Raw genomic sequence first — 57,671 nt, 5'->3', positions numbered from 1 at the left:
TAGTCTGCGCCAGCTGAATCGCCGCATAGCGATAGTCGGTGACGCCATAACTGGCCTTGACTGGGTCCACCACTGAGATATAGATAACCCCGTCGACCTCGACATTAACTTCATCGCTGGAGAAGCACTCCTGGGGCGGTACATCGATTGTTTCCTCTTTGAGATCATGGATATAAGCCACTTTATCCACGAAAGGCACCAGGGCATGAAAACCGGCATCTAAGGTGGCGTGATACTTACCCAGACGCTCGACTATATAGGCCGACTTAGTAGGCACCAAACGGATAGACTGAAACAGCTTTACCAGGAAGATGGCGAAGATCAGCCCCCAGATAGCCAGTACTATTAAATCGGTATCGATATTGGCAATCATGAGCGACCTCCAGTTGTGCTAGCAGTTTGAGAATGGGTCTGCTGACCAACGGCATGGGTCACCTGCTCCATCCCCTCGAAAAAACCTTCCAGCTTGGCCAGCTCTGCGGGCACAACCGAAATATCCGCGCGATTGAGTATCTTGCCTATCTGCACGATAAACTGCTCTTTTAGCTGCATATTCATCGCGTCATTGCCGCCCTCTAACGCTAAGGCCTCGGAGACCAGAGTCATGGCCTGCGCCTTAGCGCGGGCGACGATAGCTATCTCTTGTGCCGTCCCCTTAGCTTCGTTGATCCGTTTTTGTTTCTGCCCTTCGGAAAGATTGATCGCCTCCTGACGCTCCCCTTCCGACAGGTTAATCATCGCCGCCTTCTCAGCATTGGCCAGGGTGATCTCGGCGCGTTTACGCCGCTCCGCCTCCATCTGTTTCTCTAGGGTGTGGATCACCTTGCGTGACGGAGTGATGTTCTTAATCTCATAACGCAGCACCTTGATCCCCCAAGGATCTGAGGCCTTGTCTATCTCCCGTACTATGGATTCATTAAGGTTATCCCGCTCAGAGAAGGTCTCACTCAGGCTCAGCTTACCGATTTCCGAACGCATAGTGGTTTGCGCCAGATTCACTGCGGCGCGGCGATAATCTTCGATGCCATAGCTGGCCAGGCGGCCATCCATCACCTTAAGATAAACCAGGCCGTCCACTTCTAATTGGGTGTTATCTTTAGAAATACAGCTCTGAGGCGGCACATCTAGCACCTGCTCACGGGTATCGTGCCGATAGGCGACGCGGTCGAAAAAGGGGATCAGAAAATGAAATCCGGGCATTAACACTACCCTGAACTTACCAAGACGCTCTATCACATGCACTTCGCGCATGGGTACAATCAATAGCAGCTTATAGAGAATAAAAAAGACAAACAGTATGACTAACGTAAATATGAACATAGATCCCTCCCTAATCAATCGTTAATGGGTTCAACCACTAAGGCAATATTTTCACGGCAGATCACCCTGACGTTGCTACCCGCTTCAATCAGGCTGCCATCACCTAAAGCTGGCCACTCAGAGCCCTTAAACTCGACCCGTCCCTGTTGCTGACCAGGGCCAATAGTGACCTTAACCAACGCTGTTTGATGATAAATATCCAGCTCTTCATCGGTATTACCCACATGGGAATCACCACCGACCCACCTTTGAGTAATATGACGAAAACTGAGTAACAAGACGATGGATGCGATAAACCAAAGTGTCATGGATTGCACTAAACCATGCACAATCCCCAGCGCCAAGGCACTTGCGACCACCAGACAGGCGAGTCCTAAGAAAATCACTATACCGCCAGGCAGAATGATCTCCGCCAGCATCAAGATGATCCCCAGCAATAGCCAGATAAAGATAAGACTTGAAAACTCCATATTTCCCCCTGAAATGAGAGTGTCCATTAATTGACTATATCAGGTCTTTTTTAGATTGGCGACATATTATGTCAACATTGACGCCTGTCTCAATATGAAAAAAAACTGTTATCAATCGTCGACTAATCCACTGTTTAGGATTTTGCATAATAGTTAAATCCCTTATACTCCCACGCAAATAACCTCTTGGCGAATAAAAAAGCAGCAATATATGGCTAACCAGGGCTAGATTGTTCGCAAAATAAGCCTAACCCCAAAATAGAAGGTACCCGATGAAGAAGTATAATTGGCTAGCACTAGCACTCCTTGCGGCGCAACCTGCCGTCGCTGACGATATGATCCAATGGTGGGATGCAAGCGTGACTGCGCTACATGGCAGTGACTATGATTTAGCACCATCTGACAAACAGACCACTTTCACCCTAGAAACGGCCGGTGGCTGGAAATACGGTGACTGGTTCGCCTTCCAGGATTTCATCTTTTTCAATAACTCAAACGGTGAAAGCAATACCACCTATGGTGAACTCTCTCCCCGCTTCAGCCTAGGTAAGATCACTGGCCAAGAGTTTAAGTTTGGTCCTATTACCGATGTCTCTGTCGCCCTGACCCTTGAAGAGGGCGAAGGCCCAGTAGAGAGCTTCCTTTACGGTATGGGCTTAGACTTCGCTATTCCCTATTTCACCTACTTCAGCCTGAATACTTACCGCCGTGACGCCATCAGCAATGGCAATCTCAGCGATGGTTGGCAGCTGACCCCAGTATTTAGAATGGATTTCCCTGTTGGTGATTCGGCCATCGTATTTGACGGTTTCATCGACTGGGTATTTGCCAGCAGCAACAATAGTTATGAAGAGAACCTGCACATCAACCCACAAATCAAGTATGACTTAGGTGCAACCATTTTCGGTTCACAAAAGAAAAACAAACTCTTAGTGGGCTTTGAGTACGATTACTGGAAAAACAAATATGGCGTGAAAGGCGTGGATCAGAACACCTACTCAGTGATCGCTCAGTACCACTTCTAATCCCCTAACTGGTTTTGTACCCGTTATGGGATCAAAAAAGGCGCTAATTGCGCCTTTTTTATTGGATAAAACCTGAGATTAAGCCAGTAGTTTTCTCGCCGCAGCTACCACGATAGATACCGCGCTAGTCTCGGTTTTCTTCATGGTTGCTTCATCAGGGATCTCTTGTTGGGTACGGTTAACTATCACCCCAGCCACACAGGCTGCACGCCAGCCCTGGGTCGCACACATGGTAAACAGAGTCGCCGACTCCATCTCGTAGTTGAGCACGCCCATCTCCTGCCACTCTTTCATCGAACCGGCAAAACGTCGGGTTACTCGGCCAGATACGGTATCGTAACGCTCTTGGCCTGGGTAGAAGGTATCCGATGAGGCGGTAATGCCCACATGGGGCTCGATACCCGCATCGCGACAGGCGGCAACCATGGCCGTGGTACATTCGAAGTTGGCCGCTGCAGGAAACTCGAGTGGCGCAAAATGCAGACTGGCACCATCGAGGCGAACCGAGGCCTGAGTCACTATCACATCCCCCACATTAACCTGAGGCTGAATCGCCCCCGTGGTACCGACGCGTAGGAAAGTGCTCACCCCTAACTGAGCCAACTCCTCCACTGCAATCGATGTAGATGGGCCGCCAATACCGGTCGAGCAGACCACCACAGGCTTACCATCCAAATAGGCGAGGTAACTTGTATATTCCCTATGACTGGCAAGGAAGGTGGGATTATCCATCAACTCGGCAATACGCTTCACTCGCTCTGGATCGCCCGGAACGATCGCCAGAGTGGCACCGTCGAGCATGGCTTTGGTCAGGCCTAAATGAAATACATCTGACATTATGTAAACCCCTTTCATTTTTGAATATAAAATTCTTACACCTTGGACTTTAACTGAGTAACCAAGGCGATAAGGTTAACCTCATCACATTTTTATTGAAACGCAATCCCGTGATTGATGTAAAAAATTAACCAAACTTGTTTATCTATCGCTGTGAAAATATAGCAATTACACCCAGTGATGCCAGTTTGTTTAGCGGTGAGCGCAAAACCAATCGGGGAAAATCATACTCGCATGATGGCAAAGCCACACAAGATTAAAAAGCAGAGTTTAAAAAGCAGAGTTAAAAAAACAGAGAAGAGTGCCTAGACGAGGAGCAAAAACAAAAGGTCGCTGGCTCAAAATCGAACCAGCGACCAGACAAGCTTAGAGGTAGTAGTCCTTAAGCGGTGGGAAACCGTTAAAACAGACTGCCGAATAGGTGGTAGTATAGGCACCGGCGGTTAACCAATACATGCGATCGCCAATGGCTAAATCTGTTGGCAAACCATAGCTGTAATGCTCATACATGATATCGGCACTGTCGCAGGTAGGGCCGGCGATCACGCATTTATCCAGCTCACCCTGACGCTCGGTGTAGATGGGGAATTTGATCGCCTCATCCATGGTTTCAATCAGACCCGAGAATTTACCCACATCGGTAAACACCCAGCGTTCCAGCGCCGTATAGGATTTCTTGCTGATCAGCACCACCTCAGAAACTAAGACACCTGCGTTAGAGAGCAAGGAGCGGCCAGGCTCCAGGATGATCTCAGGCAGATCGTCACCAAAGTCGTCCTTAAGAAAGTGAGTGATCTCTTGGGCGTACATCTCCAGTTCATTGGTTTTATCCAGGTAATTGGCCGGGAAGCCACCGCCTAAGTTGATCATCTTCAGCTTGATGTCGTGCTCTTCCTGCAGACGGTCGAAAATCACCTTCACCTTGCCGATGGCAGAATCCCAAGCGCCGATATCACGCTGCTGCGAACCGACGTGGAAAGAGATGCCATAGGGCTCAAGACCAAGCTCCTTGGCTAACACCAAAAGCTCATAGGCCATCTCATTCTGACAGCCAAACTTGCGCGATAAAGGCCAGTCTGCCGTGTGAGTCCCTTCGGTCAGGATACGCACATAGATACGGGCACCCGGTGCTTCTTCTGCCAACATACGCAGATCCGCTTCAGAATCCGAGGCGAACATACGCACGCCTCTGGCGTAAAATTCACGCACATCTTTACGTTTCTTAATGGTGTTACCATAGCTGACTCTGTCTGTGGTGACACCAAGGTTCATCACCATATCGAGTTCATAAATAGAGGCGATATCGAAATTCGACCCTCTATCGCGCAGCAGACTGAGCACTTCGGGGGCGGGGTTTGCTTTCACAGCATAATAAACGTTGGCGTAAGGAAAATTACGCACCATGTCGTCATATTGTTTCGCAATAATCTGGGTATCGATCACGACAAACGGGGTGGGTTTGTCGGCGGCAAACGATTTAATACGTTCAAAGGTGTTAGTGTCGTAATACTCATTGACATCAATCGCTTGAAATTGGCTCATCTCGCCAGTATCTCCATAACAAAGTGAAAGTGATGTGGTTAACTCAGTAAAAAAAATCGTGCGAAGTAAACGCTATTTTTTATCTGATAGCAATGAATTTTTATGCTTAAAAAGCAACTTTTTATACCTTTGAATATAGTCAAACAAATACCTTAAATAAAGGCGTTAATAAACAGCAAGTTATTAAGCTGAAAACGAGATAAGATGGGGACAAAAATAAGCAGGATATAGAGAGAGAAATGAAAATTTATTTAATGGCCTCAAGCAAGGCTTCGCTACTGCCGACCTGAGTCATAGAGATAACAGTCAAACGCTCAAGCTTAATCACAGTGGCGCGCTTAGCATCGCCGGGCCAGTCTCGGGTTAGCTCCCCCTCGCTGTCCAGTGCAATCCTAAAGGGCAGATCACGCATCTGCGGCAGGGCAACAAACTTAGCTATCAATGAGGGCATAGCGCTGATATCGGCCACATAAAGCAGATCTTGCGGCAGCTTTTCTGAGCTCAAAGAGGTCAAGGCCTGATTGATTGTCTCACTCGCCTGCATTCCCCGGCTAAATAGCAAGATGCGCGTATCCTCAGTCAGTCTCATGGTCTGTTCATGTTGATCCTGCAGTTCAAAGGCCGGAAGTGTGTCGTCCATTGCCAGTTCTGCTGCCCATACAGTTAGGGAGATCAAGATACCTAGAGCCAGTAGCATCACTTTTATTACAGTTGCTTTCATACTTTTTCCTAATCAATTTTTATACCCGATTGGCTCGTTTCAACTATAACCTAATCAGAGGCAGCTTAGGCGACATGATAAGCAGAGCTTGAAGCCTCTCACGCTTTGAGACTCTGGTTGACAAGTATCAGATTAGCGTTATCAAATCGTTGAAAATTAAGTAACATGAATGAAATCGACACAGAGTTCAGGGACAAAACGATGAATGAAAATGGTTTAGAGCAGGAGCTGGCACAGCTGCAAAATGTCTACGATCTACTGACCGAATTTCTGGTCAATTATAGCTTTCAGCTGGTTGGGGCGACACTTATCTTACTGCTAGGACTTTGGGTCGCCAATAAGAGCTCCCATATCGTCGCCAATCAGTTTAAGAAACATGATATCGACATCACCCTGAGCAATTTTGTCTCTAACTTAGTGCGTATTTTAGTGCTCATCATCTTCGCCGTGATAGCACTGGGAAAACTCGGGATCAGTATTACCCCTATGGTCGCCGCGATAGGTGCCGCCTCTCTCGGTGCGGGTTTAGCCCTGCAGGGGATGCTGTCTAACTATGCCGCCGGGATCACCATAATCGTCACTCGCCCTTTTGTTATAGGCAATACTATCGAAGTCAAAGGGGTTAGCGGTGTCGTCAAAGAGATCCATTTAGGCTTGACCCTATTAACCAACGAAGAGGGGGAAGTGATCTCTATCCCTAATAAACACATTATTGGGGAGATACTCCACAACTCCTTCGAGTTCAAATTAGTAACTACTCACTTTAATCTGCAATACGATACAGATGTGGATCGAGTGATCGCCATACTCAACAATCTACTGGCGAATAATCCCGCCATCAGCCAGGAGAGAGCGGCCCAGATAGGCATTGAGGGGTTTAACAGCATTGGCATTGAACTTGGCATACGTTACTGGATCCCCACGCAACATTACTATCAGCATAAGTATCAAGTGAACTTAGCACTGATAAACGCATTGCAAGAAGCCGGGATCACCATCCCCTGCCCAGTACGGGAGATCCATATAGAAAGAGGATAAAAAGGCGATCATCAAGCGATACCAAAGCAGTCAAAAGCTATTGCTTAAATGAGCATTAACCACTTTTAAGCGAAAATTAAAAGACAAAAACAGCAGACTTCACTATTGGGGATAGATTAAACAGTGTTATGTTCGACACAAAAGAGTCAAAAATACTGAGAAATTGACCGATAAATTGATCTCGTTCAATTAATGCGCAGATATAAAAAGCTAGACTGCACAGGTAAATTTTAATCGAGCAAGATTTAGCTGGATTAAGGCTTACCTTTTAAAGAATGGCTGCATTAGCCTTCATACGCATAAAGATAATAAAGATGCAAATAGTACAGCAACTGCAAGACAGGCGTGGGATAGTACGGCATAGCGAAGAACATTGGACTTTGATGAGTGCCGAGCAAAAAATTTCCCTCTATAACCTGCACCGATTTGGTTATCGGCTGTTGTTCGTCCGTCATTTGCCATCTGGACCTCTGGCCGTTATCGCGCAACACGATCGACTATCTACCATAGATAGATACGGGGATATTGACGATAGTCCAAAGATCCACTTGAGGAACTAACATCTCCATAGCTTAGCTAATAAGAAGATGATTTCCCGACATAAAGGAGCACCATTTGTGCTCCTTTATTCTGTCAGAAACAGGCTCTAATCCATTGCCGCCAACCGCATGTCCACGTGAGGAATACCGTCCTCCAGATAAACCGCCGACTCGGTGACAAACCCCAGACCTTGATAAAACCCTTGCAGATGTGCCTGAGCGCCGATCTGAATCGCCGTCTGTGGCCATTGACGTCTGGCGATAGCGATAGCGCGCTGCATCAACTCAAAGGCCAGTCCCTGATTGCGCGCCGCTTCGACCACTAATACTCTGCCAATGCTGGCATCTGAATAACTCACCCCGGGCGCCAGCACTCTGGCATAGGCCAAAACTGAGCCCTGTTCATCTGTGGCCAGTAGATGGCGGGTATCGGACAAACAATCTTTACCGTCCAGCTCAGGATAAGGACAGTTCTGCTCCACAACGAAAATATCCACCCGAGTTTTAAGTAACTGATACAACTGCTTTGTGGTCAGTTCTGCAAAGCCATAATCTTGCCAATTCACCCGCGACTCCTTCTCCAATTAAGCCGACCTAGCATACAGACAAAGCCACAGGATAAACAGCACTAGGCCTGAGTCGGTTTTCTGATCAGCACCACAGACAGGACGGCGATCAAAAGTAATCCAGAGATGATCAAAAACACATCGTTGTAGGCCTGAATATAGGCCTGCTGCATCATGGTTTTCGCCAGCAGCGCATTGGCCTGCGCCTTGGCAGTAATGGGATCGGACCCGCCCTGAATTAACATCTGAGTGGTTTGATTAAGATATTCATAGGCTTGGCTGCTCACGGCGCTGACCGTCTGCTTCATATCGGCAAAATGGGTACGGTACTGCACATCGATAAGGGTCGACACCAAAGCAATGCCGCAGGCGCCGCCTAGGTTGCGTATCACGTTAAGCACGGTCGAGGCCGATGCGTTCTCACTCTTATGCAGATGCATGGTGGCCACTATGCCTATGGGCACAATCACAAAGGGCTGTCCTAGTGCGCGCACTATCTGCGCCAGCACCATCTGATCACCTGCAAAATCCAGCGTCATCTGGCTGTTCAAATAGTTGCTCAGCCCGAACAGGGCAAAACCGAATGCGGCAAGATAGCGGGCATCGAAACGCTCCACCAGCCGAGGCACCAGGGGCAATACCAGTAACTGGGGGAATCCCATCCACATGATCACTTCGCCTATCTCCAGCGGTGTATAGTTGTGGATCTGCGACAGGTAGAGGGGGATCATATAGATAGAGGCAAACAGCGCCAGCCCAAGCAGAAAATAGGCGATAGTGGACAGCGCAAAATCCCTCTGCCCTAATAATCTGAGGTTAACCAGAGGCGCACTTTTCTTCAGCTGAATATAGACAAACAGGCTTAAATTGAGCGCCGCGATAATCGCCAGAGATTGGATAAGATCGCTGCCAAACCAGTCTTTGCGGTTGCCCTCCTCCAGCACCACCTCCAGACACCCCATCCCCAGCGCCATGGTAAGGATCCCCGAATAGTCGGCGTTTTTCAATTGTTGCCAGGCTATGGGTTTAGCCTGCAAGCCATAGGCGAGCATCCCCAGCACCAGCAGTCCGGGCGGCAGATTGATGTAGAACAGATAGTGCCAGCTAAATTGCTCGGTCAGCCAACCGCCCAGTGTCGGGCCGATAGAGGGCGCAAAAGTGGCTGTCACCCCAAAGAGCGCCATGCCGGTCGCCCGTTTATTATCGGGCAACAGCTCCAGAATCAAGCGAAACGCCAGGGGAATAAGCGCGCCGCCGAAGAATCCCTGCAGGGCGCGAAAGACTATCATGGACTCCAGATTCCAGGAGAGAGAGCACAAAATAGATGCCAGAATAAAGGCCGTTGTGCTCCACAGCAGGTAGCGCCTGACCGACAAGCCCTGACTCAGCCAGCCCGAGAGAGGAATGGCGATCATTTCGGCCACCAGATAGGCGGTGGAGATCCAGGAGCCCTCCTCCAGAGTCGCCCCCAGACTGCCCTGGATCTCCTTCATCGAAGCGTTGGTGATCTGAATATCCAGAATCGCCATAAAGGCGCCGATCAGACCCGCCATCACCCCTATCCAGGAGCGAAAACTCCCCCGCTCATAGCCTTGAGGAATGTCGGTCTGTGAGTCCAGGGCAAGCTCGCTCATTGTGCAGCCTTAGTGTTATTAGCGAGGGCACGAGACTGAGGGTCGTCGCGGGTATCGACCTTAACCACGGCACTCAGGCCGGGGACGATACGCTCGCTCGAATCCAGCTCCAGGCGGATACGCACCGGAATTCGCTGCACTATCTTAGTGAAGTTACCCGTGGCATTCTCCGCCGGTAACAGACTGAATTTGGCACCAGAAGCCGGTGACAGACTATCGATAACACCTGTAAAGGCTTTGTCGGGAAACGCATCGAGATAGACCTGTACTTGCTGCCCTGGCTGCATATGTTGGATCTGGGTCTCTTTAAAATTGGCCGTGATCCACACCTTGCCCTCTGGTACCAAACTATAAAGCGCTTGTCCTGGCTGTACATATTGGCCGGACAGGGCGCCACGCTTGCCTATCACCCCATCGAAGGGGGCGCGGATCTGAGTATCCGCAAGCTGAATTTGTGCCAGATCGAGCCCGGCCTTAGCTAAATCCACCTGAGACTGACTCTGCACAAATTGCGCGTTCAGCACCTCCAGCTCCGCTTGCCTGGCCACCAGCGCGGCGTTGGCCTCATCGAGATGCCCCACCGCCGAATCGAAGTCCGCTTTGGCCTGATCCACTTCATCCTGGGAGCTGTAATCCTGATGTTTAAGCTGATTGGTGCGTGTTAACTGCTGAGAGGCGCGTACCTGCTCGGCCTTGGCCGTGGTAACCGCCGCACTCGCCTGGCGGATAAGTGCGTGTTGCAGCGCGACTTTCGCCGCCAGGGTCTGCAGTTCGGCATTGCTGCTGTCAAAATTGGCCTGGCTCTGGGCAACCTTAGCCCGGTATTGATCTGACTCTAACACCGCCAGCAACTGGCCTTTCTTAACATGCTGATTATCTGTCACATCTGTGCTGACCACATAGCCTGGCACCTTGACACTGATGTTGGAGATATCCGCTTCCACGTAGGCATTGTCTGTGGACTCGACAAAGCGGATCTGCTGCCACCAATAAACCCCTCCCACAATGAGAGTCAGTCCCACTAGAGGGAACAAAATTAACAATCGGCGCTTTGACATTGTGACTCCAAATAAATCTTGATCTAGGTCACACAGTTTACTACTGTCTTATAATATTTATTAGATACCTAAAAAATTACTAACTGTTTCACTGGTGTAACAATAATGGATTTAAACCGTATTCAGATGTTTGCCCAAGTGGTGGAGAAAGGCAGCTTTACTAAAGCCGCCAAAGCCCTAGGTTTGACTAAGGCCACTGTTAGCCGAAAGATTGCCGAGTTGGAAACCGACTCAGGTGTGCAGCTTTTGTATCGCACCACACGGGCACTCAAGCTCACCGAGGCGGGAAGTGCCTATTACAATAAGATCCAGCGGATCTTAATCGATCTGCAAAGCGCCGAAGATCAGCTCAGCGCCAGTCAGGACACTATCACGGGCAATTTAGCCATAGTTTGCCCCATAGAGTTAGGTCAGCTGTTTTTTGGCCGCATCTTCGCTCGCTTTTTAGAACGCTATCCCGAGATAAAGATGGAGGCCGAGTTAACCAACCGCAAAGTGGATGTGATTGAGGAGGGAGTGGATATCCTGTTCCAGGTCGCCGAGGTGGCCGATCCCAGATTACAGTCCTATCGGGTGCTCAATACGGTCAAATCTTTGATGGCCAGCCCTAGCTACCTGGCAAAATATGGCGAGCCTAAAACCCCAGATGAGCTGCAAGATCACAAGGCAATCCAATTAAAATCGACCCATATCGATGGCGGCTGGACCCTGTTTGATGGCAAAAAATGGCTCACGGTTGAGCCAGAAGCCCAGCTGTCGGTCAATAATGTGACCCTAGCACGAGAAGCGGCAATCGAAGGTTTGGGCATAGCCACAGTGCCGAATCTCATCGCACAAAACGCCCTACAGGAGGGCACATTAGTCAGCCTGCTCCAGGATTTCCCCATGGCACAAACCTGTGTCACGCTCAGCTTTCCTCGCCGCGCCTACTTACCCCGAAAATACCGCGCCTTTATCGAGTTTTTCTATCAGACACTACTGGAGAACAGGCCCGATGAAGTGCTGGAGATCCCAGAGTTTCTCGAACTCAAACGCTAAAAAACTCAGCCCAGGCCAAGGAATCGATAAAATCCGGCTTCAAGTCTGCAAAACTGCCAATAAAGCTGCTAAAATTGCCGCAATTTTTTTAGCACAGAGATTGAGCAAAGATGGGAAGAGCGTACCAAAACCGCAAAGAATCTATGGCCAAAACGGCTGGACAAAAAACGAGACTTTATTCTCGCTACGGGAAAGAACTCTATGTTTGCGCAAAAAATGGCGGCCCCGATCCCGACGGCAACTTGTCCCTGCGCCACATGATCGCTAAGGCGAAAAAAGATCAGGTGCCTGCTCATGTGATTGAGCGCGCATTGGAAAAAGCCAAAGGCGGCGCTGGTGAAGATTATGAAACCGCACGTTACGAAGGCTTTAGCCCTGGCGGCGCTATGGTGATAGTCGATTGTCTTACCGACAACGGCAAACGTACTTTCACCGAAGTGCGTCAGGCCTTCGTGAAAAACGATGCTAAGCTTGGCGGCCCAGGCACTGTTGGCCATATGTTCGACCATCAAGCCGTCTTTGCCTTTAAGGGTGAGGATGAAGAAGCCGTACTTGAGCTGTTAATGATGGCCGATGTGGACGTAGCCGACATCGAAGTGGAAGAGGGTATCATCAGCGTCTTTGCACCTCACACAGAGTTTAACAAGGCGAAAACCGCACTGAACGATGCCATGCCAGATACTGAGCTGGAAGTGGAAGAGATCGCCTTCGTGCCGCAAACCATGACAGAAATAACCGATCCTGAAGTGATTGAGCAGTTCGAGAAGTTTATCGCGGCACTGGAAGATTGTGACGATGTGCAAAACGTCTATCACAATGCGGAATTAAAAGCTTAAGGCCGATTTCCCCCCCGCTAAGCGAGTGTTAATTCAAGGGTGAATTAAGCTGTAAACTTGGCTGCAGTCTAAAACAAAATCTAAAACAAAATCTGAATCGATTTATCATCAATGTCTTGGTGATAAATCGATTTTTTTATGGTTAAAACGCCCGTTTTTTAACCCTATTTTTTTGACTATAGTCAATGCTTTGTCGCTTTACGTCATTGAGATAATTTTCTCAACAATATTTTCACGAAAATGCGACAAAAAGCCCATAAATAGTGGACTTCACCTTATAATCCACTATCCTAAATTCTATCTACAAAGCGTTTTAGTGGCGCAGTGTGGGTTCACTTTTTATGTTCAACAGTGACCTGCTGCGGCGCTTGAGCACTGTCCTTAACCCATGATTCTAAACTGATGAATAGGTATCTTATGAAGTACACTAAATCAATAATTGCCCTCTCACTCACAGCTCTGCTCGCCGCCTGTGGTGGTGATGATAAAAAAGATGATGTTGGTAAGGTAAGCTTAGGGGTTTCAGATAATCCAGCCAATGCCAAAGTCGTCAACATCGCCTTTAAACAAGTGGTACTCAAACCCGTTGACGGCGGCGATCCACTCTCTTTCGATGTCACCGAAAACGGCGAACTGAAACATGTGGATCTGCTGACGGTTCAGGGGCAAGAGATAGAGCCTCTCATCACAGGTGTCGAAGTGCCTGTGGGTGAATACCAGATGTGTATCTACATGCAGCGAGATGAAGTCGCTAATCCAGATGGTTCTTATGTAGAAACTGACACAGGTATCGAAGGTTTAACCACCAACAGTAATGGTAGTTGTGGCGGTGTCGGCGCCGATGAGGCAAATTCGGGTCGCCTCTTCTTCAATAAACAATTCACCATAGCCGCAGGTAACAATGACTTCGTGGCCGAGTTTGACCTAAATCAGGGCCTGCAGGCGCCACATGGCAATAAAGCCTACTGGACACTCAAACCTACCTCAGTGCAATTAGTCAATAATGCCGAAGTGGGCGCCATCCACGGTATGGTTAGCGATACAGCCATGACGGATTGTGAAACCGATTTTGGCGGTTCAACATTTAGCCATGCAGTGTACCTCTACCCGGATGCTACCGATCTGGCTAACATGGTCGATTTCCGTCCAGCTGCTGACGTTGTTGCTCCTCAGGTCGCTCCGCTCTCTGCCGCCCGCGTTAACGAAGTGCTAGATGAGAATGACAATGTGACCGGCTATGAGTACGAGTTTGGTTTCGTAGCTGCTGGTACATACAGCCTAGGTTATACCTGTAGTGCCCAGAATGATGATCCTGAGTCTACCAACCCTGCCGATGATCTTACTGCACCGGTGAAGATCTTCAGCGATCAGCAAGCCATTGCTGTTACTGAAGGTAATACCACAGAAGCCGATTTCTAAGGATTTGGGCTTTTAACGGCATCATTGCCAATCAGATCAACAAAGGCACTCTTATGAGTGCCTTTTGTTTTTACTGCCATACTTTTCCTGTCAGGCTTTTTCTTGTCGCACTTTTTCTTGTCTCGCTTATGAACAGCAATCTCGGCGCCACCAGTTTTTCGGCAATTTGTTGAATAAAACTCTTAGCATCAAGAGGGCTAAGATGATTCCGGATGTATAGACTACCGGCGCGGGCAACAGACTGTGCTGCTCACCCACTTGCGGCATCACCACAAAGCCAAAGGTCGCCACCAGGTAGTTGACTATCACCCCTGAGATCAGCGCAACCCCGAGTACACCGCCGAGATAACCGTAAAGCGCACGCTTCCCCAGCTCCTTGGTGACCACACCTAAGGTGGCAATGTTAGTCGCAGGACCGGCCAGCATAAACACCAACACGGCGCCGGGCGAGACACCGGCCAATAGCAGACCAGCAGCAATTGGGGTCGATGCCGTGGCGCAGATATACATAGGCACAGAGATCAGCACCATCACCAACATAGCCAGTATGCCATCGCCCCACTTGGCCATGAAATCACCGGGTACGTAAGTTTGCACTAACGCTGCGAAGAACAGACCGATAAGCAACCAGACTGTGGTATCGCGCACTAGATCTGTGGCGGCATACTGTAGACCTTTGCCCATACGTGATAACACTGATCTGTTTTCCAATTCTGTCTTCGCTTCCTGCTTACTGCTACAGCAGCTGGAGGTCTGCTTAGTCTCTGGCTTAAGTTCTGTCTTAAGTTCTGACTCAGACTTAGCCTCTTGCTTACTGCTACAGCAGCTAGAAACGGGTTCTGCCTTAGCCTCTTGTTTACTACTGCTGCAACAACTAGAAACAGATTCTGCCTTAGCCTCTTGTTTACTACTGCTGCAACAGCTAGAAACTGACTCTGCCTTAGCCTCTTGTTTACTGCTGCTACAGCAGCTAGAAACGGGTTCTGCCTTAACGACTTCTCTGTTTGCGGCATTCTCTTGCGACTCAATCTTCGCCTCGGCTTCATCCCGCCCAACTAATAAACCGGCGACAATGGCACTGCTCACGGCCGCTATGGGTCTTACCACAGCCATAAAAGGTCCAAGCAACACATAAGAAACACTGACCGAGTCGATGCCAGTCTCTGGGGTCGATACTAAAAAGGAAGTGGTCGCCGCCTTAGATGCCCCCGAACGCCTCAGCCCTACCGCAGCCGGGATCACCCCACAAGAACACAGAGGCAAAGGCGCACCTAGAAGGGCCGCCTTGATCGTGGTTTTTACCCCATGCCCGCCGAGCTGCTTATGCATCCAACTCATAGGCACAAACATCTTTAACATACCGGCCAGGATTAATCCCATCATCAACCAGGGGGCCGACTCTAAAAACAGATCGATAAAATTACTCAATAACATGATGTTTATTACCCTTTAGCTCGATTGGCTGATTTGTTCACTGCTGAGTGAGTTTCACAGGTCACCTGATTATCATTTTATCATTCGATTCCAGCGCCTCTAGAATTGAGCAGTGCTCCGCGCTTTCCGGTCCGCCACAACAGGCATCGGACAGGCGTTGCAGTGACACTCTAAAGGCGTCCAGCTCGGCAATTTTGGCTTCCACTTGGGTCAGCTTAATATCCACCATCCCCTTTACATCGCTGCAGGCCCAATTGGATTTATCCAACTCGATAGAGAGCAGCTCTGTGATCTCTGCCAGGGTAAAGCCCACCGCCTTCGCCCGCAGGATAAAGCGCAAACGCTGGGCATCCTGCTGGGTGTAAAGGCGATAACCGGCATCGCTGCGCATCGATGGGGCCAATAAGCCATGTTTCTCGTAGAAACGCAGGGTATCGGCCTTTACCTCACACTCACTCGCCAACTCACCGATTCGGTACATATCCAGTTCCCGTTACTTTCCACATAAGCCTTAGTATAAACCTTAGAGTTAAATCCAAGGTCAAGGGTTTATCACACTTTTCTTACCCGCTTTTTATCCCCGAGCTTGTTCGCCTAAGCGTATTGTGAAATCACACAGAAAAAAACAGCACGGCAGGGCATTTTACGATAAAATACGCGCGCTACGAAAAGGTCATCCATTTGAGGGCCTTTTGGAAAGCATAACTAGGCCCTTGATGCCGCTGTTACTGTTCTGCTTTCCGAAAGATCCTTAAACCCTACAAAAACTGGACCCATGACCCAAATGAATAATGCCAGACCTATTCGTCGCGCGCTGCTTAGCGTTTCAGATAAAACCGGAATCCTTGAATTTGCACAAGCCCTGCATGCTCAAGGGGTTGAACTGCTCTCTACAGGCGGCACGGCTCGCCTGCTTGCAGACAATGGCGTGCCTGTTATCGAAGTCTCTGACTACACAGGTCATCCCGAGATCATGGACGGTCGTGTCAAAACATTACACCCTAAAGTGCATGGTGGTATCTTAGGCCGCCGCGGAATCGATGAAGTGGTGATGGAGCAAAATGCCATCAAACCTATCGATCTGGTGGCCGTTAACCTCTATCCCTTTGCCGACACAGTCGCTAAAGAAGGCTGCACCCTGGCCGATGCCATCGAGAATATCGATATTGGCGGCCCGACTATGGTGCGCTCGACGGCGAAAAACCACAAAGACACCACTATTGTTGTGAACGCGAAAGACTATGATCGCGTTATTGCCGAGATGCAGGCCAACGACGGCAGCACCACCTTAGAAACCCGTTTCGATCTGGCCATCGCGGCCTTCGAACACACGGCCGCCTACGACGGCATGATAGCCAACTACTTCGGTACTCTGGTTCCGGCCCACAGCCAGGATGAGTGTCACAGCGACTCTAAGTTCCCGCGCACTTACAATACCCAGTTGGTGAAAAAACAAGATCTGCGTTACGGCGAAAACAGCCACCAGAGCGCCGCCTTCTATGTAGATCTGAATATTGATGAAGCCTCAGTTGCCAGCGCAGTGCAGCTGCAGGGTAAGGCCCTCTCTTACAACAATATCGCCGATACCGATGCCGCACTCGAGTGTGTGAAAGAGTTCAGCGAGCCCGCCTGTGTTATCGTCAAACACGCCAACCCTTGTGGTGTTGCCATAGGTAGCGATCTGCTCGATGCCTACAACCGTGCTTACCAGACAGACCCGACTTCAGCCTTCGGTGGCATTATCGCCTTCAACGGCGAACTGGACGCTGCAACCGCCAGCGCCATAGTTGAGCGTCAGTTTGTTGAGGTGATCATCGCGCCAACAGTGAGCCAGGAAGCCCGTGATGTAGTGGCAGCCAAAGCCAACGTGCGCCTGCTAGAGTGTGGTCAGTGGAACAGCAAAACCCGCAGCTTAGATTACAAACGCGTCAACGGCGGCCTGCTTATCCAAGATCGCGACCAAGGCATGGTTGAGCAAGGCGACATTAAAGTGGTCACAGAGCGTCAGCCTACCGAGGCCGAGATGAAAGATCTGATGTTCTGCTGGAAAGTGGCCAAGTTCGTTAAATCGAACGCCATCGTCTACGCCAAAGACAAGATGACTATCGGTGTCGGTGCAGGCCAGATGAGCCGTGTATACAGCGCCAAAGTGGCCGGTATCAAGGCCGCCGATGAGAACTTGGAAGTGGTTGGCTCTGTGATGGCATCAGACGCCTTCTTCCCCTTCCGCGACGGCATCGATGCCGCGGCGGCCGCTGGGATCAGCTGTATTATCCAGCCTGGCGGTTCTATCCGTGATGAAGAGATCATCCAGGCAGCTAACGAGCATGGTATGGCCATGGTATTTACCGGCATGCGTCACTTCCGCCACTAATTGAAAATTAATGAGGTAGATAAAGATGAAGGTTCTTGTTATTGGTGGCGGCGGCCGTGAACACGCGCTCGCGTGGAAAGCGGCACAGTCAGCACAAGTTGAAACCGTATTTGTTGCACCGGGTAATGCAGGCACGGCACTGGAGCCTAAGCTGGAAAATGTGGCTATCAATGTTGAAGCGATCCAAGACTTAGTGGAATTTGCCCAGCAAAATGCCATCGCGCTCACCATAGTCGGACCAGAAGTGCCCCTATCTCTGGGTGTAGTCGATGCCTTTAATGCCGCAGGTTTGGCCATTTTTGGCCCAACCCAGGGTGCAGCGCAGCTGGAATCTTCCAAAGCCTTTACCAAGGATTTCCTTGCCCGCCACAATATTCCTACGGCAGCTTACTCCAACTTCACCGAGATTGAGCCCGCTAAGGCTTATGTCGCCGATGTTACAGCTAGCACAGGTTTTCCTATCGTGATCAAAGCCGATGGTCTGGCCGCGGGTAAAGGGGTGATCATAGCTCAAGATCAGGCTGAGGCCGATGCAGCAATCGAAGATATGCTGGCAGGAAATAAGTTTGGTGACGCCGGTTCTCGCGTGGTGATCGAGGAGTTCCTCAAGGGCGAAGAAGCAAGCTTCATCGTGATGGTGGATGGTAAGAATATTCTCGCAATGGCCTCAAGCCAAGATCATAAGGCACGCGATAATGGCGACAACGGTCCAAACACTGGCGGCATGGGGGCTTATTCACCTGCACCAGTGGTGACCCAAACTGTACACGACTGGACCATAGACAATGTTATCCGCCCAACAGTGGATGGCATGGCAGCAGAAGGTAACACCTACACAGGTTTCCTCTATGCCGGTCTGATGATAGCGCCCGATGGCAGCGCCAAGGTATTGGAATACAACTGCCGTTTTGGCGACCCAGAAACGCAGCCTATCATGATGCGCTTAAAGTCGGATCTGGTTGAACTCTGTCTGGCGGCCACCCGTGGCGAGCTCGATAAAGTCAGCGCCGAGTTCGACTCGCGCGCCGCAGTGGGTGTGGTGATGGCCGCTGGCGGTTACCCTGACAGTTACCGCAAGCACGATGTGATTGATGGCCTGACTCTGGGTAATGATAACGCCAAGGTGTTCCATGCTGGCACCAGTATGAAGGATGGTCATGTGGTCACTAATGGCGGGCGCGTCTTATGTGCCACCGCACTGGGCCAGAGTGTTACCGAGGCGCAGCAAGCCGCCTATGGCTTAGTGGATGCCATCCATTGGGATGATGTCTATTTCCGCACCGATATCGCTTATCGCGCAATCGCAAGGGAAGCGAAAGGCTAAGCCTAGCTCCACAAGAAAAACACAAAAATGCCCAGTTCGACTGGGCATTTTTATTCAGCGTATTCGAAGAAAAGGCCTAGGCCATCAGACGGGCACGTTCCGGCATCTGAATATGTTCATCCAGCGGTTGTGGCCGCCCTATGGCGTAACCCTGGGCATAATTGATCCCTATCTCATTGAGTTTATCTATGATTGCCTGGTTCTCTACAAACTCGGCCACGGTTTCAATTCCCATCACCTGACAGATATGGTGGATAGATTGCACTATGGCGTGATCTTTAGGATTGCTCGCCAGTGTCTTAATAAAACAGCCATCAATTTTCACATAGTTGACCGGCAATTCCCGCAGGTAACCATAGGACGCAAAGCCGGTACCAAAATCATCCAGCGCAAAAGAGAAGCCGAGTTTGCGTAACCGGTTTAACATATCGATGGCACGATTACGGTTTTGAATCGCGCTGGTTTCTGTGACTTCAAAACAGATACACTCACTGGGCAGGCCAAAGCGGATCAGCTGCGCGGTAATGTATTCCACCATTCCCTCTGCGCCTAAGCTGTTACCTGAAAGGTTAATGGATAGACAGTAGTCATCCCACAGCTCCTCATGCAGAGACAGCCAGAGGAAAGTCTTGCGAATGATCTCTTTATCCACATCTATCATCAGCTTAAAGCGCTCGGCTGCCGCAATAAACTGCGCCGGCGGCAGCATACGTCCATCGGGTTCTTGAATGCGCATCAGGATCTCCAGCCTTTTGCGTTGACCCTTGGTATTTATCCCCTCAATGGGCTGGGCATAGAGCAGCAGCTCATTATGTTCAATCGCCTGGGCAATGCGGGTCGCCCATTTGGAGGAGTTGCGCTGATCATTGAGTGCTTTATCTTTATTATCATAAAAATGGATCTGATTGCTGCCCAACTGCTTCGCCGCGATACAAGCACTGCCGGCATCCTTGAGCATCTCCTGAACATCAATCTTAGGCAGTTCAGCCATGGCAATACCGATACTACAGCCAACTTTATAGTGACTACCCTGAGACTCTATCACCTGCATCCCTATGCTATCGACTATCCGCTTAGCCTGCTGCGCCACCTCATGCATGCTGATATTTTTCAATGCCAGACCAAAGTCGTCACCCGCCAGACGGGCCAATAGCACATCCTCACCCACAACAGCCTGAATCGCCTTAGCGACCATTTTCAACATGGTGTCACCAGCGCTGTAACCACAGGAGTCATTAATCAACTTAAACTGCTCTAAGTTCAAATAGCATAAGATCAATTGCTGCGCCCCGTGACCATACTCCTCAATGCGCTCTTCAAATGCAGCGCGATTGAGAAGACCCGTCACAGGATCATAATTTGCCCTGTGTCTTAATTGATGCTTGAGGCGCTCCTCTTGGGTAATGTCCCGAAGCACAATCACTGTGCCTATCACCTGCTCCTGTGGATCGCGCAGATTACTGATACTGCGCTGCATGATTTTGCCACCCTCATGGCTAAACTTCACCTTGCTCACCTGCGGCTCAGTCGCGCCCTCCTGCATCATAGCGAGCAAGGCTTGGGTCTCACTGCTATCTTGTTTAAATACGCGCTCGACTGGCATACCAACGGCATCGACCGAATTGAGCTTTAATAAACGCTCCGCCTGAGGATTAAGGTAGACCACCTTGGCCCAGGCATCCGTCAAGATCACGGCTTCTACAATCGCTTCTAAAGTGGTTTTCGATCGCTCTTTTTGTCGATAAATTCGTGCCAGTAGGCCGTTGACCTGATCGGAAAATACCCTCAGTTCATTACAGCCATAACCCTGCAGCGGCTGATAGGTTTTGGCTGTGGGATCAATCATCTTCAGCTGCTTGAGGATAAGCTTAAAAGGGCGAACTAAACTTGCCCTAAGCCACAAATACCCCAAGATCAGCATCAAGAGGCTTAAACCCCAAATCAGATAGATAGCCAGATCGCTATGACTCTGCAGCAGGGTAAACGGCTCTTGCTTGATTGAAATATGCAGATGCAGTGGCTTGGCATCGAGCAGGCTGGGGACATCGAATTCACCACTGAGGTTAAGCTTTGGCGCCGCGACCTGGGTGGATACCTTACCCGGCTTTAATTCGATGAGATGGGGAAATTCACCCACTTGAAACTGATTCAACAACCGCTTATCGACAGGTTTCACCAGAGCAATAAAATCTGTCGCCGAGATAGGCGTCACACTGGCCATAAAGCCATGATCATGGAGTAACAGGAAACCCGTCTTTTGTTGTTTGATACCAAACAGCTCGCTGGGGAAATGAATGAAATCGATTTCTGATGCTTGTTTGGCGACAGCGATGGGAATCGCGCTGCCTTCACGCAGCTGAAACAGATCAGCCTGCTCAGCAAAGCCAATCTCTTGCCAGGTCTGCTCGAATTCCTGGCGGTGGGCGATATCAATATTGGTGATGGCGGCGGCGTAGATGCGGGTGATCACTGCCAGCTGTTTCAAATCCTGGCTAACCAACTCCTGAACCGTGCGAACCTCACTCTGAATCGAGGTTTGTACCAACTCGTCGATACGATGCTGAAACCAGCCATGCAAGGAATAGGAAGCAGCCAGAATCGCAGGTAAGCAAAAACCTACCACAAAGACGCTTAATTTTTTGCTAATACGCATCTATCAACAACTACCTAATGTTCGCTGGTGTTACAGTGACTATTCTGAACCTGCATAGATTGCATGGTTATTCGATTCTGGACTTTGATGTAGCACAGCTTTTTAAGACTCAATTGCTTTTTAACGCAAGATTCACCGAGGAATGAGATCTTGCCCATCACAAGATAAACCAGAGTCGAGCGCAAACCTTAATCAGTCAGAATGAGCAACAAAAAAGCCCGCGATGCGGGCTTTATTCGCTGTTATCAGCAATTACTTGTGATATTGCTTAGACAGTTCATGCACTGAGTTAATAAATGCACCGGCATGCTCTGGGTTCACGTGTTGATGAATACCGTGGCCAAGGTTAAACACATGGCCTGTGCCTTCACCGTAAGAAGCCAGGATCTGCTCAACTTCCTGATGGATACGCTCAGGAGATGCATACAGCACTGAAGGATCCATATTACCCTGTAGCGCCACTTTCTCACCCACACGGCGACGGGCATCGCCGATATCCACAGTCCAGTCCAGACCCAGAGCATCACAGCCAGTTTCGGCCATGGCTTCTAACCATAGTCCGCCACCCTTAGTGAACAGAGTCACAGGCACTTGGCGACCTTCGGCTTGACGAGTCAGACCATCGACAATCTTCTGCATGTAACGCAGTGAGAATTCACGGTAAGCGTGGTGCGACAATGCGCCGCCCCATGAATCGAAAATCATGACTGATTGTGCACCATTTGCAATCTGTGCATTCAGGTAAAGCGTGACCGAATCGGCCAGCTTATCTAACAGCAGGTGCAGTGTTGCAGGCTCTTCGTAAGCCATCTTCTTGATCTTCTCGAACGCCTTGCTCGAACCGCCTTCAACCATGTAAGTGGCCAGCGTCCAAGGTGAACCTGAGAAACCAATCAGCGGCACTTCGCCCTTAAGCTCGCGGCGAATAGTGCTTACCGCATCCATCACATAACCCAGCTCCAGTTCTGGATCGGGGACAGCCAGCTTCTTGATCGCATCGATAGTGTCGGTTGGACGCTCAAAGCGTGGGCCCTCACCGGCTTCAAAATAGAGACCTAACCCCATGGCATCGGGAACAGTCAAAATATCAGAAAATAAGATAGCAGCATCTAGGTCATAACGACGTAAAGGTTGCAGTGTTACTTCACATGCCAGCTCTTTGTTCTTACATAGCGACATAAAATCACCGGCCTCAGCACGGGTCGCCTTGTATTCTGGAAGATAACGACCAGCTTGACGCATCATCCAAATAGGAGTTCTATCAACAGGTTGCTTTAGTAAGGCTCGTAAATAACGATCATTTTTTAATTCTGCCATTTGGCTCTATTCCTACGCTTATTGATTTCTGCTGGGTCCGTAGTTTAGCATTTACGCGACTAAAGTAACCTCCAGCAGTACATTTATGTGACAAACGCCGCTGGATTATTTCATTGTTCTGCACGGACGCACATATTCAAGAAAATATCGCGACAATAATTTAACACTCGGGTTTCTTTTTGACAGAAAAAAGTTGCACCATCGAATTGGCTTTGATATAAAAAGTCTGCGCTAGCAAGAACAATCAAGAAGCTCGTCCCATCGAGCCCGCAAAATCTATACTCGCCCAGCGATGGAATTCCGTCGCTGGGCATTTTATTTTTAATACCCCTTTAATCGCATATTTAATACCTTAGATTGACGCCGCTTCCCACCAGTTGACTCCCTAACCCGGCTATAACTTTTTAATTAACAACCTGGCTACATTAGTTGCCTCTGAGGATGCGAAAAAGGTTGATCAAAATAGCCATTCTCACCTACATTAGAAGTCATAGGATTACTCCGATGGGGATCATCATGCTAAAGCAATTAGAAAAAGCTGAAGAAAAATGGAAAGGTTCCAATCAACTGGTTGATCAGTGGCTCAATAATCGCCGAAAGCTTCTGGTGCAATATTGCCAGATTGCTGGCCTAGCCCCCTATGAAACCCTGGATAAATCCCTGCCGTCATTTGAATCGGTAAAAGACTTTTGCGATCTCCTGGTCGATTATGTTTCTGAGGGACATTTTGAGGTCTACGACAAAGTCGTCAGCGGCTGCGCCAAACATGGTAAGAACAGCCAAAGCCTAGCGGAAAATATCGTCCCTAAGATCAGCCAGACCACAGATGTGGCGCTCGATTTTAACGATAAATACACCACATCGGATGATGATCAGGTCTTATATCAACTCGATAGCGACCTCTCCTCCCTTGCCGATGTAATGGAAACCCGCTTTCAGCTGGAAGATCAGTTACTAGAAGTGCTCCACAGTAAACACTCTTAGCATTCAGTTTTTATCACCCAGTTCTTAGCACTCGGATACTGATTTATTTTCCAAGACAAACAGACAACAAAAAGGCCAGCTAATCAGCTGGCCTTTTTAATCACGGATAAACTAGCCGATTAAACGGCTGTCTGGAAGATCACTTCACCCGCTTTTTGAGTATAAGACTCGATCTGATCGAAGTTCAGATAACGGTAAGTATCTGCCGCCGTCGCATCTAGCTCTTTGGCGTATTCCTGGTACTCATCCGCCGATGGCAGACGACCCAATAGCGCCGCAACCGCCGCCAGCTCAGCCGACGCCAGATAGACGTTAGCACCTGTACCTAAACGGTTAGGGAAATTACGGGTAGAGGTCGACACCACAGTGGCTCCTTCCGCGACGCGGGCCTGGTTACCCATACACAGAGAACAACCTGGGATCTCAATACGCGCACCGACGCGACCGAAAATACCATAGTAACCCTCTTCGGTCAGTTGATCGCGGTCCATCTTAGTTGGCGGTGCGATCCACAGACGAGTTGGCAGTGACTTGGCAAACTTATCCAGCATCTTACCTGTAGCGCGGAAGTGGCCTATGTTGGTCATACAAGAACCCACGAACACTTCATCGATCTTGGTTTCTGCCACAGAAGAGAGCAGCACGGCATCGTCAGGATCGTTTGGCGCACACAGAATAGGCTCTTTGATCTCGTTCAGATCGATCTCGATCACTTCGGCGTACTCGGCATCCTTATCCGCTTCCATCAGCTCAGGGTTGGCAATCCACTCCTGCATCGCTGTAATACGACGCTCGATAGTACGGCGGTCGCCATAACCTTCGGCAATCATCCACTTCAACATAACGATATTTGAGTTGAGGTATTCGATGATAGGCTCTTTATCCAGCTTGATAGTACAACCGGCGGCGCTACGCTCGGCCGATGCATCAGACAGCTCGAACGCCTGCTCAACCTTCAGATGCTCCAGACCTTCGATCTCCAGCACGCGACCTGAGAAGGCGTTAATCTTGCCTTTCTTCTCAACGGTCAACAGACCCATTTCGATCGCTTTTAATGGGATGGCATGCACCAGATCACGCAGAGTGATACCAGGTTGCATCTTACCCTTGAAGCGAACCAATACAGACTCAGGCATATCCAGTGGCATCACACCGGTTGCCGCCGCGAAAGCGACCAGACCAGAACCTGCAGGGAAAGAGATACCGATTGGGAAACGGGTGTGCGAGTCACCGCCTGTACCAACAGTATCAGGCAGCAGCATACGGTTCAGCCATGAGTGAATAACACCGTCACCTGGACGCAGCGATACACCGCCGCGGTTCATGATGAAATCAGGCAGAGTGTGGTGGGTGTTCACATCCACAGGCTTTGGATAGGCCGCAGTGTGACAGAAAGACTGCATGGTCAAATCGGCGCTGAAACCAAGACAAGCTAGATCTTTAAGCTCATCACGAGTCATAGGACCGGTAGTATCTTGCGAGCCAACAGAGGTCATCTTAGGCTCACAGTATTGGCCAGGACGAACACCGGCAACACCACAGGCTTTACCGACCATCTTCTGAGCTAAGGTATAGCCTTTACCAGAATCGGCCACATCTTGTGGACGCACAAATACATCAGAGTGCGGTAATCCTAAGGTTTCACGGGCACGGTCAGTCAGACCACGGCCGATGATCAGCGGAATACGGCCACCGGCACGTACTTCGTCCAGTAACACTTCTGTTTTCAGTTTGAACTGAGAGATCACTTCATCTGTGCCGTGACGCTTAACCACACCTTCATAAGGATAGATATCAATCACATCGCCCATGTTCATCTCGCTCACATCGAGCTCGATTGGCAGTGCGCCCGCATCTTCCATAGTGTTGAAGAAGATAGGTGCAATCTTACCGCCTAAGCAGAAACCACCAGCGCGCTTATTAGGCACATAAGGGATATCATCGCCCATAAACCACAATACTGAGTTGGTCGCAGACTTACGTGAAGAACCCGTACCAACAACATCGCCCACATAAACTAGTGGATGACCTTTTTCTTTTAATGCTTCAATCTCATTGATAGGACCTTTAACACCGGCCTCATCAGGCACAATACCATCGCGGGCGTTTTTCAGCATGGCTAGAGCGTGCAGTGGGATATCTGGACGTGACCAGGCATCGGGTGCTGGCGATAGATCGTCAGTGTTAGTCTCGCCTGTTACCTTAAATACGGTCAGGGTCACTTTCTCGGCCAGCTTAGGACGATTCAAGAACCACTCGGCGTTCGCCCATGATTCAACAACTTGCTTGGCAAAGTCATTGCCAGCCTGCATCTTCTCAACCACATCGTGGTAAGCATCAAACATCAGCAGGGTATTAGACAGTGCTTTTACGGCGATAGGCGCTTGGGCAGCGTTATCGAGTTGAGCAATCAGAGGCTCAATGTTGTAACCGCCCTGCATAGTGCCCAGCAGTTCAACCGCACGCTCTGCAGAGAGGATTGGCGATGAGACTTCGCCCTTGGCCAGTGCATCTAGGAAGCCAGCTTTAACATAGGCGGCTTCATCAACACCTGGTGGAATTCTGTTTTCCAGCAGATCAAGGATGAAGGCTTCTTCACCCGCAGGTGGATTTTTTACTAATTCGACTAATTCGGCCACTTGATGGGCATCTAATGGCTTAGGGACTACGCCCTCTGCAGCACGTTCTTCGACGTGTTTACGATATGCTTCTAGCACGGCAACATTCCTCTTTGTTTGGCGTTCTAACAGCGAAACTGCACGTCTTCAATAATGAAGCTCACAGTCAAGCAGGCTCAACCCGGATTTCCGGGCGCATTATACTACAGCTTTGCAAAAGTATGAATCAGATCACACTCCGATAAGTAAGATATTCAAATGATTTAACAGGATAAAAAGCAATTTAACTCAATGATCTAAAGGAAGAAATTAGACAATAGTTTGAAATAAGTCACAAATAGTTGATAAGTATCAATTTTTATTAATACGTCTATTTCAACATAAGCAGACAAAATATCGATAGCATCGATTAAACTAATCTAAAAAATGTCACTATTTAGCATTCAAGCTAAGCGCCCCTAAAGGCGACACCGCCAGATTTACAAGGATCCCATATGAACCCAACTCCCCTATCAGCCGTTATTTTCGATATGGATGGCGTATTAATCGACTCAGAGCCACGCTGGCAAATTGCCGAACTTGAGGTGCTGGGCAAGCTTGGCGTTCCCATCTCGCTCGCCGACACCTTGCAGACAACAGGGCTGCGCGTCGACCAACTTGTGGAATTTTGGTATCGGAGGCATCCTTGGAGCAACTATGACAATCAGGCGACGGCACAGGCCATTGTCGACAGGGTCGCTGCGGCGATATTAACCGATGGCGAGCCGCTGCCCGGCGTGGTTGAGGCATTAACGGCATGTCAAAAGCGGGGACTCAAAATTGGCCTAGCCACCTCGTCACCGACTCAGCTGATCCGCGCCGTCATGCAAAAGCTGGCCATAGGCCACTATTTCGACGCCTTTTGCAGCGCCGAGTCCCTCACCTGGGGCAAACCCCATCCTGAGGTCTATCTCAATTGTGCCAAGACGCTGCAAGTTGCGCCTGAGCACTGCATTGCCGTTGAGGACTCCTTTAACGGCGTTATCGCCGCCAGAGCCGCCAATATGCATACTCTGGTGATCCCCGCCGTCCATGAGTCCAGCCAAGCCCGTTGGGCCGCGGCCCACCAGCAGCTAGAGGATCTGACCCAATTAAATGCCTATCTGCAACAATGCCTTGGTTAACTGTGGCACTTAACCAACAAAAAGCCCATCGATCACTCGATGGGCTTTTAATTCACTTATAACACTGAACTAGGCTTACCAGATCTTGACACGATCTTCTGGTGCCAAGTACATACCATCGTCTTTTTTCACATCGAAGGCCTTATAGAAAGCTTCTACGTTACGTGGCGTACCCATTGCGCGATACTGGCTAGGTGAATGTGGATCGACCAGTAAACGTGTAACCATCTCTTCATCACGATATTTACGTGCCCAGACACGTGACCAGCTGATAAAGAAACGCTGCTCGCCCGTCAGTCCATCCATTACCGGCGCTTCTTTGCCTTGTAGACTCAACTCGTAAGCCAGATGAGATACTGTCAGACCACCTAAGTCGCCGATGTTTTCACCTAAGGTCAGGTCACCATTAACAAACTTACCTGACAGAGGCTCAAACTTGCTGTATTGAGCAGAGAGCTGTTTGCCACGCTTCTCGAACTCCTGCTTGTCTTTCTCTGACCACCAGTTGCGCAGGTTGCCGTCACCGTCATATTTCGCCCCTTGGTCATCGAAACCATGGCTGATTTCATGACCAATTACCGCACCAATACCACCATAGTTAACCGCATCATCGGCGTCCATATTGAAGAACGGCGGTTGCAGAATGGCCGCAGGGAACACAACTTCATTCATCACTGGGTTGTAGTAAGCGTTCACTGTTTGTGGCGTCATATGCCACTCGGTGCGATCGATAGGCTGGCCTAGCTTGTTGATCATATCCGTATAAGAGAAATGAGAATATCGCTGGATATTACCAAACAGATCATCGGGTTTGATCTCAAGCGCCGTGTAATCTTTCCACTTGTCTGGATAGCCTATCTTGTAGGTGAACTTAGATAGTTTCTCCTGTGCGGCCACTTTTGTTTCGGGTGTCATCCACTCAAGGTTATTGATGCTGACTTCAAAGGCTTTGAGCAGATTATGAATCAAACCTTCCATACGAGCCTTAGCTTCTGGAGTAAAGTTTTTCTTCACATACTCTTGGCCCACAAGCTCACCGAGTACGCTGTTAGCCGTATCAACAGCATTCTTCCAGCGCGGTTTTTGCTCTTCAACACCTCTTAAGGTCTTGCTATAGAAATCAAAGTGAAGATCAACGAAAGCCTTACTCAGAAAACTTGAGTTGCTATCCACATAGTGGAAGGCTAAATAATCTTGCCAGGCCGATACAGGGATCTTGTTAAACTCGGCACCGAACTTCTCAAAATAAGAAGGTTGACCTATGATCACTTCATCGGTTTTACCCGCAAGGCCTACAGCTTTAACAAAACGATCAAAATCGAAACCACCAGTTAGCTTCTGAACCTCGGCAAGACTCATCTTGTTATAACGCTTGTTGGCATCACGCTGTTCAACGCGGCTCCATTGATTTTCGGCGATAAAGTGCTCGATATCAGCCACACTCTTAGCGGCACGTTTAGCATCTTTATAACCCGCCAGCGTCATCAAGTCGGTAACATACTTGCTCAATGCCTTACGGTAGGCGACATTTTTTTCGTCATCCTTCAGGTAGTAATCACGATCCGGTAGAGTCAGACCCGACTGATTAACATACACGCCATATTGGGTGGACTTTTTCGCATCATTGTTGACATAAAAGCCCAGCGGAATACCAGAACCATTAATCAGCAAGCTCCCCATCAAACTGACCAGTTCATCATGGGTTTTCACATTAGCAATGGCGGCTAATTGCCCCTTAAGCGGCGTAGTTCCCAATTTTTCTATGCTGTCGGTATCCATATAGCTGGCATAAAAATCACCCACTTTCTGCTCACTTGAACCGGCGACATTATCTGTTTTCGCCGCTGCGGCTTCGATAATCTGTTTCAATTCACTCTGGCTGTGCTCATACAGAATTGAGAAGGTACCATAGGCAGACTTATCCGCAGGGATAGGTGTGTTAGCTAACCAGTGACCATTAACGCTGTAATACAAATCATCCTGGAAACGCACTGCTGGATCAAAATTTTCTTTCTCAACACCGGACACTTTCGCCGCTTGTACACTCTGTGTATTAGCACCTGTTGTAGGCTCACTACTACAAGCTGTGATACCTAAGCCTAAAGCAATAGCAAAGGCTAGATGACTTACTTTCTTCATGTTATCTCCCCCGATCTCTCAATTAAGATATTAATTTGATGAAAACAATAATTTGACTGACACACTAACATCGTCCCAATCTCAAATGTAGTGCCATTTTGTAACCATCTGTGACTTGCCACAAACAATTAACCACTGTTCCTCAATAAGGTAACACTATGAAAAAAATCAATTCAACTCATTGATGATTCTAATAAAATAGCAACTGGATTTACCAATTTTTCCCTAAAAATAAAAACACTGACATCTCGCCATCATCGGCCCAGCCAAAACCTAAGGCGGCAGGGCCGACCGAGGTATCGGTACCAAAGTAGAGGCTTCCACCATAGATAAGATCGTCGATATCGACACTATCACGTTGCTGCCACACATTGCCCGCCTCGAAACTGGCGCCCAGATAAAGAGGATAGTCCTTCATCCCCAACATGTCCCGGCCCAAATCGTATTGATAGACAAAAGCACCGAATACCTTATGGGATCCCACCAACGCCTTTCTGTGATAACCAGACAGATTTAAGAAACCACCCAACTCTGCCACATGCACACTCAGTTCGGTTTCATTATCCACAGTGGTAATAGAGGCAATCCCCACGAAGGCATGGTTGTTGAAGCTTAACGCTCCACGCCAATCGGCTTCTATCTGCAGTGAAGTTTCAGGGAGGCGATCCCCAGTCAGGGTGGGACTCTCATCATTGCGGTAATAGAGATCTAGGGTAAAACGATTACCCGAGGTGGGGAAATTGATGCTGTCTAAGTTGTCGAAACCAAATTTGAGGTAAGCGCCATAGGAGGAATAATCCAGATCATAGGGAAAAATCGCATTCTCTAAATAGCCGGTCTCTGCGGTCATGCCCAGCTCAATCGCCCCTTCTTTGATGTAATTAATCCCCACCCCGATATCGCCGCGATAGTTGGTCTGCTCCAGGTTGAACACCCGCATATTATTGGAATAGAAAGCCCAATCCTTGTTTTCGTAGGAAAGCTCGGTACGGGCAAAAAACAGCTGATCCTTATCCAATGGCTGATAAAACTCGGTCGATAGCAGTTTCTCAAACCCGAGCCTGACTTCATTACGCCACTCGCCACCATACTCGGTCAGATCTGTCATGGTATAGGCCAGATCCAGCGCCACATAGGAATCCAGTCCGAAGTTATCTTCCCAGCTGAATCCCAGTTGAAAATAGTTAGGCCCCCAGGATTTCGCCTTGGTTTTTAGCAGCAGCACCCGCCCCGCTTCGCTGTCGATAAATTCCGCATCGACCCGCTCAAATTTGTCTAGGGCATAGACATTGTTGATCCCCTCTTCCAGCTGCGCCTTGGTCACAGTCTCGCCCGCTTGAATACCCAGGGTTTCCCGCAACACTTTATCACTCACCTTAGAGTTATTATCGAAGCGCACAGCAACAACTGGCTGCTTGAGTCTGTCGTGCCACAACTCACCGGACTCGGCTTTCTCTGCCTGATAAGCACTATACGCCTCATCAGAGACAGCCAGATTCCTTAAGTTATCGAGCTGGGATAGCGCCGCCGCTTCCCCTAAACGATAAGCATCTGGCATGACGCTAAAATCCGTGGTACTCATCTCCCCCACATCGGGACGGATCAGAATATCTTTATCTGTTAATAACTGTTTCTGGCGTTCAGTACTGGCATTGGTCAACATGGTGGAGAGCTGATTTAGTACAGCCACTGTGCTTTGTAGCTGATCCCGTTTCACCAAAGATGAACCTATATCCACGGCGATCACCACATCTGCCCCCATAGCCTTGACCACATCCACAGGCATGTTATTGGCTATCCCGCCATCCACCACCAGCTTGCCATCATAGGTAGCAGGTTGCAGTGCCCCAGGCACAGTTGCCGATGCCTGCATGGCCTCCACCAGACTACCACGGCTGATCACCACAGGTTGACTGGTTTCAAGATCGGTCGCTACAGCACGGTAAGGAATAGCCAACTCATCGAAGCTATCGAATCTATGCACCAGATCGGTGGAGTTTTGCAGTAACAAAGACATGGACTGACCACGCAGCAGTCCCGAGGGCATCTTCACTTCGCTATCGCTATAACCCACATTGATTGGAATATTAAACCTATCTCTCTGCTGCTTATTGCGATAGCTCAGGGCTTCTCGGGGAATGGTGTCGTAATAGCCCGAGTCCCAATCTTCCCCCATCATTATGGTTTCTATCTCACTGGCGCTATAACCCAAGGCGTACATGCCTGCCACATAAGCCCCTATGCTGGTGCCGGCAATATAATCGACTGGGATATGGTTCTGCTCTAATACCTTGAGCACGGCGACATGGGCCGCGCCTTTGGCGCCGCCGCCACTGAGTGCCAGCCCCACTTTAGGACGGACATCGGCTGCAGACACTGCGGCCATAAAACCGAGGGAAACAGACAAGATAAGAAAACGTATCATAAACGGCCAGGCTCAAAAGTTTGTGGTCAAAACATCTATTTTAGCTAGGCATAGATGTAACTTTTACTATAAAAATATAAAGTTAAAAAATCATATTCGGGCAGCTACCCCATAGTCGGCAAGGGAGATGGCCAGCACATCTCCACATTGCGATCCTTTAGCTCACCCGGTTCGAACTCAGCAAGCTCGTCTCACCAAACACAAAGGCTTCCAGCGCACTCACTGTCATGGGTTTGGCAAAATAGTATCCCTGAATAATATGGCAGCCACGGCCGAGCACTTGCTCCAGCTGCTCCTGGGTCTCGACCCCTTCCACCACGACGCTGAGTTTTAAGTTACGTGCCAGTTCGCTGATACTGCTCACTATCGCCTGATCGGCCTCATTATTGGCAATGTCGATAATGAAGGCGCGATCGATTTTCAGCAGACCCACATCGAAATTACGCAAATAAGCCAGGGAGGAATATCCAGTCCCAAAATCATCGATCGCCACATCTATCCCCAGCTGCTTCAGTGCCTTCAGATGCTCGCGGGCGACCCGCAGCTCTTTCATCAAGACCCCTTCGGTGATCTCCAATCCCAGACGATGAGGCGACATGCCTGACTCGGCCAGAACCCGGCTGATCCCCTGAATAAAGTCTGGCTGCCTGAACTGTACTGCGGAGACATTCACCGAGATCCTAAATCCATCCCCAAGCCGCTCCCCCCACTTAGCGCCCAACTGACACACCTGCCCTAATACCCAACGATCGATATCCAGGATAAGGCCTGAAGATTCGGCAATTTTAATAAACACATCTGGGGGGATGTATCCCTCTTTGGGGTGCAGCCAGCGCAGAAGCGCCTCGACACCCAACACCTTATTTCCATCGGCAACATCTATCTGCGGCTGGAAATTCAGCTCAAGCTCGTTGCGCTCAATGGCTTTGCGTAGATCCCGCTCCAACTTAAGATGATAAAGTGCCGTCACATTACGCTCGGCAGAGAAATACTGAAAGTTGCCTCGGCCAATCTCTTTGGCGTAGTACATAGCCTGATCGGCATTTTTAATTAATGCCTCCGGCCTGAGGGCATCATCAGGCCAGAGACTGACGCCAATACTGGTGGAGAGATAGAACTCCCGTCCGTTTAACTCAAAGGGTCTTTCTATCTGTTCGAGCAAGGTTTCACACAGATGATTTATCTCATCTATGTCATTCATATTACGCAGCAGGATAACGAACTCATCACCGCCGAACCGGCAGAGAATGTGTTCCTCTCCCACGCAGGTCTGCAGGCGGTTAGCCGCTTCGATCAGAATCCCATCCCCCATGCTATGGCCAAAGGAATCATTCACGTTTTTAAACCTGTCGAGATCCAAAAACAGCAGAGCCAATTGTTGATTTTGAGACTGGGCCTGGGCAATCGCCTTATCCAGACGGGCGGAAAACAGCGAGCGGTTGGGTAATCCGGTTAAGACATCGAAATTCGCTAGGCGGCGCAGATCTGCCTCTGTCTGCTTGCGCTGACTGATATCGGAAAATACCGCCACATAGTGAGAAACCTGGCCACCCTTATCTTTCATGGTCGAGAGGTTTAACCAGACAGGACGAAGCTCCCCATTGGATGCGTAAAAATCATGCTCACCGGTCCAGCTGCTTTCCTGGTCAAGCAACTGCTGAACCTCATTACTGCGCTCCTCTGTGCCATGCACAAGGACAGAAAAGTCACGGTCAATCAGCCCATCGGCCCCAATATTGAGAATGGTTTGCGCGGCCTTATTAAAGACCTTCACCTTCTCTTCGCCATCCAAAATCAATACACCTTCGGAGGTGTTCTCAAATGCCTGAGCCAGCAGCTTAACATTGTCCTCAAGACGCCGGCGACTGGTAATATCTGTGTAGATCCCAGAGACTTTATTGATCTCGCCTGTGGCTGGGTCCATCTCCACCGGACGGCCACGAACCCGCAACCACCCCATGGCGCCATCTTTACGCCAATAGCGATAATCCTCATCGAACCTGTCATCCTGCTTATTGAGCAGACGTTGCCAGGCAAGCACTATCCTGTCTCTGTCCTCCTGATGGATTGGCAGACTCTCAAAACTGATCTCAGACAGATCTTTAACCAATAAATGCTCATAGGCATGGGGTTCCATACTGAAAAGCTGAGTATCGCTATGCCACTCCCACAGCTCGGAATCACTCCCCCGCAGAGACTGCCTTAATCTGGATTTACTCTCGGTCAGCGCCTGGTTTATCTGTCTAAATGCCTTTATCTGGCGCTGCCTTAAGATGAAAAAACTCAAGCCGCTTGAGATAAGCAGCACAAGTGCCAGGGTCTTAAACCAGGTGCTATTCCACCAAAACTCCTCTATCGAAAAGGCGTAGCTGAAGGGGGTTTCCAGCCAGATCCCGTTCCGTTTGCTGATAACTTCCAGGATATAATCGCCAGCAGAAATTCCCGTCATATTGATCTGAGACTGGCCGTTGAGCTGCAGATAATTGCCCTTGTTCGCCCCCTTCTTATACAGGCGATACTTGAACTTAATAGGAGAATTAGTCAGATAATCTGTTCTGGTTAACTGAAAGCTGAGCATCTTAGCGCCGGGAGGGATACGCTTATTCTGCAGAGGGAGCAGATCTGTGCTAATTTCATCATCAAAATAGGTCTGCACTGACTCAAGCATCACTTCTGTCTCTTGCAGCCTATTTTTCAGCAAGTCAAGGTCCAGCAGATCCACGCCATCCGGGCTGCCAACATAGAAGCCAACCTCAGGTGCATAAAATGCCGCGCCATCATTTAGCTCATTACTTACCAGACCATCTTGCTGCCTGAACACAGACAGCTGCCCCGTCTCTATCTCCTGTCTAACTAAAGAGTTGGAGCAACCTATCAGCCGGTAATTTGGGGTACTTTGTATAAAATAGACAGCATTACAATCGAGCTGCCACTCCTGGGTCAGCATCCGGGTCACGCCTGTCTGAGTGTTATATTCAACTAATCCTTTTGGCGATGTGCCTAGCCAGAGTAAACCCGGAGTCACCTCATTGATATAGCTGACACTGACCACTGTCTTATCATCGAAGAAAATATCTCTGCGGGAATAGAACACCCCTTGCGTATCAATATAACCAAACTCGCTCTCACCCCCTAACCACAACTTGCCATCACTGGCCCTAAAAATGGTTTTCAAGGGACGGTTATACTGGGCGCCATCTCTGTCTTTGATGATAAATTCTTGCGGGTTTTTGCTGCCTTTATCCCAGTAAAACAGCCCGGTTGCGGTAACGAACCACCAGCGCTGGGGCAGCAAAGTATCCTGGTACAAGGCGTAGAGCACCTTACTCTCGAGGGAATACTCACCGCCTGTCCACTGTGCAAATGGCACTATGCTCTTATCATCAAGCCGGTACACAAACAGGCCGTTCGTTGTCCCCACCAGCAGATGCTTATCATCTAAGGGCCGTACTATATAGATGCTGTCATTTACCTCTAACTGGGCAGGACGCACCAACTGACTGGTCTTCTTCTGCCTGTCTATCTCGATTAACCCTTTATCTGTCCCCAGCCATAGCCAGTGTCCCTCTTCATCGCCATGAATAGTCCACACCATCTCGCCATCTAATCGATAGGGAGGCTGACTGGTAAAATTTTCCAACACAAAATCGGGAGCATCGGCGAGCACAGCCAGGCCATCACCTGAGCCGCCGACCCAGATTAATCCATTGTGATCTACGGCTATGTCATACACATAATCCAAGTCTGCCGCAGCCTTTAATTCATCGAAGAAGACTTTCAGCTGTGCTGTATCAGGATGCCACTTAATGACACTCTCACGTCCGGATAGCCACAGAAACCCTTCATGATCCTCATCCATGTGGGACACATAGAAGGGAAGCTGCTCTACTCTTTGTACCGTCATCGAATCGGGAAAGACTCGATACAGCCCCTTACTCGACCCTAACCAGATCCGCCCTGCACTGTCTTTAAACAGACTACGCATCAGCCCCATAGACTCATCCCAGGGAAAAACAGCCCGCAACATACCTAAACTGTCTCGCAGCTGAAGTTCATGACCATTACCGACGATCAGCTGATCCATCTCATTTTGTGCGAGCAAAAACCAGCGCTGATCTGGGTTGCTGGGCAGTTGAATAATGGCCCGTAGGCTCATCGCCTTATCATCGAAACGATACAATGCACCCGAATAGGTAAGCAGTAGATAACTGCCGTCAGCTTGCTCAATTACCTCAAAAAAGCCATCGGCTTTGAAATCGGTAAACAGCTCACTGCTGCCAAAGCGGATAAACTCGTCATTGAATTGATCGTAAAGGTAGGTATTAGCCCCGCTGCTGACCAGCAGATACTTCTCGTTCAGGGGGCGGCTAAGCCAGATAAACTCATCGGATAGGCGAATATCTTTGCTGTTTTTATCGATACGCCTTGCTGTGGTATCGCTGAGACGATAGAGGCCTTGTTCGGTCGACAACCAGGCATAACCATGTTCATCGAAACTGATATCGTTGATAGTGGCGTTATTTAACCCATCACGGGCGTCGAATACCCGCTGAACCAGATTTCCCGCCCAGACAGGCGACGCCAGCCCAAGCAGAAATATAACGCAAAAGAGAGTAGCGAACCTGTTATGACGTTCCATCGAATTAAAATTTTCTATTGTTATTTTTTTGAAAAAACAGATCACCTCTTCACCTTATCAAGCTTGTATCCCTAAGGCGAATAAAAAAAGCACTCATAGAGTGCTTTTTTACTTATAAATCAAATTTTACTCACCTTTAATCTCAAGGCGCGAGCAAAAGGATTACTTTTTCTTCTTTGCCTTTGGGTTTGGCAAGTCAGTGATAGAACCTTCATAGATCTCAGCCGCTAGGCCTACTGATTCATGTAAGGTTGGGTGCGCGTGGATGGTCAATGCTAAATCTTCAGCATCACAACCCATCTCGATTGCCAGACCGATTTCGCCTAACAGCTCGCCGCCGTTAACACCGACAATGGCACCACCGATCACGCGGTGAGTCTCTTTGTCGAAAATCAGCTTAGTCATACCGTCAGAACAATCTGAGGCGATTGCACGACCGCTGGCTGCCCATGGGAATGTCGCAGTTTCGTAAGCAATACCTTGCTCTTTCGCTTCTTTCTCAGTCAGACCAACCCAAGCTACTTCAGGATCTGTGTATGCAATCGATGGGATCACCTTAGGATCGAAGTAATGCTTCATGCCCGCAATCACTTCGGCAGCCACGTGGCCTTCATGCACACCTTTGTGTGCCAACATTGGCTGACCCACGATATCACCGATAGCATAGATGTGTGGCACGTTGGTGCGCATCTGCTTGTCGACATTGATAAAGCCGCGCTCGTCAATCTTAACGCCTGCTTTCTCGGCATCGATAGACTTACCGTTTGGCGTACGGCCAATGGCAACCAGAACTGCATCGTAACGTACAGGCTCAGCAGGTGCCTTCTTGCCTTCCATTGAAACGTAGATGCCGTCTTCTTTGGCTTCAACCGCAGTCACCTTGGTTTCAAGGATCAGGTTGAACTTCTTCTTAATCTTCTTGGTGTAGACACGAACGATATCTTTATCGGCGGCCGGGATCACCTGGTCGAACATCTCAACCACGTCAATCTCACTGCCCAGTGACGAGTAAACTGTACCCATCTCTAGACCGATAATACCGCCGCCCATCACCAGTAACTTGCCTGGTACTTCTTTCAGTTCCAATGCATCGGTCGAATCCCAAATACGGGGATCTTCATGAGGAATGAAAGGCAGTTGGATTGGACGAGAACCGGCAGCGATGATCGCCTGCTCGAAATGCACCACTTTAACGCCATCTTCGCCAGCAACTTCAATCGTGTTTGGACCTGTGAATTTACCCAGACCATTAACCACGTTCACTTTACGCATCTTAGACATGCCGCCTAAACCGCTGGTCAGCTGGCCGATCACGCTCTTCTTGTATTCGCGTAATTTGTCTAAATCGATTTGAGGCTCACCAAATACCACACCGTGGCTGGCTACCGCTTTGGCTTCTTCAATCACTTTAGACACGTGCAATAGTGCCTTAGATGGGATACAACCCACGTTCAGACACACACCACCTAAGGTGCTGAAACGCTCAACGATCACAGTCTCCAGACCGAGATCCGCAGCACGGAATGCCGCTGAATAGCCCGCAGGACCCGCACCTAATACCACTACCTGAGTTTTGATTTCGTTACTCATGTTTTCCTCTATTCTTCTTCATTCCGTTGGCTAGTCCAACGAGAGTTCACGCCAGCTACAGAACTGAATTCCCGTAAGGTGGGCGCATTTTAACCTGACATCAAATCAAACAAAAGGCTACTCAACGCGAGTAGCCTTCATCATTACAAAATAAGTGTGCGGATATCGGACAGCATACTTGACAGTGTCACGCTAAAGCGTGCCGCCATGGCGCCGTCGATAACCCGGTGATCATAAGATAAAGAGAGTGGCAACATTAACTTAGGCTCAAACTCTTTACCATTCCACTTAGGTTTAATCTCAGACTTGGACACACCCAGAATCGCCACATCAGGATAGTTGACGATAGGGGTAAATGCCGTACCACCAATGCCACCTAGGCTGGAGATGGTAAAGCAGCTACCCTGCATGTCGGCCGCTTTGAGCTTACCATCACGGGCTTTCACCGAAATATCCATCAGTTCGGCAGACAGCTCGAGTATGCCTTTCTTGTCTACATCGCGCACCACAGGCACAACCAGACCGTTTGGCGTATCAACCGCCACACCTATGTGGTAGTACTTTTTCTTGATCAGCGACTCACCGTCTGGGCTCAGGCTTGAGTTAAACACAGGGAACTGCTGCAGCGTCTTAGCGACCGCCTTCATCATAAACACCAGAGGGGTGATCTTGATGCCAGTTTTTTGCTTAGCGGCAAGTTCATTTTGCTGCTTACGGAAGTTCTCAAGCTCGGTAATATCCGCCTCATCGAACTGAGTCACATGGGGAATCGTCACCCAGTTGCGGTGCAGGTTAGGGCCTGAGATCTTCTGAATTCGGCTCAGTGGTACTTCTTCCACTTCACCAAACTTGGCAAAATCCACCTTAGGCGCGGCAATCACATTCAGACCACCAGCACCACCAGCAACCGCAGTAGCCGCAGAGGCTTTTGGACGGCTCAACTCATACTTGATATAAGCCTGAACGTCCTCTTTAAGAATACGCCCTTTCGGACCCGTACCCTTCACTTGGCTCAAATCGGCACCAAACTCACGGGCCAGACGACGCACTGCAGGGGATGCATGCACCACACCTGTTACAGGCTGACTGCCGGCACTTGGATGATGAGGTACAGGCGGCTTATTCGCAGCCGGGGCAGGAGCACTTGGCGCGAGAGCCGCTGCGGGCGCACTTGCTGCTGGCGCTGGTGCTGGTGCTGATGTTGGTGCTGATGTTGGTGCTGATGTTGGTGTTAGTGAAGCGCTAGCTCCAGTCTCAATCGTAGCAATCACGCTGCCCTGAGACACCTTGTCACCCACTTTAACGGTTACCGAAACCAACTTACCGGCGAAAGGTGCAGGCACCTCCATGGTCGCCTTGTCGGTTTCTAAGGTGATTAAGCCTTGGTCGGCTTCAATCACATCACCGGCGGCGACTAAGACTTCAATCACGTCCACATCGGCAGCATCGCCGATATCGGGCACGGCAATCTCTTTCACTTCAACTGTGGCTGCTGTAGCAGGCGCCGCTTGCTGTGCTGGCGCACTAGCGGTAGGGGCTGCGGTCGGTGCAGGAGCGGCTTCGCCGCCGCTCACTTCGAGCATGAGTACCAGTGAGCCCTGAGAGACTTTATCGCCTACGGCCACTTTAAGCTCTTTAACAACACCCGCTGAAGGTGCAGGCACCTCCATGGTGGCCTTGTCGGTTTCAAGAGTGATTAGCCCGCTGTCGACATCGATACTGTCGCCCACGGCCACCAGCACTTCAATCACATCAACATCTCTTGCATCACCTATATCGGGCACAGTCACTTCGATTACTCGAGAACCTGTTGCCACTTGAGAACCTGTTGCCGCTGCTGCCGGAGCAGCAGGCGCCGCTTCAGTCACAGGAGCTGGGGCTGGCGTTTCAGCTACTGGCGCAGGCTTTTCTGCAGCAGGCGCTGGCTCGGCCGCCGCTTCGCTGCTGAGCATAGCAATCAAGGTGCCTTCTGAAACCGTATCTCCTACAGCCACTTTCAACTCAGCTAGAGTGCCGGCGAAAGGCGCAGGAATATCCATGGTCGCCTTGTCGCTTTCGACCGTAATAATTGAATCTTCTGCGGCCAAAGCGTCACCCACAGAGGCACAGATTTCGATAACCTGTACTTCATCCCCGCCAATATCGGGGACTAAAACTTCTTTTAATTCAGCCATCTTTTATCCCCTTATGCGTACTGTGGATTGATCTTGTCAGTATCGATACCGTACTCGCTAATCGCCTTAGTCAAGACATCGACCGGCAACTCGTTACGATCCACTAGGGCTTTAAGTGATGCAATCACGATGAACTTGGCATCCACTTCGAAGTGATGACGCAGGTTGGCGCGGCTGTCACTGCGGCCAAAACCGTCTGTACCCAGCACTTTATAATCCGTTGGGATATAAGCACGTAGCTGCTCACCGTAGAGCTTCATGTAATCGGTCGCCACAATCGCAGGCGAATCGGTTGCGATCACTTGGCTCACATACGCCTGCTTAGGTGTCTCGGTTGGGTGCAGCATGTTGTAACGCTCAACCGCCTGACCATCACGGGTCAGTTCGTTAAAGCTGGTGACACTGAACACATCTGATGAAATACCAAAGTCTTTAGCTAAGGCCTGCGCCGCTTTACGCACCTGCTCAAGAATAGTGCCACAGCCCATCAGCTGAACCTTACCCTTACCGCTGCCGCTAACCGATTCAAGCTTATAGATACCCTTAACTATGCCCTCTTCAACGCCTTCTGGCATTTCTGGCTGAACATAGTTTTCGTTCATTGTGGTCAGGTAGTAGAAGATATCTTCCTGATCATCGCCATACATGCGTCGGATACCATCCTGAACAATCACCGCAATCTCGTAACCATAGGTTGGGTCGTAAGAGATACAGTTAGGAATTGTGTTGGCCAGAATATGGCTGTGACCATCCTGATGCTGCAAGCCTTCGCCGTTCAAGGTTGTACGCCCAGACGTGCCGCCCACCATGAAACCACGGGCACGCATATCACCAGCCGCCCATGCCATATCGCCAATACGTTGGAAACCAAACATAGAATAGTAGATATAGAAGGGGATCATAGGCATGTCGTTAACCGAGTAACTGGTCGCCGCCGACACCCAAGATGACATAGCGCCCAGCTCGTTGATACCCTCTTGCAGGACCTGACCCGACTTGTCTTCGCGGTAGTAAGCCACCTGATCAGAATCCTGCGGCACATACTTCTGCCCTTCGTGAGCATAAATACCCACCTGGCGGAACAGACCTTCCATACCGAAGGTACGGGCTTCGTCAGGAATAATTGGCACAATATTCTTGCCAATCTTCTTGTCTTTCAACAGTGCGGTAAGAATACGCACAAAGGCCATAGTGCTTGAGATCTCACGACCATTTGAGCCTTTTAATACGCCATCGAAAATCTTCAGTGAAGGCACTTCAAGATCTTCTGAGAACTTCTCAAGACGTGCAGGCATTGGGCCATGCAGCGCCGCACGGCGTTCTTTGAGGTATTTCACCTCTTCGGAATCTGGACCTGGGTGATAGAAAGGAATTTCGTCTAACTTATCATCAGGGATAGGGATGTTGAAACGGTCGCGGAAGTAGCGGATCGCTTCGATATCCATCTTCTTCACGTTGTGCGCGATATTCTTACCTTCACCGGCATCACCCAGACCATAACCTTTAACGGTTTTGGCCAGAATAACCGTTGGGCGACCCTTGGTATTTTTCGCGTGTTCCAGTGCAGCATACATCTTCACCGGATCGTGACCACCACGGTTTAAGCGCCAGATATCGTCATCTGACATATTGGCCACCATCTCGGCGGTTTCTGGATACTTACCGAAGAAATGCTCACGGGTATAGGCGCCACCTTTGGCCTTACAGTTCTGGTATTCACCATCAACTGTCTCTTCCATCAGCTGCAGCAGTTTACCGCTGGTGTCACGGGCCAATAGTGGATCCCAGTAACGACCCCAGATAACCTTAACCACTTCCCAGCCAGAACCACGGAATTCGCCTTCAAGCTCTTGAATAATCTTGCCGTTTCCGCGCACAGGGCCATCGAGACGCTGCAGGTTACAGTTAACGATAAAAACTAGGTTGTCTAACTCTTCACGAGCCGCCAGACCGATAGCACCTAAGGCTTCTGGCTCATCCACTTCACCATCGCCCAGGAAGCAGTAAACAGTTTGCTCAGAACAATCTTTCAGACCACGGTCGGTCAGGTATTTAAGGAAGCGTGCCTGATAGATAGCTTGAATCGGGCCCAGACCCATAGAAACAGTGGGGAACTGCCAGAAGTCAGGCATCAATTTAGGGTGCGGATAAGATGACAGACCCTTACCATCCACTTCCTGACGGAAGTTATTCATCTGCTCTTCGCTGATACGACCTTCGAGGAAGGCACGAGAGTAGATACCTGGAGCGATATGGCCTTGGAAATAAACCAAATCGCCGCCATCTTTCTCGTTCGGGCCACGGAAGAAATGGTTAAAACAGACGTCATAGATGGTCGCGCTAGAGGCGAAACTGGAGATATGACCACCAAGCTCAAGATCTTTTTTCGAACCACGCAGCACCATAGCAAGCGCGTTCCAACGGACGATGGCGCGAATACGACGCTCCATCTCCTGATTCCCAGGCATGTGAGGCTCTTGACCTGCAGGAATTGTGTTTAAATAGGCAGTCGTCGCCGTGTAAGGCAGATGAGTTCCGTTACGACGCGCCTTGTCGATCAGCTTCTCTAGCAGGTAATGAGCACGCTCGGAACCTTCCTGTTCCAACACGGCTTGCAGTGAATCTAACCACTCCTGGGTCTCTAATGGATCTAAGTCTTGTAGCATATGTTCAGACATATCGCAGTCCTTCTCTATATACATTAATGTATGAATTAATTAAAAAGGTGACGACTTAACCTACGGGTTAAGCGCCACTCTTCAAACGGCGCAGACTACGCTGCAACCGGCTATCTTCTTCCCGCACAGACAACATCACTTCCTCGATGTAACTTAAGTGTTCATTCGAGGCTTCTCTTGCTGCTTCAGGATCGCGGCGGACAATCGCAGCGAGCAGGTCCCGCCTATGATCATTTGCCATCTTGGATGCTTCGGCGCGGCGGCTGAGCAGTTCCAGGTTTTGTGCCACATTCTTATGCAGCACGGGAGATAAACTGAGTACCAGATGCAGCATGGCCACATTGTGTGATGCCTCGGCAACGGCGCGATAGAAACGAACAATCGCCTCCGCCTGTGCCTCAATATCTTTCGCGGCTTCTACTTCCTGGATTTTTTGCTGGATATTTTGCATGTCCGCATCGGTTCCCCGCAGCGCCGCAAAATAGGCCATCATGCCTTCGGTGGCATGACGAAACTCGAGCAGATCGTATTGACTCTCGGAATCGCTGTGCATCAACTCGACTATGGGATCGGCCAGACTCTGCCAAAGTTGTTCTTTGACATAGGTGCCACCGCCCTGACGGCGTAGCAACAGGCCTTTTGCTTCTAACTTTTGAATCGCTTCACGAAGGGAGGGTCGCGAAACTTCAAACTGCAGAGCCAATTCGCGTTCTGGCGGTAATTTTTGACCAGGTTGCAGACTACCTTCTAAGATCATCTGCTCTAACTGATTCATAATCACGTCAGAAATTTTTGGCTGGTTAATTTTGCTATAAGCCATATGGCTCTCAGCTCCTATTGTAAATTGGTCTTACCAATTTAATTGACTGAGCGCACTTTATCAAATCACATTTGATATGTCCAGCTTGTGATCCACATCAAGCAATCACTCGATTTGTGAGCATAGCTAACACTTTGATAGAAAGAGATTCGACCATTTAAGATAGGCCAAGATCCGCAACTGAGCAAATTCGCTCCTCTTACATAGAATCTAGAATCTAGAATCTAAATTCCTCGCTCCCCGCTCCCCGCTCCTCGCCGCCCTTAGCTCGAAGCTCGAAGCTCGCAACCCGTAGCTCGCAGCCCGTAGCTCCTAGCCCGCTAAGGCACCACCCCAAATATGGTCAACAGCGACAGGCCTATCACAAGCAGAATAAAGTTACGCTTACTGAGGCGCAGCAAAGAGATGGTCGATTGCACACAGATGGGCGCATCGGAATCCACTTCAAGGGTCTCAGCCTCCAGCGCCACCTCAGTGATAATCTCCCTAGCCGAGACACGCCAGTTAAACGCCCGCTGACTCCATTGGTTTAACGCCGAGGTAAAATGGCCGCTAAGCACATAACCACAGGCAATTAAGCGACTAGGCAACCAATCGAGCAAGGTCAGCAAAGGCTCCACCAAGGGCAGCTCCAGCCCTTTCACTTTCGCATCATCGGAAAAATAGCGCACAGTACAGTAGAACACAGCGCCAGCTGGGCCTAAGAAGATGAGATACAGGGCCACCGCGCCATAGAAACGGTAGTTAAGCCAGGCCACCGTCTGGCCCACTTTCGCCCCTAGATCCACCTCGGAAACAGCCTCCAGCGAACTGTATGGGTCCAGCTGCTCGGCATAATGAAAACTCCCGCTCACATCGCCGCGACAGGCCGCCTGAATATACTGCTTAAAAATCTCTCTCTGCTTGAGATGACTAAAACAGAGGATCGCAACCGCGGTCCAGAGCGCCAGACTCAAAACGCCCCAAAACAGCCCAGCGACAAACCAGGCCAGCACCTGCACCGCCAATGTCGGCAGTAACAGAGCAACCGCCATCATGGCCGACTGATGCAGTGGCTCACGACCAAAAAAGGTCTTCACATACAGACTCAGCAAGGTTTCTAACTGCCATGCCTGGGGCAGCAACTTTAACCTTTCAATCAAGATCGCCACTAACAAGGAAAACAGTGCCATCGATATCTCTTCCTTTATCTCTTTTTTAAAAGCAGCTGCGAGTATCTAGCTGCGAGCTTCGAGCTACGAGTCGCGAGCAGCTCGAAGTCCGTCGCTCTTAGCTCTTAGCTCGTAGCTCGTAGCCCGTAGCCCGTAGCCCGTTGCTCGTAGCCCTCAGCTCTCAGCTCTTAGCCCGTCGCTCTTAGCTCTTAGCTCTTAGCTCGTCGCTCTTAGCTCTTAGCCCGTCGCCCGTAGCTCGTAGCCCGTAGCTCAGCCCTCAAGCCCTTTCTTATATCTTGTCCAATCGAAACTCTCACCGGGATCGGTTTTTCGCCCCGGCGCAATATCACAGTGACCTACGATAGCATCAACATTGAGCATAGGATAAGCATCAAACAAGGCCAAAGTTAATTGCACCAGCTGCTGATATTGTGCATCGCTATAGGGCGTATCATCCGTGCCTTCCAGCTCGATGCCGATGGCAAAATCGTTGCAACCTTCCCGCCCCCGGTAACTCGATACCCCAGCATGCCAGGCTCTGTCATCACAACTGACATACTGCACCAGCTCACCGTCACGGCGAATAAGAAAGTGGGCCGATACCCTCAAGCCATCAAGTTCACAAAAACTGGCATCAGCGTCCCTATCCAGACAGCCCTGAAACAGCTGGTCTATATAAGGCAGGCCAAAACAGCCCGCAGGCAAGCTGATATTGTGGATCACCAGCAGACTGACTTCATTGTCAGGCCGCCGATTAAAATGGGGCGACTCGCACCTTCGCGCCGCCCCAATCCAACCTTGAGAAAAACCGATTTTACTCACCACAGAGACCATATAAGTTAATAAAAACAAATTAAAAAAATCTTAAACCCACAGCGCCATCGAAACAAGCTGCTTTTATAAAATCTAGCTGCGAGCAAAAAGCAAAGAAGTTGCGAGCTACGAGTCGCGAGCCGCTCGCAGCTCGTAGCTCGAAACCCGTAGCCCGTAGCCCGTAGCTCGAAGCCCATAGCTCATAGCTCGTAGCCCGTAGCCCGTAGCCCGTAGCCCGTAGCTCAAATAAGATCAATTTATCCTGCTTTTTAAACCTTAGGTTTGCTATGATCAAGCCAAACAAATTTCAGGCTCACAGCAGGCTAATGGGCTAAATCTTATGGGTAAATCATTTACTCATAATCCTCCTGCAGTTAAAGCCCTGCAAAAGTAGGCATAGCCATATAAAGGCATATAGAGGAAAGCAAGATGCTGGAAAATGATATTCGACTCGCAGTCAAAGTCGCACTAGAAGAAGATTTAGGTTATCAGGCTGACGCCAATTTAACCCCACAGCAAAAATTGTGTGCCGATATTACCGCCCAACTCATCCCCGCCGATAAATATGCCCAAGCTACATTAATCACCCGCGAAGAGGGCGTGTTCTGCGGCAAAGCCTGGGCGGAACAGGTATTTAATCAACTCGGCGGCGAAGTGGCCCTACACTGGCATGTGGACGATGGCGATCTCTTGGTGCCCAATCAGGTACTGTGCGAGCTCTCAGGCCCGGCCCGCGCCATCTTAACCGGCGAGCGCACCGCGATGAACTTTATTCAAACCCTATCGGGCGTCGCCAGCCTCACCAAAATCTATGTGGATAAAATCGCCGCCACCCATTGCAGATTGCTCGACACTCGCAAAACCCTGCCCGGTCTGCGCACCGCACAGAAATATGCCGTTACCTGCGGTGGCGGCAAAAACCACCGTATCGGCCTGTTCGATGCCTTTTTAATTAAAGAGAATCACATAATGGCCTGCGGCGGTATCGACAAGGCCATTAACGCCGCCCGCGAATTGGCCAGCGACAAACTGGTCGAAGTGGAAGTCGAAAGCTTGGATGAGCTAAAACAAGCACTGGCAGCTGGCGCCGATATCGTGATGCTGGATAATTTCGACATTACCATGATGCTAGAAGCGGTCGAGCTCAACAATCGCTTTCATAAAGAGCAAGGTTATCCGGAAGATCGCCGCGCCAAGCTGGAAGTCTCAGGCAATGTCACCATAGACACCATCAGCGATTTTGCCAAAACCGGGGTCGATTACATCTCAGTCGGCGCCCTCACCAAACATGTCAAAGCCTTGGATCTGTCTTTAAGATTGAAATGATGTTTTACTAACACGTCACATCATAAAACAACAATAAAAAGGATTTTGCATGGCAACTGCATCACAACGTTACTTCTATATCGTTTTCGCTCTTATGTTTGCAGTTGGCATGCATTATTTTCAACATAACTTTGGGGGTGTGGGTCTCGAACTTCCCTTTAATTTGGTCGTTTGGTCATTTGTTTCTATATTGATTGGCTTAGGTTTATGGAACAGCACCAATAAAAACACATTAGTTTACTCGCCACTATTGATCTCAGTTTGCCTCTTCACCCTCACACTTTTTATACCCATTTTATTTGGCAAAAATGAGCTAATACATAATAGCTATCAAAGGCTCATGGGCTTAGTGGCTGGACTCGTTTTTCTCTTTAGCCTTTATCAAATAAAACTTTCAATCAAAACCTTACAAAAGCTGACATTCTGGATACTGATAGGAGTAATCTTGGAGGGCTCACTCGGGCTACTTCAGCACTATGTTCACACGATGGGAAGTTTGCTGGCATTTGATGCTAAGACGATGAGACCATTTGGAGTGTTTAGACAGCCCAATGTTGCAGCGACATTTTTCGTGATGGGGATTGCACTTACTGCCTATCTATTAGCTTTTATGAAAGATCTAGATAAGAAGCAACAAACAATCATTTACCTTGCTTCAACACTCGCAGCCTGGCTAGTGATATTAAATAGCTCCAAAACCGCGACTATTGCCCTATTCGTTGTCTTACTCGGTACGGCGCCTTTACTGTTTCGCAGTGCAGATAAAAGAATTCTTCGCCGCTGGTATTTATCCATTCTGGTTGGATTATTGATTCCATTTTTGTTGAATCTCTTCAATGAGCAATACTCCCCAAGAGAAATTGCAACAATCGTCAGGCCTACCTTGTACCTGATCTCCTTGATCATTATCAGTAAGAATCTTCTTACTGGTACCGGTTATGGCAGTTTTAGCCATAGCTTTTATCAGGAACAAGCAGGCTATATAACAAGCAATGATTTTAGTGCAGCACAATTTGCCAATAATGCAATTCATCCTCACAACGAGCTTTTATTATGGGGTGTGGAGGGAGGAATTCTCCCTATTCTGGCAATTGTCGCCATAACCATATTTAGCATATATCGCTATTTTTCAAATTGTTGGGCTAGCGGAGCATTCTTTTTAGCCATCTTATTTCCTTCACTGTTCCACTCAATGACAGAGCTTCCTTTTTACCATTCTGCCATCGTATATATCACTTTCATTTTTACAATTTATCTAATTGAAAAATCAGTTTTTAATGAAAAAATAACTACTATGCCTAGGTATCTGAACTTCAAATTCAGCTCACTATTAATCCCTCTGTTAACTATAGTTTTTATGTTAAGTGGATTACATACCCATAGTCGTCTCAGTAAATTCGTAGAGACTAAATACAGCCAATACAGCTATCTACAAGAGATAATAAATCCTATTCCTATCCCAGAAAGTATCGAATACTCATGGTTTTTATCCCCTCTACTAACCAAACAAAATGATCCAGAATCATTACTATATTTTTTAGAATCTACAAAAAAAATAGTGAGCTATTGGCCTAAAGCAAGGCTATACAAAGATCTATCAACAGCCTGCGGACAGCTTGGAAAGAAAGAACTATCTAGAAAATTCTATGATGAGGGTCAGCGACTTTTTCCCTACAGCGATTATTTCAAAGGTAATTCGAGTAGTGATCTATCTCATCCACTTAATTCAGCATCATCAACACAGCACTAAAATTTAAAACAAATTTAACAAATAATGCTTGAATTTTATGCAGACCAAAATTATTGGTCTGCATAGAATTCACATCCGTCTAAAATTCATCCGCGATAAAATTTTGACACCAAAACCCCAAGCGCCAAACTTTCTGACAAAGCCAAATTCTTGCTATAACTTTTAAGTTTTAAAAAATCCCCTCTTAGACAAATTTATATAAATATTAACTATTTGAGGCTTTTTGAGACATATAACTATTTTATTTATTAATACTTTGTAATAAGTTTGCTTTCAGGCGAACGGGTCGCAAGATCTGTTCATCGGCAGTACAAAAACTGGTCTAAAATCAAAAAGATTCAAGCCAATAAAAAACAGACTCAGATCACACTATTCAGATACAAGTGTTAATGCTAAAGTTAAAAAGTTAACATTCTGATTTGACACTAGCCTGCTTTTGACTAGCTTTTAACTTATCAGACTAATTTCGTTGCAGTTTCATCCCTGCAGCTAACAGCTGATAGTAAAACAGATAGTAAAAGGTGATGTTAAAGATCATGTAAAAGAGTGGTAAGCGAGAAACGAGGGGCTAGAGTCTAGGTTTCTAGAATCTAGAATTTCAAGTGAGTCAAGAAAGGATGCAACATCAACGACGCAGTTAGCGGTTAAGTAGCGGTAAGGGGTCGTTCTGGGGCTGAAACCTAGCTGTGATGCCATTGCACAAAACAAGCAAGAGCTGAAACAGCCTGTTTTATTTTCTGTTGTAAAGAGTTGTAAATTTAAAAAGTGTTATCAAACGGAGAGAGTACAAATGAAAGGTATTAAACTAAACAAGGCAGTTAAGAATGCTAAGGGTTTCACCCTCATCGAATTGATGATCGTGGTAGCGATCATCGGTATCCTGGCCGCCATCGCGCTGCCCGCTTATCAAAATTACACAAAGAAAGCTAAATTCACCGAAGTTGTAAACGGAACTATGGCACTTAAGACAGCTGTAGATATTTGTTTTCAGTCAGAAGGATCTCTAGCTAACTGTGATACTTTTGCCAAAATTGGTGAGGTTGCACCTGAAGCAACCACTTTTTTGGGAGGCGTAACAATTGCTACTGGTACTGCAGCAATCCAAGCTACAGCTGCAAATACAAGTCCATTCGCAGGAACCGAAACATACACTATGACTCCTACTGCGACAGCAAACGGTACGACTTTAACTTGGGCAGGTGTTTGTAACCCAACCAACCTTTGTTAATTTCTAAATGCCAACTACCGGTCTACATTTAGGACTATCCACGCTGTTTTTGCGTAAAGGGCTGCTCGATGAGAGCAGCCTTTCCTCTGCTATTACTAAAAGCAGAAACACCAAGCAATCCCTCGTCTCTACTATCGTTTCAGAAAAACTGATCCCGGCCAAGCAGATCGCCGAACTCTGCTATGAAGAGTATGGCACGCCGCTACTTGATCTTAACGAATTTGATATCAGCAGCATCCCCGAAGAGTTCGTTAACCGTAAGCTCATCGAGAAACACAAATGCCTGCCGCTGTTTAAGCGCGGCAACCGCCTCTATATAGGCACATCGGACCCGACTAACATTGCCGCGCTTGAGGATTTCCAGTTCAGCGCCGGCCTGCACGCCGAGGCCATATTGGTCGAAGACGATAAGCTCACTAAGGCGCTTGAGAAGGTGCTCGAAGAAGATCTCTCGGCGCTGGATTTAGAGGGCATAGATGAAGAATCCCTCGCTGGCATAGAGATCACAGACACAGATAAGCGCAACGAAGAGCAGGCGGGTGATGGCAGCGACGATGCGCCGATTGTTATCTATATCAACAAGATTTTGACCGATGCCATACGTAAAGGGGCATCGGACTTGCATTTTGAACCTTACGAGAAACGCTATCGCATCCGTTTTCGAATCGATGGCATCTTACATGAGGTCTCAGAGCCGCCGGTGAATCTGGCCGCGCGCATATCTGCTCGATTGAAGGTGATGTCCAAGCTGGATATCGCCGAGCGCCGTGTGCCCCAGGATGGCCGCATCAAGATGAAGCTGTCGCGCACCAAGTCTATCGATTTTCGTGTCAGCACCCTGCCCACCATCTGGGGCGAGAAGATAGTAATGCGTATTCTCGATTCCTCTTCGGCCCAACTGGGTATCGAAAAACTCGGCTATGAGGAAGATCAGCGTAAACTCTATGAAGAGATGCTGGCCAAGCCCCAGGGGATGATCTTAGTGACTGGCCCGACGGGCTCGGGTAAAACCGTCTCCCTCTATACCGGCTTAAATATCCTCAATACCGAAGAGCGCAACATCTCTACCGCCGAAGATCCGGTAGAGATTAACTTAGAAGGCGTCAATCAGGTTCATATTAACTTAAAAGCCGGTCTCACCTTCGCCTCGGCGCTGCGCTCCTTCTTGCGCCAAGACCCGGATGTGGTCATGGTGGGTGAGATACGTGACCTAGAAACCGCCGAAATTGCCATCAAGGCGGCGCAGACAGGTCACTTGGTCTTATCTACACTGCATACCAACTCCTCGGCCGAAACCCTGACCCGTTTAATTAACATGGGGGTTCCCGGTTATAACATCGCCAGCTCGGTGAATCTGATTATTGCCCAGCGTCTTGCTCGGCGTTTATGTACCGAGTGCCGCGAACCCGAAGATGTCCCCGAACATGAACTGCAGAACTTAGGCTTCACTCAAGCACAGATTAATGAGGGCTTTACTGTGTATAAGGCCAAGGGCTGCGAATTATGCTCAGGCGGCTACAAGGGGCGTGTGGGTATCTATGAGGTGATGAAGATGTCAGATGAGATTGCCCGTACTATTATGGAAGGAGGCAACTCGCTGCAAATCGCCAATCAAGCCAAAGAGCAAGGGATGCGGGATCTGCGACAATCTGGCCTACGTAAAGTGATCGATGGCGTCACCAGCATTGCCGAAATCAACCGGGTAACCAGCTTCTAGGCTCGTAGCTCGTAGCTCGTAGCTCGTAGCTCGTAGCTCGTAGCTCGTAGCTCGTAGCTCGTAGCTCGTAGCTCGTAGCTTAGCAAAACTTAAAACTTCTTTTACACAAAGGATCTTGTATGGCTACCGCCTCACTTGCCAAACCAAAAACATCAAGCAAAAAGCAAAAAGCGGCCAATAACCAGCCTAAGGTCTTTACCTTCGAGTGGAAAGGCACCAACCGCGACGGCAAAAAAACCACGGGTGAGCTGCGCGGCACCTCAAGCAACGAAATCAAGGCCCTGCTCAAGGCCCAGGGGGTTAACCCCAAAATAGTCAAGAAAAAGCCCGAGCCGCTGTTTAAGAGTAACCCTAAGATCAAGGCGATGGATATCGCCATGGTCACCCGACAAATTGCTACCATGCTGGCGGCGGGTGTTCCCATAGTCACCACTCTTGAGATGCTCGGCCGTGGCCATGAAAAGCCCAGAATGCGTGAACTGCTGGGCACTATAGTAGGCGATGTGCAGGCGGGTATCCCCTTGTCGGATTCATTAAGACCCCATAAACAGTATTTCGACGATCTCTATGTGGACTTAGTGGCCGCAGGGGAACACTCAGGCTCTCTGGATGCCGTGTTTGACCGCATTGCAACTTACCGCGAGAAAGCCGAGGCGCTTAAATCCAAGATCAAGAAAGCCATGTTCTATCCCGCTGCCGTTGTCGTGGTGGCGATTGCCGTCACTACTCTCTTGCTGCTGTTTGTAGTTCCTCAATTTGAGGATATTTTTAGTAGCTTCGGCGCCGAGCTCCCCGCCTTTACCCAGCTAATCATAAACATATCACGCTGGCTACAGGGTTCTTGGTATTTCTTCGTTATTGCCATAGTTGTCGGCGTATGGGCATTTCGGCGCACCCATCTGAAATCGGAAAAATTCCGGAACAAGGTCGATGAGTTTGTGCTGAAAATCCCGGTTATCGGCGAAATTCTCCATAAAGCCGCCATGGCGCGCTTTGCTCGCACCCTAGCGACTACTTTTGCCGCAGGTGTGCCTCTCATCGATGGCCTGGAATCCGCCGCCGGCGCCTCGGGCAACTATGTCTATCGCAGCGCCCTGATTAAAGTGCGCACAGAGGTGATGTCTGGCATGCAGATGAACGTCGCCATGCGCACTGTGGGGCTGTTCCCTGACATGCTGATCCAGATGGTGATGATAGGTGAAGAGTCCGGCGGACTGGATGATATGCTCAATAAGATTGCTAACATCTATGAGATGCAGGTGGACGATGCCGTCGATGCGCTATCCAGCCTGATTGAACCTGTAATGATGGTGGTGATAGGTACTGTAGTAGGCGGTTTAATCATAGGTATGTACCTGCCTATCTTCCAGTTAGGTAATGTGGTGGGTTAACGGCAGCGGCGGGTAGCGAATCCCGAGCTGCGAGCTACTAGCTGCGAGTCCGTAGCCCGTAGCCCGTAGCCCGTAGCCCGTAGCCCGTAGCCCGTAGCCCGTAGCCCGTAGCCCGTAGCCCGTAGCCCGTAGCCCGTAGCCCGATAGACACTATCGCCTCGGTTATATAAAATCCAAAATACTAACTCATTAAAAATTAAGCTAATTAGTAATAATAAAAAATGACCCAATTTATTCAGGTAATGACGCAGCACCCTTGGCTGTTTGTCGCCATTGTATTTATCTTCGCCGCCACCATTGGCAGTTTTTTAAATGTCGTCATTCACCGTCTGCCTGTGATGATGAAACGGGAATGGCAGCAAGAATGCAATCACTATCTCGATGAGTATCATAAAGACACAATCAAGCCGATAGCCTCAAAACTGGCTCAGCCAATCGATGACTATCCTGAAAAATACAATCTGGTTGTGCCAGGCTCAGCCTGCCCCAAGTGCAAGACAGATATCAAACCCTGGCATAATCTGCCCATTCTGGGTTGGCTGATGCTCAAAGGTCGCTGCGCCAGTTGCCAGACCCCAATCTCAGGTCGATATCCCGTGGTGGAAGCTCTGACAGGATTAGCCCTGGCCTATCTCGCCTACCATTTTGGCCCAAGCTGGCAGTTTCTGTTTGCCGCCATCCTCACCTTCACCTTAATCCCGCTGATTGGCATAGATCTCGATGAGATGCTATTGCCCGATCAACTCACCCTACCGCTGTTATGGCTGGGGTTGATCATCAACCTAAACGGCACTTTTACCTCGATCCATGATGCTGTTATAGGTGCGGTGGCAGGCTATCTGAGTCTCTGGTCTGTATTCTGGGGCTTTAAGCTGCTTACCGGCAAGGAAGGCATGGGTTATGGTGACTTTAAACTCATGGCGGTATTTGGCGCCTGGCTCGGCTGGCAATTTCTGCCGCTGATTATCTTACTCTCATCGGTCGTCGGTGCAGTTGTTGGCGTGGCGCTTATCGTCAACAAAAAGATTAATTCCGGCAATCCCATCCCCTTTGGCCCCTATATCGCCGTGGCAGGTTGGATCGCGCTAATCTGGGGTGAGCAGATCATAGACTGGTATCTTTCTACTCTATAACGGGCGTTCTCACCAAAAAAGTAGGTAAAGCAATGGCAAATTTTATCGTGGGACTCACAGGCGGGATTGGTAGCGGTAAAACCACGGTTGCTAACCTGTTTGCCGAACTGGGCATAGACCTTGTCGATGCCGATATTGTCAGCAGGGAGGTGGTAGCCAAAGGCACCCCTGGCCTGCAAAAAATCGTCGAGCATTTTGGCGATGAGATTTTGTTAGCAGATGGTGAGCTGAACAGATCGGTACTGAGGGAAAAAATCTTCAATACCCCTTCAGAGCGCGAATGGCTCAATAATTTGCTGCATCCCATGATTCGGCAAAAAATGTTAAACCAATTACAAAAAGCTAACTCTCCCTACGCAATCTTAGTTGTGCCCTTGCTATTTGAGAATGGTTTAGATAGCTTAGTCAATTGCACTTTAGTGATTGATATTTCACCAGAGTTACAAACCAAACGCACAATGGAACGTGATGGCGTTAGCGCACAACAAGTCCAGAATATTATGGGCAGTCAGGCCAGCCGGGCAGAGAAGTTAGCTAAGGCTGACGATGTCATAGACAATCAGGGAACGATTTCTGAATTAACAAGCAAAGTAGTTAGCTTACATAATAAATACATAAAATTAGCAGAATGCACTTAGGGCGTGTTTATCTTTACTGTTTAATTTTTGTTCAAGATAAAAGCGTTTTAATCACGGCATGAGCTGTGACGCCTAGTCATCTAAGCAAATCTGCTCATAACAAAGAGTAAAACGCTTTTAGCCGAACCCGTAGGGCAGCGTTTGTTGTCATTTCTACTGCGTTAGCACTTTCTCATGTGGAATAACCACACATCAAAAGTGCTGCCTTGTATAAATTTCCAACAAACGGCTGCAAAAACAAACTTGAAAGATAAACACGCCCTAATAATGTCATGAATGAATTGATCTATGAACAACCACTAAATGAAAAGACTCGCAGCTACCTGCGACTCGAATATCTTGCCGAGCAATTGGCAAGCAATTTAGAGCAAGATCATCAGCATAGATGTTTTAATCCGCTATTTTCTCTTTGCGAATTAACCGAGCGTTGTGATTATCGCGGTGAACTGATCAAAGATATCGACAAGCAACTACTCAGTTTGAAACAGTGGCAGACTGAGCCCAATATAGATGCTCAGCAGGTCGCTTATTATCTGGATAAATTACAGGCCGCCAGAGAAGGTCTGCTCAACTGTGAGCGTCCGGGGCAAGCATTAAAGCAAGACAGATTTTTGTCTGCACTGCGACAGCGATTTGGTATGCCGGGCGCCTGCTGTAACTTCGACCTGCCGCAACTGCACTATTGGCTCGCCAAACCTTGGGAAGTTCGCCAGCAGGAATATCAAACCTGGACAAACCAATTCGACTGCCTTCTAACCCCTGTAAAACTATTGCTCGAACTCATCCGAAAAGCCACCCATTATCATCCCGCCAAGGCCGTTGCCGGTTTTTATCAAGGCAGCAGCAATCAGGCCCTATCCTTAATCAGGGTCAAGCTGGATGCCGATAAAGGCTGCTATCCAACCATAAGCGGTCATCGCAACCGATACGCCATCCATTTCGTCCTATTCGAGCAGCAGAAACACTCGAATCAATCGATCGACTTTATGTTGGCAACCTGCGCCTAAAGTGATTACCATTGGCACAAATGTGATTTTCGGAACGCTATATGCCAACAGTCGTCAACTGCCCAACCTGCCAAACCCCTGTCCAGTGGACACCTGAGTCAAAATTCAGACCCTTCTGCAGCGAACGCTGTAAACTGATCGATCTCGGAGACTGGGCCTCAGAGAAACATGCCATTCCTGTGAAGCCTGAATTCGATGCGGAGGATTTAGATGCCCTCGGCTATGAAGAAGCCGATTTCTTCAAGGATGACGACAGATGAAGCGCATCCATGTCGCCGTTGGGGTGATCTTAAATAGCAACAACCAGGTACTATTAGCCAAACGCCCGCAAAACCTGCATCAGGGCGGCAAATGGGAGTTTCCGGGGGGTAAGGTCGAAACCGGAGAAACCACCTCACAGGCTTTGGTAAGAGAGCTTAAAGAGGAAGTTAACCTCACTATCGAACTAACAGAGCCACTAATGGTCATCTCACACGATTATCCTGACAAACAGGTTCTGTTAGACATTCACACTGTAAATCACTTCTCAGGTGAAGCTGAGGGCTTAGAAGGCCAACAAGTAGAGTGGGTCGAACTCACCCAACTAGCAAACTACGACTTCCCCGAAGCCAACAAGCCCATCATAGATGCTTTGAACAAGCTTTAAGCCATAAGCGGTAAGCGGTAAGCCGTAAGCCGTAAGCCGTAAGCCGTAAGCCGTAAGCGGTAAGCGGTAAGCGGTAAGCAAGAATATCTTAACGCTCGTAGCTTATGGTGCATCAACTTTGCTAAGTCCAACACTGCAAAGAAATGACTTCTCGGTTCGCGTAGCGAACACATGGGGGTGGAGAAGCCCTGCAATGAATGCAACGCACTCAAGGGCTTTGTAGCGCGAAGCAGCTGTGCTGCAAGCTGAGGGGCCCACCCACACAGTGGCTGTGGGCTGCATGTGAAGTAGAGGTTCGCGAAGCGTATATACGAAAAAGCCCCAGTAACTCTGTGTAAGAGTTACTGGGGTTTTTCGTGTATTAGGCGTCTGGAAATGACCTACTCTCACATGGGGAGACCCCACACTACCATCGGCGCGATTGCGTTTCACTTCTGAGTTCGGGATGGGATCAGGTGGGGCCACAATGCTATGGTTTCCAGACAAAATTGTTAAA

Annotated in this window: 42 protein-coding genes and 1 rRNA gene (1 of these 43 running past the window's edge); 19 read left to right on the top strand and 24 right to left on the bottom strand. The window is 49.0% G+C overall.

Features of this window, described 5'->3' with window-relative positions:
• The 3 genes in view from LZP69_RS12190 to LZP69_RS12180 are tightly spaced (at most 14 nt apart) and all read right to left on the bottom strand, a layout consistent with a single transcriptional unit that may run on beyond the window.
• Positions 1-373, bottom strand: the 5' end (the start) of a protein-coding gene (locus LZP69_RS12190; RefSeq protein ID WP_234200899.1) for an SPFH domain-containing protein. The gene continues 563 nt to the left of window position 1, outside the view; 373 of the gene's 936 nt are visible here — the first part of the coding sequence; it begins with the start codon at positions 371-373; the stop codon falls past the left edge of the window.
• Complete coding sequence (locus tag LZP69_RS12185) at positions 370-1,320, bottom strand: SPFH domain-containing protein (RefSeq protein WP_234200898.1); 951 nt, start codon at positions 1,318-1,320, stop codon at positions 370-372. The genes LZP69_RS12190 and LZP69_RS12185 overlap by 4 nt, the downstream gene beginning before the upstream one ends.
• Positions 1,321-1,334: 14 nt before the next feature.
• Positions 1,335-1,790 carry an NfeD family protein gene (locus tag LZP69_RS12180; protein WP_234200897.1) on the bottom strand — a complete coding sequence of 152 codons (456 nt, stop codon included), beginning with the start codon at positions 1,788-1,790 and terminating at the stop codon, positions 1,335-1,337.
• A gap of 272 nt (positions 1,791-2,062) precedes the next feature.
• Here LZP69_RS12180 and LZP69_RS12175 point away from each other — a divergent pair, with 272 nt between their 5' ends.
• Positions 2,063-2,815 carry an outer membrane protein OmpK gene (locus LZP69_RS12175; RefSeq protein WP_234200896.1) on the top strand — a complete coding sequence of 251 codons (753 nt, stop codon included), beginning with the start codon at positions 2,063-2,065 and terminating at the stop codon, positions 2,813-2,815.
• Positions 2,816-2,893: 78 nt separating this feature from the next.
• On the opposite strand, the gene udp is transcribed toward LZP69_RS12175, so the two are convergent.
• The 3 genes from udp to LZP69_RS12160 all read right to left on the bottom strand — a co-directional run bounded on the left by udp (position 2,894) and on the right by LZP69_RS12160 (position 5,915).
• Positions 2,894-3,652 (bottom strand): uridine phosphorylase, encoded by a 759-nt coding sequence (gene udp, locus LZP69_RS12170; RefSeq protein ID WP_234200895.1) that lies wholly within the window; start codon positions 3,650-3,652, stop codon positions 2,894-2,896.
• A gap of 366 nt (positions 3,653-4,018) precedes the next feature.
• Complete coding sequence (locus tag LZP69_RS12165; protein WP_234200894.1) at positions 4,019-5,194, bottom strand: type III PLP-dependent enzyme; 1,176 nt, start codon at positions 5,192-5,194, stop codon at positions 4,019-4,021.
• Positions 5,195-5,441: 247 nt separating this feature from the next.
• Positions 5,442-5,915, bottom strand: a complete 474-nt coding sequence (locus LZP69_RS12160; protein ID WP_234200893.1) for a hypothetical protein — start codon at positions 5,913-5,915, stop codon at positions 5,442-5,444.
• Between the two features lie 201 nt (positions 5,916-6,116).
• On the opposite strand from LZP69_RS12160, the gene LZP69_RS12155 reads away from it, so the two are divergent.
• Positions 6,117-6,953 carry a mechanosensitive ion channel family protein gene (locus tag LZP69_RS12155; protein WP_234200892.1) on the top strand — a complete coding sequence of 279 codons (837 nt, stop codon included), beginning with the start codon at positions 6,117-6,119 and terminating at the stop codon, positions 6,951-6,953.
• Positions 6,954-7,599: 646 nt separating this feature from the next.
• Here the strand turns inward: LZP69_RS12155 and LZP69_RS12150 are convergent.
• The 3 genes from LZP69_RS12150 to LZP69_RS12140 form a co-directional block, all read right to left on the bottom strand.
• Entirely contained in the window at positions 7,600-8,058 is a 459-nt protein-coding gene (locus tag LZP69_RS12150) for a GNAT family N-acetyltransferase (protein WP_234200891.1), read from the bottom strand.
• Positions 8,059-8,120: 62 nt separating this feature from the next.
• Positions 8,121-9,692 (bottom strand): DHA2 family efflux MFS transporter permease subunit, encoded by a 1,572-nt coding sequence (locus LZP69_RS12145; RefSeq protein ID WP_234200889.1) that lies wholly within the window; start codon positions 9,690-9,692, stop codon positions 8,121-8,123.
• Entirely contained in the window at positions 9,689-10,750 is a 1,062-nt protein-coding gene (locus LZP69_RS12140; RefSeq protein WP_234200888.1) for an HlyD family secretion protein, read from the bottom strand. Before LZP69_RS12140 ends, LZP69_RS12145 begins: the two co-directional genes overlap by 4 nt.
• Before the next feature lie 105 nt (positions 10,751-10,855).
• Between LZP69_RS12140 and LZP69_RS12135 the strand changes: the two genes are divergently transcribed.
• The 3 genes from LZP69_RS12135 (at position 10,856) to LZP69_RS12125 (ending at position 14,043) form a co-directional block, all read left to right on the top strand.
• Positions 10,856-11,788 (top strand): LysR family transcriptional regulator, encoded by a 933-nt coding sequence (locus tag LZP69_RS12135; RefSeq protein ID WP_234200887.1) that lies wholly within the window; start codon positions 10,856-10,858, stop codon positions 11,786-11,788.
• Between the two features lie 110 nt (positions 11,789-11,898).
• Positions 11,899-12,624 carry a YebC/PmpR family DNA-binding transcriptional regulator gene (locus tag LZP69_RS12130; protein WP_234200886.1) on the top strand — a complete coding sequence of 242 codons (726 nt, stop codon included), beginning with the start codon at positions 11,899-11,901 and terminating at the stop codon, positions 12,622-12,624.
• A 417-nt stretch (positions 12,625-13,041) separates the two neighbouring features.
• Positions 13,042-14,043 carry a DUF4382 domain-containing protein gene (locus LZP69_RS12125; RefSeq protein WP_234200885.1) on the top strand — a complete coding sequence of 334 codons (1,002 nt, stop codon included), beginning with the start codon at positions 13,042-13,044 and terminating at the stop codon, positions 14,041-14,043.
• 126 nt (positions 14,044-14,169) lie between these two features.
• Here LZP69_RS12125 and LZP69_RS12120 read toward each other — a convergent pair whose 3' ends face one another.
• Together LZP69_RS12120 and zntR are read right to left on the bottom strand one after the other, a co-directional pair.
• Complete coding sequence (locus LZP69_RS12120) at positions 14,170-15,477, bottom strand: SO_0444 family Cu/Zn efflux transporter (RefSeq protein WP_234200884.1); 1,308 nt, start codon at positions 15,475-15,477, stop codon at positions 14,170-14,172.
• A 61-nt stretch (positions 15,478-15,538) separates the two neighbouring features.
• A complete protein-coding gene (gene zntR / locus LZP69_RS12115) occupies positions 15,539-15,958 on the bottom strand; it encodes a Zn(2+)-responsive transcriptional regulator (protein WP_234200883.1) in 420 nt (139 codons plus the stop codon).
• Between the two features lie 303 nt (positions 15,959-16,261).
• On the opposite strand from zntR, the gene purH reads away from it, so the two are divergent.
• A complete protein-coding gene (gene purH / locus LZP69_RS12110) occupies positions 16,262-17,851 on the top strand; it encodes a bifunctional phosphoribosylaminoimidazolecarboxamide formyltransferase/IMP cyclohydrolase (protein ID WP_234200995.1) in 1,590 nt (529 codons plus the stop codon).
• A 25-nt stretch (positions 17,852-17,876) separates the two neighbouring features.
• Positions 17,877-19,175, top strand: coding sequence for a phosphoribosylamine--glycine ligase (purD, locus tag LZP69_RS12105; protein ID WP_234200881.1), 1,299 nt, complete (start codon positions 17,877-17,879; stop codon positions 19,173-19,175).
• A gap of 76 nt (positions 19,176-19,251) precedes the next feature.
• Here the strand turns inward: purD and LZP69_RS12100 are convergent, their stop codons facing one another.
• Positions 19,252-21,828, bottom strand: a complete 2,577-nt coding sequence (locus LZP69_RS12100; protein ID WP_234200879.1) for a putative bifunctional diguanylate cyclase/phosphodiesterase — start codon at positions 21,826-21,828, stop codon at positions 19,252-19,254.
• Positions 21,829-22,080: 252 nt separating this feature from the next.
• On the bottom strand, positions 22,081-23,145 hold the full coding sequence (hemE, locus tag LZP69_RS12095; RefSeq protein ID WP_234200878.1) for a uroporphyrinogen decarboxylase: 1,065 nt from the start codon (positions 23,143-23,145) through the stop codon (positions 22,081-22,083).
• A 516-nt stretch (positions 23,146-23,661) separates the two neighbouring features.
• On the opposite strand from hemE, the gene rsd reads away from it, so the two are divergent.
• Positions 23,662-24,129, top strand: coding sequence for a sigma D regulator (gene rsd, locus LZP69_RS12090; protein WP_234200877.1), 468 nt, complete (start codon positions 23,662-23,664; stop codon positions 24,127-24,129).
• A 119-nt stretch (positions 24,130-24,248) separates the two neighbouring features.
• On the opposite strand, the gene acnB is transcribed toward rsd, so the two are convergent.
• On the bottom strand, positions 24,249-26,846 hold the full coding sequence (gene acnB, locus LZP69_RS12085; RefSeq protein ID WP_234200876.1) for a bifunctional aconitate hydratase 2/2-methylisocitrate dehydratase: 2,598 nt from the start codon (positions 26,844-26,846) through the stop codon (positions 24,249-24,251).
• A 395-nt stretch (positions 26,847-27,241) separates the two neighbouring features.
• Here acnB and hxpB point away from each other — a divergent pair, with 395 nt between their 5' ends.
• Entirely contained in the window at positions 27,242-27,910 is a 669-nt protein-coding gene (gene hxpB / locus LZP69_RS12080; protein WP_234200875.1) for a hexitol phosphatase HxpB, read from the top strand.
• A 75-nt stretch (positions 27,911-27,985) separates the two neighbouring features.
• Here hxpB and LZP69_RS12075 read toward each other — a convergent pair whose 3' ends face one another.
• The 9 genes from LZP69_RS12075 to ampD form a co-directional block, all read right to left on the bottom strand.
• On the bottom strand, positions 27,986-30,049 hold the full coding sequence (locus tag LZP69_RS12075) for a M13 family metallopeptidase (RefSeq protein WP_234200874.1): 2,064 nt from the start codon (positions 30,047-30,049) through the stop codon (positions 27,986-27,988).
• A 211-nt stretch (positions 30,050-30,260) separates the two neighbouring features.
• The gene (locus tag LZP69_RS12070) at positions 30,261-32,474 is read right to left on the bottom strand and encodes a patatin-like phospholipase family protein (RefSeq protein ID WP_234200873.1); all 2,214 of its coding nucleotides are present in this window, start codon (positions 32,472-32,474) and stop codon (positions 30,261-30,263) included.
• Between the two features lie 157 nt (positions 32,475-32,631).
• The gene (locus LZP69_RS12065; protein ID WP_234200871.1) at positions 32,632-37,113 is read right to left on the bottom strand and encodes an EAL domain-containing protein; all 4,482 of its coding nucleotides are present in this window, start codon (positions 37,111-37,113) and stop codon (positions 32,632-32,634) included.
• Between the two features lie 162 nt (positions 37,114-37,275).
• Entirely contained in the window at positions 37,276-38,703 is a 1,428-nt protein-coding gene (lpdA, locus tag LZP69_RS12060) for a dihydrolipoyl dehydrogenase (RefSeq protein WP_234200869.1), read from the bottom strand.
• Between the two features lie 143 nt (positions 38,704-38,846).
• Positions 38,847-40,877 (bottom strand): dihydrolipoyllysine-residue acetyltransferase, encoded by a 2,031-nt coding sequence (gene aceF / locus LZP69_RS12055; protein ID WP_234200868.1) that lies wholly within the window; start codon positions 40,875-40,877, stop codon positions 38,847-38,849.
• A gap of 11 nt (positions 40,878-40,888) precedes the next feature.
• The gene (aceE, locus tag LZP69_RS12050; RefSeq protein ID WP_234200866.1) at positions 40,889-43,555 is read right to left on the bottom strand and encodes a pyruvate dehydrogenase (acetyl-transferring), homodimeric type; all 2,667 of its coding nucleotides are present in this window, start codon (positions 43,553-43,555) and stop codon (positions 40,889-40,891) included.
• Between the two features lie 67 nt (positions 43,556-43,622).
• On the bottom strand, positions 43,623-44,375 hold the full coding sequence (gene pdhR, locus LZP69_RS12045; protein WP_234200863.1) for a pyruvate dehydrogenase complex transcriptional repressor PdhR: 753 nt from the start codon (positions 44,373-44,375) through the stop codon (positions 43,623-43,625).
• A gap of 320 nt (positions 44,376-44,695) precedes the next feature.
• Positions 44,696-45,547 (bottom strand): beta-lactamase regulator AmpE, encoded by an 852-nt coding sequence (ampE, locus tag LZP69_RS12040; RefSeq protein WP_234200861.1) that lies wholly within the window; start codon positions 45,545-45,547, stop codon positions 44,696-44,698.
• Positions 45,548-45,796: 249 nt separating this feature from the next.
• Positions 45,797-46,339, bottom strand: coding sequence for a 1,6-anhydro-N-acetylmuramyl-L-alanine amidase AmpD (gene ampD, locus LZP69_RS12035; RefSeq protein WP_442800683.1), 543 nt, complete (start codon positions 46,337-46,339; stop codon positions 45,797-45,799).
• Positions 46,340-46,768: 429 nt separating this feature from the next.
• On the opposite strand from ampD, the gene nadC reads away from it, so the two are divergent.
• From nadC to mutT, 10 genes are all read left to right on the top strand, one after another.
• Positions 46,769-47,665, top strand: a complete 897-nt coding sequence (nadC, locus tag LZP69_RS12030) for a carboxylating nicotinate-nucleotide diphosphorylase (RefSeq protein ID WP_234200859.1) — start codon at positions 46,769-46,771, stop codon at positions 47,663-47,665.
• Between the two features lie 49 nt (positions 47,666-47,714).
• Positions 47,715-49,415 (top strand): PglL family O-oligosaccharyltransferase, encoded by a 1,701-nt coding sequence (locus LZP69_RS12025; RefSeq protein ID WP_234200858.1) that lies wholly within the window; start codon positions 47,715-47,717, stop codon positions 49,413-49,415.
• Between the two features lie 790 nt (positions 49,416-50,205).
• The gene (locus LZP69_RS12020; protein ID WP_234200856.1) at positions 50,206-50,643 is read left to right on the top strand and encodes a prepilin-type N-terminal cleavage/methylation domain-containing protein; all 438 of its coding nucleotides are present in this window, start codon (positions 50,206-50,208) and stop codon (positions 50,641-50,643) included.
• A gap of 7 nt (positions 50,644-50,650) precedes the next feature.
• The gene (pilB, locus tag LZP69_RS12015) at positions 50,651-52,360 is read left to right on the top strand and encodes a type IV-A pilus assembly ATPase PilB (RefSeq protein WP_234200855.1); all 1,710 of its coding nucleotides are present in this window, start codon (positions 50,651-50,653) and stop codon (positions 52,358-52,360) included.
• Between the two features lie 119 nt (positions 52,361-52,479).
• On the top strand, positions 52,480-53,751 hold the full coding sequence (locus LZP69_RS12010; RefSeq protein ID WP_234200853.1) for a type II secretion system F family protein: 1,272 nt from the start codon (positions 52,480-52,482) through the stop codon (positions 53,749-53,751).
• 221 nt (positions 53,752-53,972) lie between these two features.
• Entirely contained in the window at positions 53,973-54,884 is a 912-nt protein-coding gene (locus LZP69_RS12005; protein WP_234200851.1) for a prepilin peptidase, read from the top strand.
• 32 nt (positions 54,885-54,916) lie between these two features.
• Positions 54,917-55,522: a dephospho-CoA kinase gene (coaE, locus tag LZP69_RS12000; protein ID WP_234200850.1), complete on the top strand. Its 606-nt coding sequence runs from the start codon at positions 54,917-54,919 to the stop codon at positions 55,520-55,522.
• 272 nt (positions 55,523-55,794) lie between these two features.
• A complete protein-coding gene (zapD, locus tag LZP69_RS11995) occupies positions 55,795-56,529 on the top strand; it encodes a cell division protein ZapD (protein ID WP_234200849.1) in 735 nt (244 codons plus the stop codon).
• 41 nt (positions 56,530-56,570) lie between these two features.
• Positions 56,571-56,789, top strand: coding sequence for a DNA gyrase inhibitor YacG (gene yacG, locus LZP69_RS11990; protein WP_234200848.1), 219 nt, complete (start codon positions 56,571-56,573; stop codon positions 56,787-56,789).
• Positions 56,786-57,175 carry an 8-oxo-dGTP diphosphatase MutT gene (gene mutT / locus LZP69_RS11985; protein ID WP_234200847.1) on the top strand — a complete coding sequence of 130 codons (390 nt, stop codon included), beginning with the start codon at positions 56,786-56,788 and terminating at the stop codon, positions 57,173-57,175. Before yacG ends, mutT begins: the two co-directional genes overlap by 4 nt.
• A gap of 367 nt (positions 57,176-57,542) precedes the next feature.
• Here the strand turns inward: mutT and rrf are convergent.
• Positions 57,543-57,658, bottom strand: a 5S ribosomal RNA gene (gene rrf / locus LZP69_RS11980).
• Positions 57,659-57,671 lie beyond the last annotated feature (13 nt).

Origin of the sequence: Shewanella sp. AS1, from assembly GCF_021412565.1 — a bacterium.
Taxonomy (GTDB): Bacteria; Pseudomonadota; Gammaproteobacteria; order Enterobacterales; family Shewanellaceae; genus Shewanella.
The sequence above is the reverse complement of the archived record's forward strand: the minus strand, read 5'-3'. Positions and strand labels throughout refer to the sequence as shown.

Coding starts and splice junctions, on each gene's coding strand:
- LZP69_RS12185 (WP_234200898.1), bottom strand. CDS start 1,320: ATGTTCATATTTACGTTAGTCATACTGTTTGTCTTTTTTATTCTCTAT.
- LZP69_RS12180 (WP_234200897.1), bottom strand. CDS start 1,790: ATGGAGTTTTCAAGTCTTATCTTTATCTGGCTATTGCTGGGGATCATC.
- LZP69_RS12175 (WP_234200896.1), top strand. CDS start 2,063: ATGAAGAAGTATAATTGGCTAGCACTAGCACTCCTTGCGGCGCAACCT.
- udp (WP_234200895.1), bottom strand. CDS start 3,652: ATGTCAGATGTATTTCATTTAGGCCTGACCAAAGCCATGCTCGACGGT.
- LZP69_RS12165 (WP_234200894.1), bottom strand. CDS start 5,194: ATGAGCCAATTTCAAGCGATTGATGTCAATGAGTATTACGACACTAAC.
- LZP69_RS12160 (WP_234200893.1), bottom strand. CDS start 5,915: ATGAAAGCAACTGTAATAAAAGTGATGCTACTGGCTCTAGGTATCTTG.
- LZP69_RS12155 (WP_234200892.1), top strand. CDS start 6,117: ATGAATGAAAATGGTTTAGAGCAGGAGCTGGCACAGCTGCAAAATGTC.
- LZP69_RS12145 (WP_234200889.1), bottom strand. CDS start 9,692: ATGAGCGAGCTTGCCCTGGACTCACAGACCGACATTCCTCAAGGCTAT.
- LZP69_RS12140 (WP_234200888.1), bottom strand. CDS start 10,750: ATGTCAAAGCGCCGATTGTTAATTTTGTTCCCTCTAGTGGGACTGACT.
- LZP69_RS12135 (WP_234200887.1), top strand. CDS start 10,856: ATGGATTTAAACCGTATTCAGATGTTTGCCCAAGTGGTGGAGAAAGGC.
- LZP69_RS12130 (WP_234200886.1), top strand. CDS start 11,899: ATGGGAAGAGCGTACCAAAACCGCAAAGAATCTATGGCCAAAACGGCT.
- LZP69_RS12125 (WP_234200885.1), top strand. CDS start 13,042: ATGAAGTACACTAAATCAATAATTGCCCTCTCACTCACAGCTCTGCTC.
- LZP69_RS12120 (WP_234200884.1), bottom strand. CDS start 15,477: ATGTTATTGAGTAATTTTATCGATCTGTTTTTAGAGTCGGCCCCCTGG.
- zntR (WP_234200883.1), bottom strand. CDS start 15,958: ATGTACCGAATCGGTGAGTTGGCGAGTGAGTGTGAGGTAAAGGCCGAT.
- purH (WP_234200995.1), top strand. CDS start 16,262: ATGAATAATGCCAGACCTATTCGTCGCGCGCTGCTTAGCGTTTCAGAT.
- purD (WP_234200881.1), top strand. CDS start 17,877: ATGAAGGTTCTTGTTATTGGTGGCGGCGGCCGTGAACACGCGCTCGCG.
- LZP69_RS12100 (WP_234200879.1), bottom strand. CDS start 21,828: ATGCGTATTAGCAAAAAATTAAGCGTCTTTGTGGTAGGTTTTTGCTTA.
- hemE (WP_234200878.1), bottom strand. CDS start 23,145: ATGGCAGAATTAAAAAATGATCGTTATTTACGAGCCTTACTAAAGCAA.
- rsd (WP_234200877.1), top strand. CDS start 23,662: ATGCTAAAGCAATTAGAAAAAGCTGAAGAAAAATGGAAAGGTTCCAAT.
- hxpB (WP_234200875.1), top strand. CDS start 27,242: ATGAACCCAACTCCCCTATCAGCCGTTATTTTCGATATGGATGGCGTA.
- LZP69_RS12075 (WP_234200874.1), bottom strand. CDS start 30,049: ATGAAGAAAGTAAGTCATCTAGCCTTTGCTATTGCTTTAGGCTTAGGT.
- LZP69_RS12070 (WP_234200873.1), bottom strand. CDS start 32,474: ATGATACGTTTTCTTATCTTGTCTGTTTCCCTCGGTTTTATGGCCGCA.
- LZP69_RS12065 (WP_234200871.1), bottom strand. CDS start 37,113: ATGGAACGTCATAACAGGTTCGCTACTCTCTTTTGCGTTATATTTCTG.
- lpdA (WP_234200869.1), bottom strand. CDS start 38,703: ATGAGTAACGAAATCAAAACTCAGGTAGTGGTATTAGGTGCGGGTCCT.
- aceF (WP_234200868.1), bottom strand. CDS start 40,877: ATGGCTGAATTAAAAGAAGTTTTAGTCCCCGATATTGGCGGGGATGAA.
- aceE (WP_234200866.1), bottom strand. CDS start 43,555: ATGTCTGAACATATGCTACAAGACTTAGATCCATTAGAGACCCAGGAG.
- pdhR (WP_234200863.1), bottom strand. CDS start 44,375: ATGGCTTATAGCAAAATTAACCAGCCAAAAATTTCTGACGTGATTATG.
- ampE (WP_234200861.1), bottom strand. CDS start 45,547: ATGGCACTGTTTTCCTTGTTAGTGGCGATCTTGATTGAAAGGTTAAAG.
- nadC (WP_234200859.1), top strand. CDS start 46,769: ATGCTGGAAAATGATATTCGACTCGCAGTCAAAGTCGCACTAGAAGAA.
- LZP69_RS12025 (WP_234200858.1), top strand. CDS start 47,715: ATGGCAACTGCATCACAACGTTACTTCTATATCGTTTTCGCTCTTATG.
- LZP69_RS12020 (WP_234200856.1), top strand. CDS start 50,206: ATGAAAGGTATTAAACTAAACAAGGCAGTTAAGAATGCTAAGGGTTTC.
- pilB (WP_234200855.1), top strand. CDS start 50,651: ATGCCAACTACCGGTCTACATTTAGGACTATCCACGCTGTTTTTGCGT.
- LZP69_RS12010 (WP_234200853.1), top strand. CDS start 52,480: ATGGCTACCGCCTCACTTGCCAAACCAAAAACATCAAGCAAAAAGCAA.
- LZP69_RS12005 (WP_234200851.1), top strand. CDS start 53,973: ATGACCCAATTTATTCAGGTAATGACGCAGCACCCTTGGCTGTTTGTC.
- coaE (WP_234200850.1), top strand. CDS start 54,917: ATGGCAAATTTTATCGTGGGACTCACAGGCGGGATTGGTAGCGGTAAA.
- zapD (WP_234200849.1), top strand. CDS start 55,795: ATGAATGAATTGATCTATGAACAACCACTAAATGAAAAGACTCGCAGC.
- yacG (WP_234200848.1), top strand. CDS start 56,571: ATGCCAACAGTCGTCAACTGCCCAACCTGCCAAACCCCTGTCCAGTGG.
- mutT (WP_234200847.1), top strand. CDS start 56,786: ATGAAGCGCATCCATGTCGCCGTTGGGGTGATCTTAAATAGCAACAAC.